Origin of the sequence: Acidovorax sp. ACV01 (genome assembly GCF_014851495.1) — a bacterium.
In the GTDB taxonomy this organism is placed as follows: Bacteria; Pseudomonadota; Gammaproteobacteria; order Burkholderiales; family Burkholderiaceae_C; genus Acidovorax; species Acidovorax radicis.
This window is the reverse complement of sequence record NZ_JACUZT010000006.1, coordinates 166,851-222,474: the sequence shown is the minus strand read 5'-3', so window position 1 is coordinate 222,474 and position 55,624 is coordinate 166,851. Positions and strand designations below refer to the sequence as shown.

The 55,624-nt window shown below is 64.6% G+C and carries 54 protein-coding genes and 1 riboswitch (2 of these 55 only partly in view); of the genes, 43 read left to right on the top strand and 11 right to left on the bottom strand.

What is annotated here, in order from left to right; genetic code table 11:
* Positions 1–464, top strand: partial view of an acetate--CoA ligase gene (acs, locus tag IB243_RS18360; protein ID WP_192428645.1) — the end only. The gene continues 1,531 nt to the left of window position 1, outside the view; only the last 464 of its 1,995 coding nucleotides appear in the window; its start codon lies beyond the left edge, outside the window; the stop codon is at positions 462–464.
* A 265-nt stretch (positions 465–729) separates the two neighbouring features.
* Entirely contained in the window at positions 730–1,212 is a 483-nt protein-coding gene (locus IB243_RS18355) for a LapA family protein (protein WP_192428644.1), read from the top strand.
* Positions 1,213–1,369: 157 nt separating this feature from the next.
* On the opposite strand, the gene IB243_RS18350 is transcribed toward IB243_RS18355, so the two are convergent.
* Complete coding sequence (locus IB243_RS18350; protein ID WP_010460604.1) at positions 1,370–1,675, bottom strand: c-type cytochrome; 306 nt, start codon at positions 1,673–1,675, stop codon at positions 1,370–1,372.
* A gap of 114 nt (positions 1,676–1,789) precedes the next feature.
* On the opposite strand from IB243_RS18350, the gene IB243_RS18345 reads away from it, so the two are divergent.
* From IB243_RS18345 to IB243_RS18320, 6 genes are all read left to right on the top strand, one after another.
* Positions 1,790–2,032, top strand: a complete 243-nt coding sequence (locus IB243_RS18345) for a TIGR04438 family Trp-rich protein (RefSeq protein ID WP_192428643.1) — start codon at positions 1,790–1,792, stop codon at positions 2,030–2,032.
* A gap of 51 nt (positions 2,033–2,083) precedes the next feature.
* Entirely contained in the window at positions 2,084–3,160 is a 1,077-nt protein-coding gene (gene gmd / locus IB243_RS18340; protein WP_192428642.1) for a GDP-mannose 4,6-dehydratase, read from the top strand.
* Positions 3,161–3,260: 100 nt separating this feature from the next.
* Positions 3,261–4,328, top strand: a complete 1,068-nt coding sequence (locus IB243_RS18335; RefSeq protein WP_370540360.1) for a glycosyltransferase family 4 protein — start codon at positions 3,261–3,263, stop codon at positions 4,326–4,328.
* A gap of 10 nt (positions 4,329–4,338) precedes the next feature.
* The gene (locus IB243_RS18330) at positions 4,339–5,169 is read left to right on the top strand and encodes an ABC transporter permease (RefSeq protein WP_192428640.1); all 831 of its coding nucleotides are present in this window, start codon (positions 4,339–4,341) and stop codon (positions 5,167–5,169) included.
* A 25-nt stretch (positions 5,170–5,194) separates the two neighbouring features.
* Positions 5,195–5,959 (top strand): ABC transporter ATP-binding protein, encoded by a 765-nt coding sequence (locus IB243_RS18325; RefSeq protein ID WP_010460614.1) that lies wholly within the window; start codon positions 5,195–5,197, stop codon positions 5,957–5,959.
* 29 nt (positions 5,960–5,988) lie between these two features.
* On the top strand, positions 5,989–7,167 hold the full coding sequence (locus IB243_RS18320) for a YncE family protein (RefSeq protein WP_225585036.1): 1,179 nt from the start codon (positions 5,989–5,991) through the stop codon (positions 7,165–7,167).
* A 140-nt stretch (positions 7,168–7,307) separates the two neighbouring features.
* On the opposite strand, the gene ilvD is transcribed toward IB243_RS18320, so the two are convergent.
* Positions 7,308–9,014, bottom strand: a complete 1,707-nt coding sequence (gene ilvD / locus IB243_RS18315; protein WP_007855286.1) for a dihydroxy-acid dehydratase — start codon at positions 9,012–9,014, stop codon at positions 7,308–7,310.
* 170 nt (positions 9,015–9,184) lie between these two features.
* Here ilvD and IB243_RS18310 point away from each other — a divergent pair, with 170 nt between their 5' ends.
* Positions 9,185–10,153: a LysR family transcriptional regulator gene (locus tag IB243_RS18310; RefSeq protein ID WP_192428638.1), complete on the top strand. Its 969-nt coding sequence runs from the start codon at positions 9,185–9,187 to the stop codon at positions 10,151–10,153.
* On the opposite strand, the gene IB243_RS18305 is transcribed toward IB243_RS18310, so the two are convergent.
* From IB243_RS18305 to bfr, 3 genes are all read right to left on the bottom strand, one after another.
* Positions 10,154–11,329: an MFS transporter gene (locus IB243_RS18305; protein ID WP_192428637.1), complete on the bottom strand. Its 1,176-nt coding sequence runs from the start codon at positions 11,327–11,329 to the stop codon at positions 10,154–10,156. It lies immediately after the preceding gene.
* 76 nt (positions 11,330–11,405) lie between these two features.
* Entirely contained in the window at positions 11,406–12,419 is a 1,014-nt protein-coding gene (locus tag IB243_RS18300) for a GlxA family transcriptional regulator (protein ID WP_192428636.1), read from the bottom strand.
* Between the two features lie 151 nt (positions 12,420–12,570).
* Positions 12,571–13,038, bottom strand: a complete 468-nt coding sequence (bfr, locus tag IB243_RS18295; RefSeq protein ID WP_192428635.1) for a bacterioferritin — start codon at positions 13,036–13,038, stop codon at positions 12,571–12,573.
* A 248-nt stretch (positions 13,039–13,286) separates the two neighbouring features.
* On the opposite strand from bfr, the gene lgt reads away from it, so the two are divergent.
* The 6 genes from lgt (at position 13,287) to IB243_RS18265 (ending at position 20,679) form a co-directional block, all read left to right on the top strand.
* Positions 13,287–14,111: a prolipoprotein diacylglyceryl transferase gene (gene lgt, locus IB243_RS18290; RefSeq protein WP_192428634.1), complete on the top strand. Its 825-nt coding sequence runs from the start codon at positions 13,287–13,289 to the stop codon at positions 14,109–14,111.
* Between the two features lie 611 nt (positions 14,112–14,722).
* Complete coding sequence (locus IB243_RS18285) at positions 14,723–15,391, top strand: GntR family transcriptional regulator (protein WP_192428633.1); 669 nt, start codon at positions 14,723–14,725, stop codon at positions 15,389–15,391.
* On the top strand, positions 15,391–16,947 hold the full coding sequence (locus IB243_RS18280) for a malonyl-CoA decarboxylase (RefSeq protein ID WP_192428805.1): 1,557 nt from the start codon (positions 15,391–15,393) through the stop codon (positions 16,945–16,947). The genes IB243_RS18285 and IB243_RS18280 overlap by 1 nt, the downstream gene beginning before the upstream one ends.
* Positions 16,948–17,094: 147 nt before the next feature.
* Positions 17,095–18,096, top strand: a complete 1,002-nt coding sequence (locus IB243_RS18275) for a tripartite tricarboxylate transporter substrate binding protein (RefSeq protein ID WP_010460637.1) — start codon at positions 17,095–17,097, stop codon at positions 18,094–18,096.
* Between the two features lie 140 nt (positions 18,097–18,236).
* Complete coding sequence (locus IB243_RS18270) at positions 18,237–19,040, top strand: enoyl-CoA hydratase/isomerase family protein (protein ID WP_192428632.1); 804 nt, start codon at positions 18,237–18,239, stop codon at positions 19,038–19,040.
* A gap of 64 nt (positions 19,041–19,104) precedes the next feature.
* A complete protein-coding gene (locus IB243_RS18265; RefSeq protein ID WP_192428631.1) occupies positions 19,105–20,679 on the top strand; it encodes a malonyl-CoA synthase in 1,575 nt (524 codons plus the stop codon).
* Between the two features lie 57 nt (positions 20,680–20,736).
* On the opposite strand, the gene IB243_RS18260 is transcribed toward IB243_RS18265, so the two are convergent.
* Positions 20,737–21,696, bottom strand: coding sequence for a LysR substrate-binding domain-containing protein (locus IB243_RS18260; protein ID WP_192428630.1), 960 nt, complete (start codon positions 21,694–21,696; stop codon positions 20,737–20,739).
* Between the two features lie 227 nt (positions 21,697–21,923).
* Between IB243_RS18260 and IB243_RS18255 the strand changes: the two genes are divergently transcribed.
* From IB243_RS18255 to IB243_RS18230, 6 genes are all read left to right on the top strand, one after another.
* A complete protein-coding gene (locus IB243_RS18255) occupies positions 21,924–23,156 on the top strand; it encodes an amidohydrolase family protein (protein WP_099730658.1) in 1,233 nt (410 codons plus the stop codon).
* Positions 23,157–23,207: 51 nt separating this feature from the next.
* A complete protein-coding gene (locus IB243_RS18250; RefSeq protein WP_192428629.1) occupies positions 23,208–24,428 on the top strand; it encodes an ABC transporter substrate-binding protein in 1,221 nt (406 codons plus the stop codon).
* 93 nt (positions 24,429–24,521) lie between these two features.
* The gene (locus IB243_RS18245) at positions 24,522–25,397 is read left to right on the top strand and encodes a branched-chain amino acid ABC transporter permease (RefSeq protein WP_192428628.1); all 876 of its coding nucleotides are present in this window, start codon (positions 24,522–24,524) and stop codon (positions 25,395–25,397) included.
* Positions 25,398–25,409: 12 nt separating this feature from the next.
* The gene (locus IB243_RS18240; protein WP_099741468.1) at positions 25,410–26,291 is read left to right on the top strand and encodes a branched-chain amino acid ABC transporter permease; all 882 of its coding nucleotides are present in this window, start codon (positions 25,410–25,412) and stop codon (positions 26,289–26,291) included.
* A complete protein-coding gene (locus IB243_RS18235; RefSeq protein WP_225585035.1) occupies positions 26,288–27,058 on the top strand; it encodes an ABC transporter ATP-binding protein in 771 nt (256 codons plus the stop codon). The genes IB243_RS18240 and IB243_RS18235 overlap by 4 nt, the downstream gene beginning before the upstream one ends.
* The gene (locus IB243_RS18230; RefSeq protein WP_099741466.1) at positions 27,055–27,768 is read left to right on the top strand and encodes an ABC transporter ATP-binding protein; all 714 of its coding nucleotides are present in this window, start codon (positions 27,055–27,057) and stop codon (positions 27,766–27,768) included. The genes IB243_RS18235 and IB243_RS18230 overlap by 4 nt, the downstream gene beginning before the upstream one ends.
* 121 nt (positions 27,769–27,889) lie before the next feature.
* Here IB243_RS18230 and IB243_RS18225 read toward each other — a convergent pair whose 3' ends face one another.
* Complete coding sequence (locus IB243_RS18225; RefSeq protein ID WP_010460646.1) at positions 27,890–28,333, bottom strand: universal stress protein; 444 nt, start codon at positions 28,331–28,333, stop codon at positions 27,890–27,892.
* Between the two features lie 189 nt (positions 28,334–28,522).
* Between IB243_RS18225 and IB243_RS18220 the strand changes: the two genes are divergently transcribed.
* From IB243_RS18220 to IB243_RS18180, 9 genes are all read left to right on the top strand, one after another.
* On the top strand, positions 28,523–30,919 hold the full coding sequence (locus IB243_RS18220; protein WP_192428803.1) for a cation-translocating P-type ATPase: 2,397 nt from the start codon (positions 28,523–28,525) through the stop codon (positions 30,917–30,919).
* On the top strand, positions 30,919–31,056 hold the full coding sequence (gene ccoS / locus IB243_RS18215) for a cbb3-type cytochrome oxidase assembly protein CcoS (RefSeq protein ID WP_010460651.1): 138 nt from the start codon (positions 30,919–30,921) through the stop codon (positions 31,054–31,056). The genes IB243_RS18220 and ccoS overlap by 1 nt, the downstream gene beginning before the upstream one ends.
* A 64-nt stretch (positions 31,057–31,120) precedes the next feature.
* Positions 31,121–32,560 carry a cytochrome-c oxidase, cbb3-type subunit I gene (gene ccoN / locus IB243_RS18210; RefSeq protein ID WP_010460653.1) on the top strand — a complete coding sequence of 480 codons (1,440 nt, stop codon included), beginning with the start codon at positions 31,121–31,123 and terminating at the stop codon, positions 32,558–32,560.
* Positions 32,561–32,577: 17 nt separating this feature from the next.
* Entirely contained in the window at positions 32,578–33,210 is a 633-nt protein-coding gene (gene ccoO / locus IB243_RS18205; protein ID WP_010460654.1) for a cytochrome-c oxidase, cbb3-type subunit II, read from the top strand.
* Positions 33,211–33,222: 12 nt separating this feature from the next.
* On the top strand, positions 33,223–33,360 hold the full coding sequence (locus tag IB243_RS18200; RefSeq protein WP_010460656.1) for a cbb3-type cytochrome c oxidase subunit 3: 138 nt from the start codon (positions 33,223–33,225) through the stop codon (positions 33,358–33,360).
* A gap of 23 nt (positions 33,361–33,383) precedes the next feature.
* The gene (gene ccoP / locus IB243_RS18195; protein WP_192428627.1) at positions 33,384–34,286 is read left to right on the top strand and encodes a cytochrome-c oxidase, cbb3-type subunit III; all 903 of its coding nucleotides are present in this window, start codon (positions 33,384–33,386) and stop codon (positions 34,284–34,286) included.
* A 92-nt stretch (positions 34,287–34,378) separates the two neighbouring features.
* A complete protein-coding gene (gene ccoG, locus IB243_RS18190) occupies positions 34,379–35,824 on the top strand; it encodes a cytochrome c oxidase accessory protein CcoG (RefSeq protein WP_192428626.1) in 1,446 nt (481 codons plus the stop codon).
* Between the two features lie 71 nt (positions 35,825–35,895).
* On the top strand, positions 35,896–36,177 hold the full coding sequence (locus IB243_RS18185) for a FixH family protein (RefSeq protein WP_192428625.1): 282 nt from the start codon (positions 35,896–35,898) through the stop codon (positions 36,175–36,177).
* A gap of 52 nt (positions 36,178–36,229) precedes the next feature.
* Positions 36,230–36,523, top strand: coding sequence for a hypothetical protein (locus tag IB243_RS18180; RefSeq protein WP_010460664.1), 294 nt, complete (start codon positions 36,230–36,232; stop codon positions 36,521–36,523).
* Between the two features lie 60 nt (positions 36,524–36,583).
* Here the strand turns inward: IB243_RS18180 and fnr are convergent, their stop codons facing one another.
* Positions 36,584–37,306 (bottom strand): fumarate/nitrate reduction transcriptional regulator Fnr, encoded by a 723-nt coding sequence (gene fnr, locus IB243_RS18175; RefSeq protein ID WP_010460666.1) that lies wholly within the window; start codon positions 37,304–37,306, stop codon positions 36,584–36,586.
* A gap of 186 nt (positions 37,307–37,492) precedes the next feature.
* Here fnr and hemN point away from each other — a divergent pair, with 186 nt between their 5' ends.
* The 4 genes from hemN to IB243_RS18155 all read left to right on the top strand — a co-directional run bounded on the left by hemN (position 37,493) and on the right by IB243_RS18155 (position 43,594).
* Positions 37,493–38,875, top strand: coding sequence for an oxygen-independent coproporphyrinogen III oxidase (gene hemN / locus IB243_RS18170; RefSeq protein ID WP_192428624.1), 1,383 nt, complete (start codon positions 37,493–37,495; stop codon positions 38,873–38,875).
* Between the two features lie 5 nt (positions 38,876–38,880).
* Positions 38,881–39,639, top strand: coding sequence for a sulfite exporter TauE/SafE family protein (locus IB243_RS18165; RefSeq protein ID WP_192428623.1), 759 nt, complete (start codon positions 38,881–38,883; stop codon positions 39,637–39,639).
* 215 nt (positions 39,640–39,854) lie between these two features.
* On the top strand, positions 39,855–41,153 hold the full coding sequence (locus IB243_RS18160) for an HD-GYP domain-containing protein (protein WP_035197271.1): 1,299 nt from the start codon (positions 39,855–39,857) through the stop codon (positions 41,151–41,153).
* On the top strand, positions 41,150–43,594 hold the full coding sequence (locus IB243_RS18155; RefSeq protein ID WP_192428622.1) for a bifunctional diguanylate cyclase/phosphodiesterase: 2,445 nt from the start codon (positions 41,150–41,152) through the stop codon (positions 43,592–43,594). Before IB243_RS18160 ends, IB243_RS18155 begins: the two co-directional genes overlap by 4 nt.
* 51 nt (positions 43,595–43,645) lie before the next feature.
* On the opposite strand, the gene IB243_RS18150 is transcribed toward IB243_RS18155, so the two are convergent.
* From IB243_RS18150 to IB243_RS18140, 3 genes are all read right to left on the bottom strand, one after another.
* Positions 43,646–44,461 (bottom strand): sulfite exporter TauE/SafE family protein, encoded by an 816-nt coding sequence (locus IB243_RS18150; RefSeq protein ID WP_010460678.1) that lies wholly within the window; start codon positions 44,459–44,461, stop codon positions 43,646–43,648.
* Positions 44,462–44,881: 420 nt separating this feature from the next.
* Positions 44,882–45,250, bottom strand: coding sequence for a cell division protein ZapA (locus IB243_RS18145; RefSeq protein ID WP_192428621.1), 369 nt, complete (start codon positions 45,248–45,250; stop codon positions 44,882–44,884).
* Positions 45,247–45,474, bottom strand: a complete 228-nt coding sequence (locus tag IB243_RS18140; RefSeq protein ID WP_010460682.1) for a hypothetical protein — start codon at positions 45,472–45,474, stop codon at positions 45,247–45,249. Before IB243_RS18140 ends, IB243_RS18145 begins: the two co-directional genes overlap by 4 nt.
* Before the next feature lie 36 nt (positions 45,475–45,510).
* A riboswitch (cobalamin riboswitch) is annotated at positions 45,511–45,748 on the top strand.
* A gap of 80 nt (positions 45,749–45,828) precedes the next feature.
* Between IB243_RS18140 and IB243_RS18135 the strand changes: the two genes are divergently transcribed.
* The 9 genes from IB243_RS18135 to cobN form a co-directional block, all read left to right on the top strand.
* Positions 45,829–47,712 (top strand): TonB-dependent receptor domain-containing protein, encoded by a 1,884-nt coding sequence (locus IB243_RS18135; protein ID WP_192428620.1) that lies wholly within the window; start codon positions 45,829–45,831, stop codon positions 47,710–47,712.
* 142 nt (positions 47,713–47,854) lie between these two features.
* Positions 47,855–49,213 carry a cobyrinate a,c-diamide synthase gene (locus IB243_RS18130; protein WP_192428619.1) on the top strand — a complete coding sequence of 453 codons (1,359 nt, stop codon included), beginning with the start codon at positions 47,855–47,857 and terminating at the stop codon, positions 49,211–49,213.
* On the top strand, positions 49,210–49,803 hold the full coding sequence (locus IB243_RS18125) for a bifunctional adenosylcobinamide kinase/adenosylcobinamide-phosphate guanylyltransferase (protein ID WP_192428618.1): 594 nt from the start codon (positions 49,210–49,212) through the stop codon (positions 49,801–49,803). The genes IB243_RS18130 and IB243_RS18125 overlap by 4 nt, the downstream gene beginning before the upstream one ends.
* A gap of 4 nt (positions 49,804–49,807) precedes the next feature.
* On the top strand, positions 49,808–50,710 hold the full coding sequence (locus IB243_RS18120) for an ABC transporter substrate-binding protein (RefSeq protein WP_192428617.1): 903 nt from the start codon (positions 49,808–49,810) through the stop codon (positions 50,708–50,710).
* On the top strand, positions 50,707–51,741 hold the full coding sequence (locus IB243_RS18115; protein ID WP_192428616.1) for an iron ABC transporter permease: 1,035 nt from the start codon (positions 50,707–50,709) through the stop codon (positions 51,739–51,741). The genes IB243_RS18120 and IB243_RS18115 overlap by 4 nt, the downstream gene beginning before the upstream one ends.
* Positions 51,738–52,556, top strand: coding sequence for an ABC transporter ATP-binding protein (locus IB243_RS18110; protein ID WP_192428615.1), 819 nt, complete (start codon positions 51,738–51,740; stop codon positions 52,554–52,556). The genes IB243_RS18115 and IB243_RS18110 overlap by 4 nt, the downstream gene beginning before the upstream one ends.
* On the top strand, positions 52,553–53,020 hold the full coding sequence (locus tag IB243_RS18105; protein ID WP_008906167.1) for a hypothetical protein: 468 nt from the start codon (positions 52,553–52,555) through the stop codon (positions 53,018–53,020). The genes IB243_RS18110 and IB243_RS18105 overlap by 4 nt, the downstream gene beginning before the upstream one ends.
* The gene (locus IB243_RS18100; RefSeq protein WP_192428614.1) at positions 53,017–53,403 is read left to right on the top strand and encodes a DUF2149 domain-containing protein; all 387 of its coding nucleotides are present in this window, start codon (positions 53,017–53,019) and stop codon (positions 53,401–53,403) included. Before IB243_RS18105 ends, IB243_RS18100 begins: the two co-directional genes overlap by 4 nt.
* Positions 53,400–55,624: the 5' portion of a cobaltochelatase subunit CobN gene (gene cobN / locus IB243_RS18095; RefSeq protein WP_192428613.1), read on the top strand. It continues 2,020 nt past the right edge of the window; only the first 2,225 of its 4,245 coding nucleotides appear in the window; its start codon is at positions 53,400–53,402; its stop codon lies off the right edge, out of view. The genes IB243_RS18100 and cobN overlap by 4 nt, the downstream gene beginning before the upstream one ends.

Sequence of the window (55,624 nt, the reverse complement as noted above, 5' to 3'; positions counted from 1 at the left end):
ACCTGGCGGGGGATGGCGCGGTGCGCAGCGCCGACCGGGGCTACTTCCGCATCACGGGCCGCATCGACGACGTGCTGAACGTGTCGGGCCATCGCATGGGCACGATGGAGATCGAATCTGCCCTGGTCTCCAAGACCGACCTCGTGGCCGAGGCCGCCGTGGTGGGCCGTCCGGACGATGTGACGGGCGAAGCCATCTGCGCCTTCGTCGTGCTCAAGCGCTCGCGTCCCACGGGCGAAGAGGCCAAACAGATCGCCAACGAACTGCGCAACTGGGTAGCCAAGGAAATCGGCCCCATCGCCAAGCCCAAGGACATCCGCTTTGGCGACAACCTGCCCAAGACCCGAAGCGGCAAGATCATGCGCAGGCTGCTGCGCAGCATTGCCAAGGGTGAGGCGATCACGCAGGACACGAGCACGTTGGAGAATCCGGCAATCCTGGATCAATTGGCCCAGACCAACTGATCTAGAAGGGGCCGAAAGGCGCCAGCGCAGGCGTTTGCCGGATTCGGGGACACTCATATCGCGGAGCGATTTGGTGTGACCACAAAATCCCGTCAACGATCCACTGCGTTTGCTGGGCGCCTCAGGGTGCCCCTCCTCGCTCAGCCCTTACTGTAGGACACCGCCTGAAATCAACCTCCTGCGGGCCGTAGCGGCTTCTGCATGCGTTACAACGGCGCATGGCGCTTGCGGATCTTCGCCTGGGCGCTGCCTACCGGAGGTTTCCATGCATCTGCGTTCCATTGTTCTTTTGGTGACGGTCGTAGCCATCGCTGCGCTGGCCGCACTCAACTGGCCCACCCTTGCCGCGCCGTCCCTGGTGTCGCTGGGAATTGTGGTGTTTGAGGCTCCTCTGGGGCTCATCATGCTGGCCCTCACGGCCCTGCTGGGGATCTTTTTTGTTGCCTATGTCTTGTCGCTCCAGGGCTCCGTGCTCATCGAAACGCGCCGGCACACCAAGGAGATGCAGGTTCAGCGCGAACTTGCGGATAAGGCCGAAGCCTCGCGTTTCACGGAGTTGCGGGCTTTTCTGGATGTGCAGCACCAGCAGGCGCATGCCACCGTGTTGGCTCGGCTGGACGAACTGGAAGCACGCCTGGCAGCACGCGCCACCGAATCTGACAACTCCACTGCCGCATATGTGGGACAGCTGGAGCACCAGTTGCGCACGCGTGGCCTGGAGTCTGCACCGGTCGCTTCACGGGTTTGATCGGAAAATCCGCTAGGTTTTTCCACGTGCAGGTTGTGGGACTTGCCTGGAGTGCGAAAACGAAAATAGAAGTCCCAGAAACACCAAAAGCCGCACCACGGGGCGTGGCACGGCCTTCAACAAGGGGCATACAACCCCAGAGTTGACAAGCGGTAAATTACTTCTGCGTCAGTACCCAGGCAGCCAGCTTCTTGGCTTCTGCATCGTTGACCTGCGCATTCGCAGGCATCGGAACTGGGCCCCACACGCCGGCACCGCCCTTGACGATCTTGGCGGCCAGCTTGTCCACTGCGTCCTTCTGGCCAGCGTACTTGGCCGCGACGTCCTTGTAGGAGGGGCCCACCAGCTTCTTGTCGACGGCATGGCAAGCCATGCAATTCTTCGAGGTTGCCAGGGCCAAGTCGGCCATGGCAGGGGCGGCAACCGACAGCGTCATGGCAAGGGTGATCAGGGTACGCTTCATGGTGGGATTTCCTGTGGTTGGGTTACAGTTCTTTTAATGGAATTGTAGTGGCTTGGGTTGACAGGCATTTGTCCGCCGTCAACCGGGCGTTGTCAGCTTTTTCTGGAGATCGCGATGTACCTGCTGGGTCTTTCATTGTTGCTTCTGGCATTGAAGTATTTCGAGATCGGACCTGTGGCCACCTGGTCCTGGTGGTGGGTGCTGGCGCCTTTTGGTGCCACTGCCCTATGGTGGGCCTGGGCTGATTCCACCGGATATACGAAGCGTAAAGCCATGGAAAAGATGGAGCAGCGAAAGCAGGACCGGATCAACAAAAACAAGGAAGCCCTGGGCATCCGTCCGCGCAAGCCACGCTGACACCAACACTCTGCAGCCTCTGGCCTTTGCTTTCCTGCGCGGAGAGCAGGCATGCCAAGGTTGCGCTACAGAAAAGAGCCCATCATCGTTGCACATGGCAAGACAGCCGTCATCACTGGTGTAACCGGACAGGACGGGGCCTATTTGGCAGAGTTTCTGCTGAAGAAGGGGTACCAGGTCATAGGAACCCATCGTCGGACCAGCAGTGTGAACACCTGGCGCCTTCACGAGCTGGGCGTGCTGGGACATCCCAATTTGCTACTGGTCGATTTTGACCTGACGGACCCGGGCTCTGCCATCTCGCTCCTGCAGAAATTCCATCCAGATGAGTTGTACAACCTGGCGGCGCAGAGCTTTGTGGGTGCCAGTTTCGACGCTCCCACCACCACGGCGCTGGTCAATGGTCAGGGTGCATTGAATCTCCTGGAAGCCATCCGGCTGGTAGATCCACACATACGCTATTACCAAGCCAGTTCCTCAGAGATGTTCGGCGGCGTGGAGCAAGCGCCACAGTGCGAGTCCACACCCTTTTGCCCGCGCAGCCCGTATGCAGTCTCCAAGCTGTTTGCCCACTGGATGACTATCAACTACCGGGAGGCATACGGAATGTATGCCGTCAGCGGCATTCTTTTTAATCATGAAAGCCCCCTTCGAGGCAGCGAATTTGTGACACGCAAGATATCGAATGCCGTGGCTCGCATGGCCCACGGTGAAAGGGATGTGCTCGAACTGGGCAATCTGGACGCGCGCCGCGACTGGGGTTTTGCGGCTGAGTACGTGGAAGGCATGTGGCAGATGATGCAGGCCGAGCAACCAGGTACCTATGTTTTGGCAACGGGCCGCCAGCATACCGTGCGCGATTTTGTGCGCATGGCGTTCTCGGTCACCGGAATATCCCTGGAGTTTGTGGGCGCCGCTGCGTCGGAGGTAGCCATCGACGTGGGGACTGGTCGCGTCGTGGCGAGCGTTGATCCCAGCTTCTTCCGCCCTGCAGAGGTGGATCTCCTGGTGGGCGACGCTTCCCGGGCCAGGGTGGAGTTGGGTTGGGAGGCGCACACCACTGTGGAGCAGATCTGTCGAATGATGGTTGAAGCCGACTTGCGGCGGACTTATCCCGGGGCCCGATGATGGTCAACGACTGTTCGTTGTGGCGGCTACCCTGCGAGGTCGTCCGATGAGGGTGGCTTTTGGGGTCAGCGTTCTTGCGCGGTCCGTCCAGCAAGGTGGGGTGGATGGTATTGGCACTTACACCCGGGAGCTGATGGGAGCCATGCCGCCGTCAGCGCAGCTGCAGCCGTATCTGTTCGATGCGCCGGCGAGCTTGTGGGAGGGGGCGACCCCCGCGATCTCCTTTGGGCCTTTCGCGCGGCAGGCCCTGGCTGCCACGCTGCCGGGTATGGACTTTGGCAGCGTGCGCCGCGCGCTTTGTCCCGGGATTGATGTGGTTCATGCGACCGACCATCTGGTGCCCCGCTTGCGTGGCACGCCAGTGGTGGCGACAATTTTCGATGCGATCCCGCTGTCCCACCCCGAGTGGGTCCGATATCGATTCAAGGGCCTGAAAAACGAATTGTGGCGGCGCACCGCGTTCTGGGCGCAGCACGTCATCACGATTTCCGACTATTCCCGCCAGCAGATCGCTATGCATTTCCGCATCCCCGAGGAGCGGATCACCGCCATTCCGCTGGGGGTGGGGGCACGGTGGTTTGCACCAGTGGACGACGCCTTGGGAGAGGCCGTACGGTTGCGGCATGCGCTGCCGGAGCGGTATTTTGTGAGTGTCGGCACCCTGCAGCCACGCAAAAATATCGGCCGTCTGCTTTTGGCCCATGCGAGCCTGCCCGAACACCTGCAGCGCGAGTGCCCCTTGATTGTGGTTGGCAAGCCGGGCTGGGGGTGCGAGGACGTCATCGCGCAGTTCACAGGGGGAGCGCTCAAGCATGTCCGCTGGTTGCGGCATTTGCCTGATGACGAACTTCAAGTGGTCATCAAGCGTGCGACGGCCCTGGTGTTCCCTTCGCTCCACGAGGGATTCGGATTGCCGGTGCTGGAAGCCTTTGCGGCGGGTGTGCCCGTGGTGGCATCCAATACGACCTCTATCCCGGAGGTGGCGGGCGACGCGGCCTTGTTGATTGATCCTCTTCGCGTCGATGAGCTTTCGGATGCGATGCGCCGCATCGCCGAGAACCCCGAGTTGGCAAGCCAGCTGGTCGTGCGTGGACGTGATCGCGTGCGCGCGTTCACCTGGCAAGCGTGCGCAGAAAAAACCCTCCGCGTCTACGAGTCGATGGCTTGAGTTTCTCGTGATGACACCTTCAACCACCAACCCCCCCGTGTCTGCGCGCCAGAGGCAAGTGCAATTGCTGGGGCTTGATATCTGGAGCGCCATGGTGGCGTGGCGCTTCTGGTGTTTCATGGGTTGGAACGATGTTGCCAAGCAGTATCGGCGGACCTTTCTGGGGCCTGTGTGGATTACGCTGCACACGGCCGTGTTCATCGTTGCGTTTGGCCTGATTGGTGCGCAGCTGTTCAAGTATCCGGCCGAATGGTACCTGCCGTATTTTTGTGCTGGGCATGTGCTGTTCGGGTACTTCAGTGCCCTGATCAATGAGGGCTGTTTGACCTATATCGGCTCGGATGCGTTCCTGAAGCAGACGCCTTATCCCAAGATGGCATTTGTTTTTCGCACCGTGTTCCGATGTTCCATCTTGATGCTGCACAGCGCGGTGATTGTGCTGGCCGTGTTGTTGTGGGCGGGGCGGCTGGGGGCGGTGCAGTGGGGGGCGCTGCTGGCTGCAACTGCACTGACGCTGCTTGCGGCCAGTCTGGTGGTTGCCATCCTTGGGGGGCTGGCGGCCCGCTTCCGTGACGTGACGGTGGCCCTGGGCAGCCTGATGCAGGTCAGTTTTTTTGTGACACCCGTGCTGTGGGTTCCTGACCAGTTGACCGAGCGTGCCCAGTGGGTGGTGCACCTGAATCCGTTGGCGCTTTTCCTGGAACTGATGCGCAGCCCCTTGTTGGGAACCGTCCCGGGCCTGCACACATGGGGCGCTGCGGTGGGCGTGGTCTTGCTGCTGGCATTGGTTTTTTTCTGGCAGTACGTGGCGATCCGGCGGCGGATTGTGTACTGGTTATAGGCGCAGAGCCCCTCGGTATCGCAAGATGGTCCATATCCAGTTGACGGGCGTGTCAATCGACTTCCCCGTTTTTACAACCCGGTCCCGGGGGCTGCTGAACACTGTGCTGGGGCTCCCCCAGCGCGACAAGGCTCGCGTGGAGGCCAGCGGCTTGCGGCAGGTCAGCGTGCATGCGTTGCGCGATGTGAGCCTTGTGCTTCGCCCAGGAGACCGCATTGGCTTGATCGGCTCTAACGGGGCCGGAAAAACCACGCTGCTGCGTGTGCTTTCCGGAGTTTACGAACCCACGCAAGGTGAATTGTCCTTTCGTGGCCGGGTTGCCGCCCTCACGGACATCATGCTGGGCATGGACGTCGATGCCACCGGCTACGACAACATCATCATGCGCGGCATTGTGATGGGGCTGACGCGCAGGCAGGCGATGGGTCTTATTCCCTCGGTGGAGGCATTCACCCAGCTTGGCGAACACCTTCAGCTACCGGTCCGGACTTATTCCCAGGGCATGCTGCTGCGCCTGGCATTCGCGGTGTCCACAAGCGTCGTTCCCGATATCCTGCTCATGGATGAAATGATTGGCGCCGGTGACGCAAAGTTTTTCAGCCAGGCCAAGGAACGCATCAACGGGCTGATCGAACAGGTCTCCATCCTGGTGCTTGCGTCCCACAACGAAGTCATTCTCAAGAGCTTTTGCAACCGCGCGCTGGTCCTGAAGGATGGATGTGTGGTGATGGATGGAAGTGTGGAGGATGCGTTGGCGTTTCATAACGCCCAGCAAGGAGTCTCTCCGTGAGACTGGCATGTATCGGTCCAGCGGAAGTGTTGAACTCCATCGCATCGATGGGGCGCACTGAGGATGTGAGTTGGTCACCCGACGGGCGCCGTGTTGCCCTTGCCGCCATCACGCTGGACAAGGTGCTGATTGTCGGGGTGGACTGCCAGTTCGAAAATGGACAGAAGGTGCTGTACCTGACGGATACCGTGGAGGTTGCCTCCACCAGTCTCCGGCGCCCCCATGGCCTGTGCTGGATCAGTAACAGCATCGTCGCGGTCGCCAGTCGGGAGGGCAATGTATCGCTGTTCGACATTCCCCGCGCAGATCGGCTGACCTCTGTGTGTGACCTTCAACCCCTGTCCGTCATCAGCAAGCGTGAGACAGAACTCCTGAGCACCCCGGGAAGCCTGTGTGCACGGGATCTGGGCGCGGGACTGCATGAGCTTTGGGTGTGCAACGGCTTTTCCCACTATGTCACCCATCACCTGTTGAATACGGCGGCCGGTTTTTCCCACCTTGATGCACAGCTCCTCATGCAGCAGGGGCTGGAGGTTCCGGACGGTGTGGCGCTGGACGCCAGTGCGGACTGGGTGGCGGTGAGCAACCACGACCGCCACCTTGTGGCGCTTTATCGCAACGATGAATTCCTCGCACCGGGCAACGAGCCCGCGGCAGAACTGCGTGGAATCAGCTATCCCCATGGGCTGTGTTTTCTGTCGGGGGGCCGCATCTTGTTGGTGGCGGACGCGGGCGCTCCCCACGTGGCGGTGTTTCACCGCGCTGCTTCGGGGTGGAAAAACCTGGCACAGCCGAACGCCGTGATCCGCGTGCTGGACGATGACGTGTTCGAGCAGGGGCATCACAACCCGCGCGAAGGTGGGCCCAAGGGCATCGACGTGCATGAACCTTGGGGCCTGCTGGTCACTACCTGCGCGGAGCAGCCCTTGGCCTTTTTCGATGTCGATGAACTGATGGCGCAGGCCAAGGCCGTTGCACCAGAAGAAGCGATGCAAACGGGCTCACCTGGTACGTCGCCCGCAGACCGTACACGGGTTACCGTACTACGTCTTGCGCGCGACGTGGTGGCACGCGAAGCAGCCGTGACGGCCGCCGTGAGAAAAGAAATGGGCTTGATGCGCGCGAGCTGGTCCTGGCGGGTGACGGCGCCCTTGAGGACTTTGGTAGACGGCTGGATCCGGTGGCGGTCCAGGCGGCGCAAGGGTTAGGACGGGATTCGCAGGAGGGGACGGAGCGCTGATGTACTTGCCAGGGGGGCCGTCGGAGGCAATGCGGCGTGCCAATGTGAGATCACCCAGAAAAAAGCCCACCGGGGACGGTGGGCTTTTTCTTTTCTTTGTGCTGGATTTCAATAAGCGTCCAGCACTGCACCCTTGCTCGCGCTCGACGCGTTGAACGCAAACTTGGCCTGCACGCCGCGTGTGTAGCGCGGGGCGGGGGCCGTCCAGCCGGCGCGGCGCTTGGCGATTTCTTCTTCGGGCACGTTCAGCTCCAGCAGCAGCTGGCGGGCGTCGATGGTGATGCTGTCGCCCTCGTTGACGAAGGCAATGGTGCCGCCGGCAGCGGCTTCGGGCGCCACGTGGCCAACCACCATGCCCCAGGTGCCGCCGGAGAAGCGGCCGTCGGTGATCAGGCCCACGCTCTCGCCCAGGCCGGCGCCGATCAGGGCACCGGTGGGGGCCAGCATCTCGGGCATGCCGGGGCCGCCCTTGGGGCCCAGGTAGCGCAGCACCATCACGTCACCGGCCTTGATCTTGCCGGCCAGGATGGCTTCGAGCGCCGATTGCTCGTCGTCGAACACGCGGGCCGGGCCGGTGATCACGGGGTTCTTCAGGCCGGTGATCTTGGCCACGGCGCCTTCGGGGCTGAGGTTGCCCTTCAAGATGGCCAGGTGGCCCTGCGCGTACATGGGGTTGTCGATGTTGCGGATCACGTCCTGGTCGGCACGCGGCACATCGGGCACGTCCTTGAGCACTTCGGCAATGGTCTTGCCGCTGATGGTGATGCAGTCGCCGTGCAGTAGGCCGGCCTTGAGCAGCACCTTCATCACTTGCGGAATGCCGCCTGCGCGGTGCAGGTCCACGGCCAGGTACTTGCCGCTGGGCTTGAGGTCGCACAGCACGGGGGTCTGCTTGCGGATGCGCTCGAAGTCGTCGATGTCCCATTCCACGCCCGCGGTGTGGGCAATGGCCAGGAAGTGCAGCACGGCGTTGGTGGAGCCGCCCGTGGCCATGATCACGGCCACGGCGTTCTCGATGGCCTTCTTGGTCACGATGTCGCGGGGCTTCAGGTCCATCTTGATGGCCTCGATCAGCACCTTGGCCGATTCCTTGGCCGAGTTCATCTTCTCGTCGTGCGGGTTGGCCATGGTGGACGAATACGGCAGGCTGATGCCCAGGGCCTCGAAGGCGCTGGACATGGTGTTGGCGGTGTACATGCCGCCGCACGAGCCGGTGCCGGGGATGGCGCGCTTTTCGATCTCCTTGAGGTCGAAGTCGCTGAGCTTGCCGGCGGCGTTTTCGCCCACGGCCTCGAACACGCTCACGATGTTCAGGTCCTTGTCCTGGTAGCGGCCCGGCAGGATGGTGCCGCCGTACACATAGATGGCGGGCACGTTGGCGCGCAGCATGCCCATCAGGCCGCCGGGCATGTTCTTGTCGCAGCCGCCAACAACCAGCACGCCGTCCATCCACTGGCCGCCGACGCAGGTTTCGATGCAATCGCTGATGACCTCGCGGCTGACCAGGCTGTACTTCATGCCTTCGGTGCCCATGGCCATGCCGTCCGAGATGGTGGGCGTGCCGAACACCTGGGCGTTGCCGCCCGCTTCCTCGATGCCGGCGATGGCCGCGTCGGCCAGCTTCTGCAGGCCGCTGTTGCACGGGGTGATGGTGCTGTGGCCGTTGGCCACGCCGACCATGGGTTTGACGAAGTCGCCTTCCTCGTAGCCCATGGCGTAGTACATGGAGCGGTTGGGCGCGCGTGACTTGCCTTGCGTGATGTTGGCGCTGCGGTGGTTGATGGGCTGGATCGGGATGGTCTTGCTGTCTGCCATGGCGTTGTTCCTGGTGGGGGAGTGAGTCGTTGTAGTGGGAAGATGCCGTGGGGGAGGGCGCACGGGTCTTCGGCTGTCGGGGTGCAAGTATGCGAGGTTTGGACTGGCGTTTCCAATCCCTTTCATCTGCTTCAGTAATATATAAAACATATCAATTGATCACCGCCGCAATGAAAGAAGCACTCATCGACGTGCGCGCCTGGCGTCAGTTCGTGGCCGTGGCCGAGGAACTGCACTTCGGCCGCGCCGCCATCCGCCTGCATATGACGCAGCCGCCGCTGACCCAGGCCATCGCGCAGATGGAGCGGTCGCTGGGCGTGATGCTGTTCGACCGCACGCGCCGGCGCGTGGCGCTGACCCCGGCGGGCGAGACCCTGCTGCCCGACGTGCGTGACTTTCTGGAGCGCGCGCAGGCGCTGCCCGTGCGCGCGCGTGCGGCGGCGGCGGGCGAGGTGGGGCGGGTGCGGCTGGCCTTTGTCTCCACCATCGGCTTCGAGCGGCTGCCCGAATGGGTGCGCGACTTTCGGGTGCTGTGCCCGCAGGTGGCGCTGGAACTGGTGGAGGCCACGGGCGACGTGCAGCGTGCACTGTTCTCGCGCGGTGAACTCGATGCGGGGCTGATGCTGCATTCACCCGGATTCGCGCCGCCCGAACTCGCGCGGCTGGCCGTGGCGGAGGAGCCCCTGGTGCTGGCGCTTCCGGCCAGCCACCCTTTGGCGCTGGCGCCGCGCCTGGATCTGCCCGAGGTGTTGGCCGAGCCTTTGGTGATCTTTCCGCGCCGCATCGTCCCCTCGCTGCACGACGCCATTTTTGCGCTGTACCACGCCGCCGGGCGCGTGCCCGTGGTGGCGCAGGAGGCCATCCAGATGCAGACCATCGTCAACCTGGTGTGGGGCGGCCTGGGCGTGGCCTGGGTGCCCGAGAGCGTGACCCAGTTCCGCCGCGAGGGCGTGGTCTACCGCGCAGCCGATGCCTTCGGGCTTGCTGTTGCCGCCAGGGCGAAGGCCAAGGCCGTAAAACCCGCTGGCGCGCCGCTGCTGCCCGTGTGCGAGACCAGCCTGGTGTGGCCCGCCGCGCTCAACAACCCGGCCCTCGCGCGCTTCATCGACTTCGTGCGCGAGCGTTCGATGGCGGCCTGATCAGCCCGCGGCAGCCGGTGCGCCGCGCCCCCGCACGAACAGCAGGCCCGCCGCCACGGCCAGCAGCGGCAGCGCCACCGCGTTGATCGCCGTCCAGCCCGCGCCGCTGAGCAGCGCGCCAGAGGCAAAGGACATCATCGCCGCCACGATGCCGTTGGCCAGCTGCATCAGCGCCTGGGCCTGCCCGCGCTCCCCGGGTGCGTGATTCTCCGCCAGCAGGGTGGTGCCCGAGATCACCATCAGATTCCAGCCCGTGCCGAGCAGAAAAGAGCTGGCCAAAAACTCGGTGAACGAGAGGCCCGACAGCGCCACCACCGCGCTGGCCGCCAGGCACGCCGCGCCCACCGCGGCCACGCTGCGGCTGCCGAAGCGGTCCACCAGCACACCCGAGAACAGCGCAGGCGCGAACATGCCGATCACATGCCACTGGATCACCTGCGCCGCCGATGCTGCCGAAAACCCGCACACCTCCATCGCCAGCGGCGTGGCGTTCATCACCAGAATCATCAGTCCGTGGCCGATGGCGGTCATCACCACCGCTGCCCGCAGGCCGGGCCGCACGAGCAGACTGCGCATGGCTGCCATGCCGCCCGCCGCCGGCTTGGGCGCCACGCCCTCGCGCAGCAGCGCCATCACCGCCCAGCCCAGCGCGGCCAGCACCGCAATGGCCAGGTACGCGCCCGCCAGCGGCGTGGCCAGCACATTGCGCGACCACAGCGCGAGCGGCGGCGCAAACACCGCCGCACACAGGCCACCCGCCACCACACAGGCCGCGGCACGGCCTTTCTGCATGGGGTCGACCGCCTCCAGCGCCGCATAGGTGTAGTAGCCCGACGATGCCTGGTACGCGCCGATGGCCAGCGTGCCTGCGCAGAACACGGCAAAGCTGCCCCACTGCACGCCCACCATGCTCACCAGCCCGCCCGCAACACCAAGGAGCGCGCCGGCCTGCAGCCCCGCACGCCGCCCGCGGCGCTGCATGAACAGCGACAACGGCTGTACCGCCACCAGGTTGCCCAGCACCAGCAGTGCCAGCGGCAGCGTGGCCAGCGCCGGCCAGGGCGCCAGCCGCGCGCCCACGATGGAGGTGAGTGTGATGCCGATGATGGAGCAGCCCCAGTACAGGGCCTGGCCCGCAAACAGCAGGCGAACGGACGCATTGCGCAAAAGCAGCATGGATCGACTTTCGGTGGCGCGCCGCATGGGCGCAAAGCAAGGGCGGTGGGGGAGAGAGGGCGCGGTGCGGCGAGAGTCAGTCGAGCAGCGCCCCCACGCCAAAGCGCTGCGCATACGCCTGCGGGCTCACGGCGCGGTGCTTGTGAAAGCTGCGGCGCAGGTTCTCTGGGTGCTCGAAGCCGCACAGCCGCGCGACGGTCGAGACCGACGCCTGGGCCTGCGCAAGCAGGGTGGACGCAGCCTCCACCCGCACGCGCTCCACATAGCGCCCGGGCGTGGTGCCCAGCTCGCGCTGGAACACGCGCGTCAGCGTGCGCGGTGGCATGCAGGCCTGCTCAGCCAGCGCATCCAGCGACAGGTCGCCGCCCAGCTGTGACGGAATCCATTCCAGCAGCGCCGCCAGCCGCGGCGCATGCCGGGTCTCGGGTGCGAGCAGCGCGCTGAACTGCGCCTGCCCGCCCGGGCGGCGCATGAACATCACCAGCCGCCGCGCCACGGCCAGCGCCATGGGGCGGCCCAGGTCAGCCTCCACCAGCGCCAGCGCCAGGTCGATGCCCGCCGTGACGCCAGCCGACGTGAACAGGTGGCCGTACACCGCGCTGGACGCATCGTAGGTGTGCAGGCAGTCATCGTTCACCTGCACGGAGGGGTAGTTGCGGCGCATCAGGTCGGTGCGGCACCAGTGGGTGGTGGCATGCAGCCCATCGAGCAGCCCTGCATGCGCCAGCAGCAGCGCGCCCGAGCACACCGAGCCCATGCGGCGGACCTGCGGCTCTGCGCCGCGCAGCCATTGCTGCAGTGCGGTGTTGCCCAATTGCGCGATGACGCCATCGCCGCCGGCGACCAGCACGGTGTCCAGCTGCGCCGGGTCCAGCGTGGTCCAGCCTGCATCGGCCACCAGCGCGAACCCTGCCGATGTGGTGACGGGCCCTGCGGCCTCCGCCACCAGGCGCAGCACATAGGCGGGCGGCAGGCCGTGGCCCGCGTGCTCGGCATTGGCTGAGCCGAAGACCTGTAGGGGGCCGACCGCGTCCAGGCTCATGACGTCGGGGTAGATCAGGCACGCCACTGTGCGGATGGATGGATGCATGAGGGCAGTGTCGGCGTTTGCCGGGTTGGCTGCAATGACAACAATCCCACAGATCTAGCCAAATTCATCCCGTCGATGGCTCACCATGAAAAAAGGCACCTCGCGAGGTGCCTGGGTCGATCATTGGGCGGGGTTGGCGTCCCGCGGAAGATCAGGCCGTTTGCGACTGCAGGTAGTTTTGCAGGCCCACCTTGTCGATCAGTCCGATCTGCTTTTCCAGCCAGTAGGCGTGGTCTTCTTCGGTGTCGCGCAGTTGCACCAGCAGCAGGTCGCGGCTCACGTAGTCGCCCACGCTCTCGCACAGCGCAATGCCCTGCTGCAGGGCGGAACGCACTTCGTATTCGGTGGCCAGGTCCTTCTTCAGCATGTCCGGCACGGTCTCGCCGGGGGTGAACTCCTTGGGGCGCATGTCGGGGCGGCCGCCCAGCATCAGGATGCGGCGCAGCAAGGCGTCGGCGTGCTGGGTTTCTTCCTGCATCTCGTGGTCGAGGCGGGTGAAGAGCTTGGTGAAGCCCTGGTCTTCATAGATGCGCGAATGCGCGAAGTACTGGTCGCGCGCGGCCAGCTCGCCGCGCAGCAGATCCTTGAAATAGTCGATGACTTGGGGGTTTCCCTGCATGTGTTTTTCCTTGTTTTGATGCGGGGAGTATCGCGCCGACAGTAGCAATCGCCGGCGATTCCCCCGTGCTGTCGCTCTGTATGCGTACTGGGATCAGGCGCGTTCGCATTCAATGGGGCTTGGCGCGATGCGGGCGCATTGGCGGCCGTGTGTCTTCGTGGGGCCGCGGCCGAGTGTCGCTTGTCCCGGTGGCGCGCAGGGCCGTGGTTCGCCAATGGTCTTCGACGCGCGGGCACAATACCGCCCAAATGCTGACGTACCCCCACATCGACCCCATCGCCCTGCAATTGGGCCCGCTGGCCATCCACTGGTATGGCCTGACCTATCTCGCGGCTTTTGGCCTGTTCATGCTGCTGGGCATCCGGCGCCTGCGGCACGAGCCCTTTGCGTCCATCACCGGCGCGGGGGCCTGGTCGCGCAAGGACGTGGAAGACATCCTCTTTCTCGGCGTGGCCGGTGTGGTGGTTGGCGGGCGCCTGGGCTACTGTCTGTTTTACAAGCCCGGCTACTACCTGAGCCATCCGCTGGAGATTTTTGCGGTGTGGCAGGGTGGCATGGCATTCCATGGCGGGCTGCTCGGGGTGATCGTGGCCATGCTGTGGTTTGCGCATTCGCGCAAGCGGCCGTGGCTGCAGGTGGCGGATTTCGTGGCGCCCTGCGTGCCCACCGGTCTCGCGGCCGGGCGCGTGGGTAACTTCATCAATGGCGAACTGTGGGGTCGCTTTGCCAGCCCGGACCTGCCGTGGGGCATGGTGTTTGCACACAGCGGCTCCATGCAGCCGCGCCATCCGTCCCAGGTCTACCAGTTCCTGCTGGAAGGGTTGCTGCTGTTCATCCTGCTGTGGCTGTATGCGCGCAAGGAGCGCCGCCAGGGCCAAGTGGCTGCGGCCTTCCTGGTGGGCTATGGCGTGTTCCGTTTCATTGCCGAGTATTTCCGTGAGCCCGACAGCTTTCTGGGACTGCTGTCGCTGGGCATGAGCATGGGCCAGTGGCTGTGCCTGCCGATGATCGCCGCAGGTGTCCTGTTGTGGCTGTGGGCGCAGCGCCAGCCTGTGGGGGCGCAAAAAATCTAGTGAAAATGGCGCCTGGCGCTTATTGAATATGCGCTGGCAGCTATTGAAAATATAGCGCTTTGTCGCAAGAGCTGCGACAGGTGCTCTGCGCTTGGGACCGGTGCGAGGTCCTTGGTGATGGAGTTCAGGTAGCGCGAGGCGCCGGGCAGCGGAAATCCGTGCGACGTTGTTGGGGCGTGCCGCTGGTGCCTGTGGCGTGAGACTGCGGCAGCAACATCTGGACGGCCTGGGCGAGGCCGTGCGATTTGGAAGCCACTGTGGGCCGATGACTTGCCCGCTGGGTGCTGCGGGGGAGGGGCTTTCCACGGGCGAGCCGCCATGGCGAGTTGAAGCTGAATGGCTCCGCAGAAAAGGCCGAAGAACGGCAAGTCGGGCCCGCCGAAGCCCGGCATTTGCCCACTACATGTTGCGCCACCGCCGCAAGACACAGGTTTTTACCCAATAGCCTCCAGATTCGGAGGCTTTTCTCTTGTTATTTTACGTAATTATGAGAAATTACGAATATGTGCAAACAAAGCAATTGTTTGCAGGCATTTGGATACACGTTGGCAGCAAAAGCTGCAGGCCAATGGTCCGCCCGTGATTGATCACCCTGGAGTTTTACCCGCACCATGCGCCCGGTTCCCAATTCATTGCACGACGAAGCGGCCTCGCGTTTGCGCGAGCAGATCTTTGCCGGTGCCTTGCCACCCGGGAGCTTTCTGGACGAGGCGGCCCTGTGCGAGCGGCTGGCGATTTCGCGCACCCCGCTGCGCGAGGCGCTCAAGGTGCTGGTGGCAGAGGGCCTGTTGCGCCACGAGCCACGCCGGGGCTGCTTCGTGGCCGAGATCACCGAACGTGATCTGGACGACCTGTTTCCCGTGATCGCGCTGCTGGAGGGGCGTGCCGCCCATGAGGCCACGCGCAAAGCGGGCGCGGCGGATGTGGTTGCGCTCGATGTGCTGCACCAGCGCCTGCAGCAGTTTGCGTCCGAAGGCCTCATCGCCGACTACTACGAAGCCAACTACGCCATCCACGAAGCCTTCATCACGCTGGCAGACAACCGCTGGCTGGCCCAGGTGATCGGCGATTTGCGAAAAATTCTGCGCCTGGCGCGGGCGCAGACGCTGCATGTGCCGGGCCGCCTCCAGCAAAGCCTGGCCGAGCACCTGGCCGTGTTTGCCGCGCTCAAGGCGCGCGACTGCGACGCCGCCGAAGAGGCCATGCGCAACCACTTGTTGCGCCAGCGCGATGCGCTGCGCGACGTAGCCCGCAACCAGCAATCGAGGCTGACACCATGATGAACAGTACCCCCGAATGGATCGCGCGCAGCGTGTCGCGCTTGCGCACCGCCGCGCCTGCTGCAGACAAGGCCGCAGAAAAATCAGCCGATAAGACCTCCGATAAAACGGGCGACAAGGCTGGCGACAAGGCTGGCGACAAGGCGACCGACAGATCAGCCCGGGCCGGGCTCGATAAATCCGTGTCCGATGTGGTGGCCAAGGTGGCCGTGCCGCGTTCTACGCACGAGCGGCTGCAGGCCACGCTGCGGCGTGGGCAAGAGGCGTTGTCGCCCCGTGCGCTGCGCCGCCTGTTGACCGATCTGCAGGAGGTGGTGGCGCCCCAGGTCAGCGAACTCGAAGGCGGGCGCCGTGCCCAGGCCGTGGCCGAGTGGTATGCCAAGGCCGAGCCTGAGGAGCGGCGCGACATGTGGCTCTTGATGTGCGAGCAATTTGCGCCGGACGCCACGCGCTTCAAATCGGCCCGCCAGCGTTACGAGGCCGCGGCCGGAACGGCCGAAGAGGGCCAGGCCGAGATCAGCCTGCGCCGCGCGCTGGTGTCGCCGCGCACGCGCTTGCTGCAGCGGTTTTCGGTGTCCCCCGAAGGCATGCGTTTCTTGCTCGACATGCGTGCCGAGTTGCTGCCCCTGCTCAAGGCCGACAAGCGCCTGCTGGCGCTGGATGCCGAGCTGGAGCACCTGTTCTCGACCTGGTTCGACGTGGCGTTTCTGGAGCTGCGCCGCCTGTCGTGGGACTCGCCCGCTTCGCTGATCGAAAAGCTCATCAAGTACGAGGCCGTGCATGACATCCGCAGCTGGGCTGACCTGAAGAATCGGCTCGACAGCGACCGCCGCTGCTACGGCTTCTTTCACCCGCGCCTGCCCGACGAGCCGCTGATCTTTGTGGAGGTGGCGCTGGTGGACAAGATCTCTTCCAGCATCACGCCTTTGCTGGACGAAGCGGCGGCGCCGGCTGACATCGGGCGCGCCACCACGGCGATCTTCTATTCGATCAGCAACACCCAGACCGGCCTGCGCGGTGTGAGCTTTGGTGACTCACTCATCAAGCATGTGGTGGAGACCCTGACTTCCGAGTTTCCCCGGCTGCGTACCTTTGCCACGCTGTCGCCCATCCCTGGCTTTCGCTCCTGGCTGGGCAAGCATGCGGGTGCGATGCTGGAGCGCCTGGACGACAAGCGCCGTTCCGAACTGGGGCGCGCCGTGGGTTTTGAGCCTCCCCAGGCGACCCACCTGCTGGCAGCGCTCGACAAGGCCACCGAGCTGGATGCCAAGTCGCCCGTGCGCCAGATGCTGATGGAGTGCGCCGCGCGCTACCTGGGCCGTGAACTGCAGGAGGGCAAACCGGTGGACCCTGTGGCCCGGTTCCACCTGGGCAATGGCGCGCGGGTGGAGCGCCTGAACTGGGCGGGAGACCCGTCCAACAAAGGACTGAAACAATCGTATGGGTTGATGGTGAATTACCTGTACGACTTGAAGCGCATCGACAAGCACCGCAGCTTGCTCGCGCAGGGCAAGGTGCCGGTGTCGGGGGACATCGACAGCCTGTGCCGCGACTGACCGCAGGCCCTGCTGCCGGGCGATGCCATCATCGTCATCATCGGCGCAGAAAATGGTGCGCCACATCGGGCAAGCAGCCGGTGTAAGTGGTGCTTGGCATGGTGGGGTCCTGCATTCCCTTTTTACAACGACGACAGGAGACAAGAAATGAAAGACATGCGAATGCAGCGCCGAGACGTGCTGTTGGGGGCGGCCGCCACGGGCCTGGGGCTGGCCACGGGGGCCGGACCTGTGTGGGCGCAGGCATCGGCCTGGCCGACCAAGCCGGTGAATCTGGTGGTGCCGTTCCCTGCGGGCGGCGGCACCGACGCCTTTGCGCGCCCGCTGGCGGCGCAGTTCTCCAAGGTGACTGGCAAGACGCTCGTGATTGACAACCGGGGTGGCGCTGGCGGCACCGTGGGGGCCAGCTTTGCCTCCAAGGCCGCGCCGGATGGCTACACGCTTTTCATGGGGGCTGTGCACCACGCCATTGCGCCGTCGATGTATCCCAAGCTCGACTACGACATCGAGAAGGATTTCATCCCGCTGTTCCTGCTGGCCAACGTGCCCCAGGTGGTGGTGGTCAACCCCAAGAACGTGCCGGTCAGCAACTTCCAGCAATTCATCGAATACGTGAAGCGCAACCCCGCCAAGCTCAACTATGGCTCGGCTGGTGCGGGCACGTCGCACCACCTGGCCGGTGAGCTTTTCAAGCAGCAGACCAACACCTTCATCACCCACATCCCGTACCGGGGCGCGGGCCCCGCATTGCAAGACCTTATCGGTGGCAATGTGGACATGATGTTTGACGGCCTCGGCTCGTCGGCCACCCACATCAAGAGCGGCCGCATCAAGGCGCTCATGGTGTCTGGCCCCAAGCGCAACGCGGCCTTCCCGGACGTGCCTTGTGCGTCCGAGGTGGGCTTGCCCGACTACACCGTGACCACCTGGTACGGCCTGTGGGCGCCCAAGGGCACACCCGCTGACGTGCAGGCGCGCATCGTGGATGAAGTGCGCAAGCTGGGGGGCGCGGAAGAGCTCAAAACCATCTGGGCCAACAACGGCGCCGAATACGGCGGCCTGACCCAGCCGCAGTTTGCCGCCATGGTCAGCAGCGAGGTCAAGCGCTGGGCGGCGGTGGTGAAGGCTTCTGGCGCAAAACTTGATTAACCCCCTAAGGCGCTTCGCGCCATCCCCCTGAGGGGGATGCCACCCGTGGCCTGGCAGAGCCAGTTCCACGGTGGCACTGGCGATGGCGTTGCGTGGGCTCTTAGGGCTGAGTAATGTGCATAACTTGATGGGTTGCCAAGATGTCGGGTGAAGTGTTGATGGATGCCGGTGAGCGTGGTGTGGTGCATGTCACCTTGCGCCATGCTGGGCGGCTGAACGCGATGTCGCGGGGCATGTGGCGGCAGCTGCGCGAGGTGTTTGAAGACATCCAGCGCCGCAGCGATGTGCGCTGTGTGCTCATGGCCGGCGAGGGCGATGCCTTCTGTGCGGGCGGGGACATTTCGGAATACCCGGGTTTTCGGTTTGACGCGGCTGCCTTGCGCGACTTTCATGAGAACGATGTCTGGGGCGGGCTGAACGCCATGCTTTTGTGCGACGTGCCCGTCGTGGCCCAGATCAGCGGTGCCTGCATGGGCGCTGGGGTGGAGATTGCCAGCTGCTGCGACATCCGTGTTGCAGGCAGCGCCGCCCGATTTGGCGCCCCCATCGCCAAGCTCGGTTTCCCCATGGCCCCGCGCGAGGCGCAGCTGGTGGCCGGTGCCGTGGGCGACATGACGGCCCGGCAGATGCTGCTGGAAGCCGCCACCTTCAGCGCTGCCGACATGCTGGAGCGGGGTTTCTTAAGCCGGGTGGTGGCCGACGACAGGGTGGCCGCCGAGGCCTTGGGCAGCGCGCAGCGCATTGCAGCATTGGCACCCCAGGCGGCCCGCATGAACAAACAAACATTTCGAGCATTAAAAGTGCCACTGGCGCTTGATGGTAAAGCGCAGAATGCTATAAAAAATATAGCATCCGATCCGCCCAATCCCTACGCGTATGCGGACAGCGCCGAGCACCGAGAAGGCATCACCGCGTTTCTTGAAAAACGCGCTCCCGTGTTCTGACGGGCCTTGCCCACTTTTTTTGTTGATCTGACCTTTTGCAACTCTGCAACTTTGCACCACTGCCATGAGCCAACACAACCTCTTCAGCGCCCTGCGCGCAGCCTTCCCTGCAGACCTGGGCAGCACCGCCGTCGAAACGACGGCGCCCGATGGCGCCCCGCTGCTCTACACCTGGGCCGACCTGGACCACGCCAGCGCGCGCATCGCCAACCTGCTCACCGCGCTGAAACTGCCTGAAGGCAGCCGCGTGGCCGTGCAGGTCGAGAAGTCGGTCGAAGCGATGCTGCTGTACCTCGCCACCTTGCGCGCGGGCTATGTGTTTTTGCCCCTCAACACGGCGTACCAGAGCGCCGAGATTGAATACTTCATCGGCAACGCCGAGCCTGCGGTGGTGGTGTGCAGCCCTGGCAACTTCGGCTGGGTGTCCAAGATAGCGTTCACGCTCGGCACGCAGCATGTCTTCACCCTGGGCGACGACCGCACCGGCAGCCTGCTGGACCGCGCCGCGCACCATGGCGACACGCACACGCCTGTGCAGCGCAATGCGGACGACCTGGCCGCCATCCTGTACACCAGCGGCACCACCGGCCGCAGCAAGGGCGCGATGCTCACGCACGGCAACCTGCTGTCCAACGCGCAGGTGCTCAAGGAGTACTGGGGCTGGACGGCTACCGGAGGGCCTGACGGCCGTGGTGACGTGCTCATCCACGCATTGCCCATCTTCCACGTGCACGGCCTGTTCGTGGCCATCCACGGCGCGCTCATCAATGGCAGCAAGATGATCTGGTTCAGCAAGTTCGACCCCAAGGCCGTGCTCGCTGCCATGCCCCGCGCCACCGTCTTCATGGGCGTACCCACGCTCTATGTGCGCCTGCTGGCCGAGCCGGGGCTGAACAAAGAGGCCGCCAGGAACATGCGGTTGTTCGTCGCAGGCTCGGCGCCGCTGCTCATTGAGACCTTCAACGAATGGCAGCAGCGCACCGGCCACACCATCCTGGAGCGCTATGGCATGAGCGAGACCATCATGCTCACCTCCAACCCCTACGCGGCTGACAAGCGCCATGGCGACCAGACCGAGCGGCGCGGCGCCACCGTGGGCTTCCCACTGCCCGGTGTGGGCCTGCGCGTGGTGGACGACGCCAACAAACTGCTGCCCGTGGGCGAGATCGGCGCCATCCAGGTCAAGGGGCCCAACGTCTTCAAGGGCTACTGGCGCATGCCCGAGAAGACGGCCGAAGAGTTCACGCAAGACGGCTGGTTCAAGACCGGCGACGTGGGCAAGGTGGACGCGCGAGACTACGTGAGCATCGTGGGCCGCAGCAAGGACCTCATCATCAGCGGCGGCTACAACGTGTACCCGGCCGAGATCGAAGGCTACATCAACGACATGCCGGGCGTGGCCGAAAGTGCGCTGGTGGGCGTGCCACACCCCGACTTTGGCGAAGTGGGCGTGGCTGTGGTCATTGCCAAGCCCGGCGCACAGCTCAACCCTGAGGCCATCGTGGCATCGCTCAAGTCGCAGCTCGCCAACTTCAAGATCCCGAAGAAGTGTTTTGTGGTGCCCGAACTGCCCCGCAACACCATGGGCAAGGTGCAAAAGAACCTGCTGCGCGAGCAACACAAGGGGCTGTTTGCCTGATGTGGACCCGAGGGTGGGTGTGCTGCGCCAGCTGCGCGGGGTCACTCACCCCGCCGTCTAACCCGCCGCAGAGGCCTGGGGGCTGCAGAAAATGCAGGGCGTGGCGGCTGGCGCTGCGGCGCTCTCGGTATGGTTGCAGCAGTGCTCCAGCCACCCCGCCACCAGCCGGTACACCGACAGGTTGGTGCGGGCCGTGGGCGCGCACAGGTAGTAGCCCAGCGGGCTGTCAAAGCGGTCTTTCAAAGGTTCTACCAGAGTGCCTGCCTGCAGTTCGTCTTCCACCAAGCAAGTGGGCACGATGCCTACGCCAAAGCCTGAAACCGCTGCGCGGATGATGAGTGAATACAGGTTGAAGCCCGGTCCGAACCGGCTGGCGCCGGTGTCCAGACCGTTGGCTTCCATCCAGTCCTGCCAGGCCAGAGGCACCTCAATGTGCTGCAGCAGCGTGGCGCGCATCAAATCTTGCGGGGTGTTCAGGGGCAGGGCGGCCTGCAGTTGCGGGCTGCACACGATGCTGGTTTCCTTGCCAATCAGGTAGCGCGCATTGGCGCTGGGCCAGTTGCCGTAGCCGTACTGGATGGCAGCGTCGAATTCATGCGGCGTCGCAAAGTCGTGCGCGTGCTGGTAACGCACAAAGTTCAGCGACACCTGCGGCAGCGTGCGCTTGAAGTGGCCCAGGCGCGGAAACAACCACTGCGCCGCAAACGTGGGCGGCACGGACAGGTTGAGCGAGCCGCCATCGCCCCCGTAGGACATGAGCTGTGCCGTGGCAGATTCCAGCGCGGCCATGGCGGGGCGGGTGGCGTTGAGGTAGGTGGCACCCGCCTCGGTCAGCTCCAGCCCGGTGGCTTTGCGGATGAACAGCTTCTGGCCCAGGTAGTCCTCCAGCGCCGCAATGTGGCGGCTGATGGCGCTTTGCGTCACGCACAGCTCGCGTGCGGCCATGGTGAAGGCCTGGTGCTTGGCGGCGGAGTGAAAGGCGTTCAGCTCAGAGATGGTGGGGCACAGGCGGCGCATAGATATGACCTAGGGAGTATGAGTAGGGCTCATGGGATGGTGAGATTTTAGGCGTTGCGGATAAGGGCAATTGGCCCGATAAATGCGTCCTGTGACAGCAACGTGTCAAGCGCCACACTTTGTAGATGCTGCAATGCACCAGATGGATGCTTGACGGTCTTCATGGCCCCCTGAAAAAGCAGGCTATGAGTAATTTTGAAGCCATCGCGCCCACTTTGACGAATCTCATGACCTCTTTGTTGATTGAAAACAGCCGTGTGCTGGATGTCCACGCACTCACACTGCGCACTGGCCTGTCCGTTCTGGTGCAGGACGGCCGCATTGCGGCGGTAGGCACCGACTTGCCGGTGCCAGAAGGGACCACCACGCTCGACGCCAAGGGCATGACCCTGATGCCCGGCCTGATCGACTGCCACGTGCATGTGGTGGCGTCTTCGTTCAACCTGGGCGCCGTGGCCAAGATGCCCAATGTGTTCACCATGATGCGCTCGCTGCCCATCATGAAGGGCATGCTGGAGCGGGGCTTTACCACCGTGCGTGATGCGGGCGGCGCCGACTGGTCGCTGGCCGAGGCGGTGCGCACGGGGCTGGTGCAGGGGCCGCGCATCTTCCCTGCGGGCAAGGCGCTGTCGCAAACCGGTGGGCATGCGGATTTCCGCCAGCGCAACGATGACCTGGATGTGTGTTCGTGCGCCTACAAGCTGGGCAACATTGGCCGCGTGGTCGATGGCGTGGACGCCTGCCGCCTGGCGGTTCGTGAAGAGATCCTCAAGGGCGCCACGCAGATCAAGGTGATGGCTTCGGGCGGCGTGGCCTCGCCCAACGACCCGATTGGCAACCTGGGCTATTCCGAAGCCGAGCTGCACGCCATTGTGGAAGAGGCATCCAATGCCAACACCTATGTCATGGCCCACGCCTACACGCCCCGGGCCATCGCCCGCGCCGTGCGCTGCGGCGTGCGCACCATCGAGCACGGCAATCTGGTGGATGCGCCCACGGCAGAGTTCATGGCCGAGATGGGGGCTTTCATGGTGCCCACGCTCATCACCTACGAGGGCCTGGCCAACGAGGGCGAGCGGTATGGCCTGCCTGCGGTGTCGATTGCCAAGATCGATTCGGTACGTGGGCAGGGCAAGCAGGCCATCGAGATCCTGGCCAAGGCGGGCGTGAAGATGGGCCTGGGCAGCGACTTGCTGGCCGAGACGCATTACCTGCAGTCCGACGAGTTGCGCTTGCGCGCGGAGATTCTGGGCAATGGCCCGGTGCTGCAGCAGGCCACGCTGATTGGCGCGGAGATTCTGGGCCAGCAAGGCCAGCTGGGCGAAGTCACGGCCGGTGCCATTGCCGACATCTTGCTGGTCGATGGCAACCCGCTCACCGACATCACCTGCCTGCTGAACCAGGGCGAGCGCATTCGCGCCATCGCCAAGGACGGCGTGTGGGTCAAGAACACCCTTTGAGTCCCTTTCACCCCCCTCACCCCCCATCCCATCCCCCTACCGGAGATCACCATGCAACGTAGAAATTTCGTCAAGCTAGGCGGCGCCGCGGCGGCTCTGCAGTTCCTTCCCTCCATCGGTTTCAGCCAGCAAGGTGAGGTGTTCCGCATTGGCTCGCTCACGCCCATCACCGGCGCAGGCAGCCCCTACGGCCCGGGCATGCAGCAGGCCATCCGACTGGCAGTGGATGAGGTCAATGCCGCGGGCGGCGCGGGTGGCCGCAAGCTTGAACTCTTCACCGAAGATGACCAGACCAAGCCCGACGCGGCCGTGCTGGCCGCCAAGAAGCTGATCGAGGTGAACAAGGTGCAGGCGGTGCTGGGCACCTGGGCCTCGGGCGTGACGCTGGCAGTGATGCCGCTGACGGATGCGGCGGGCATCATCCAGATGAATGTGTCGGGCGCGCCCGCCATCTCCACGCTGGACACCAAGGACCTGGTGTGGCGCTTTCAGGCCACCAACGACCGCTTTGGCGCGGCCTTTGCCGAGATTTGCACCAAGCGCGGCTTCAAGCGCCCGGCCACGATGGCGTTCAACAACGCATCCGGCCTGGGCAACGTGGAAGGCTTCACCAAGGCCTGGGAGAAACGCGGCGGCAAGGTGGCGGCCCATGTCACCTACGAACCCAGCCGCCCCAGCTACCGCAGCGAGCTGCAGAAGATTCTGGCCGCCAAGCCCGATGTGATCGTGATGGGCTCGTACCTGCCCGACACCACCATCATCCTGCGCGAGTGGTTCCAGTCCGGTGCGGAAACGAAGTGGATCATCCCCGGCTGGGCGGCCAACCCCGATCTGGTGAAGGCCCTGGGCGCCGAGGTGTGCGAGGGCATCATCTCGGTGGACACCGTGTCCAACGAAAAGAGCGCTTCGTATGCCCAGTTTGACGCGGCCTTCACCAAGGCCACGGGCAAGGCGGCCTCCACCAACATCTACGCCGCCATGGCGTACGACATGGTGATCTCGCTGGCGCTGGCCATGGAAGCCGCAGGCCCCAAGGCCACGGTAGAGCAGATCAACGCCAAGCTGCGCGATGTCTCCAACGCCCCCGGCACGGCCGTGTTCACCTTTGCCGAAGGCAAGGCGCAACTGGCCAAGAAAGCCAAGGTGAACTACGAAGGCGCATCGAGCAAGCTGGACTTTGACAAGGCGGGCGATGTGACGCCGGACTTTGGCGTGTTCATCATCGAAAAGGGCCAGCTGGTGCGGCGCGACGTGGTGTCCATCACGATGTGATGGACCGCGCCCGGTGCGCCTGCCAGGTGCAGGCCCCGGGCATTTTTTTTGCGGCGCACAGCGCAGATGTGCATGGGATGACGGAATGACGCAATGACCTGGATCGACTTTGTAAACCTGCTGATCAACGGATTGATCGAAGGCCTGGTGGTGGCACTGCCTGCCCTGGCCATGACCCTGGTGATGGGCGTCAACCGCTTTCCCAACGCAGCCACTGGCGACATGCTCACCACCGGCGCCTACGCTGCCGTGGCGGTGCAACTGCTGGGGGGCTGGCCGCTGTGGGCGGCGGCGCTGGGCAGCATGGTGGTCACGGCCGTGGTGTCGGCGGGCTCGTACACGCTGATCTTTCGCAAGCTGGCCGGGCGGCCCATGGTGTCGTCCATGCTCGCGGCCATTGGCCTCGGGTTTTTGCTGCGCAGCTTGATCGGTTTTTTTGCCGGGCATGATCAGCGCACGTTTGACCTGCCCCTGGTGCGCGCCTGGAACTTTGGCGGCATTCGCGTGTTGCCCACCGACCTGGCCATTGCGGCGGTGGCCGCCGCAAGCCTCGTGGTGGTGTTTGTGCTGATCTACCGCACCAGCTTTGGCCGCCAGCTGCGCGCCGTGGCCGACAGTGCAGACCTGGCGCGGGCCAGCGGCATTCGCGCCAATGGGTTGATGCTTAGTTTGTGGCTGCTGGTGGGGGCCTTGTCCTCGCTGGGCGGCGTACTGCTGGGCATGAAGGCCGTGGTCAGCCCCGAGATGGGGTGGGAGAGCCTGATTCCTGCCTTCGCGGCCATGGTGCTGGGCGGCATCGGTAGCCCGGTGGGTGCGGTGCTGGGTGCGTTGCTGCTGTGTGTGGCGCAAGAGCTGGCGGTGCCGCTGATGGGGCCGTCGTACAAGCTGGTGCTGTCGTTTGTGGTGTTGGCCCTGGTGCTGCTGGTGCGCCCGGCGGGCATCATGGGCCGCGTGCAACTGGTGCGGTAAGGAGTTCGACCGATGATTGCTTACCTGTGTGCCATTGGCATCGTTGCGCTTATCTATTGCCTGCTGGCGCTGGGCCTGAACCTGCAGTTCGGCCTGACCCGGCTGGTCAATTTTGGCGTCGTGGCGTTCTTTGCCGTGGGCGCCTACACCTCGGGCCTGTTGGCGCTGCAAGGCGTGCCGCTGGTGCTGTGTTTTGTGGCGGCGGCTGTGCTCTCGGGCTTGCTGGCGCTGCCCATTGGGCTGCTGTCGCTGCGCCTGCGGGATGACTACCTGGCCATCGTGACGCTGGGCTTTTCGGAGGCGGTGCGCATCTCCATTCAGCAAGAAAGCTGGCTGACCAAGGGCGTGCAGGGCTTGCCCGGCTTGCCCAAGCTGTTTGCGTCCTGGGGCAGCGGTGTGTCGGACATGGCAATTTTTGCCACGCTGCTGGCGGTGGTCGCTGTGGTGGCCTGGGGCACGGTGCGCCTGGCGGCCAGCCCGTTTGGGCGGCTGCTCAAGGCCATTGGCGACGATGAGCCCGCGTTGTCGGCCCTGGGCAAGGACCCTGCCTGGTTCAAGGTGCAGGTGTTCATGCTGGGGGCGGCGCTGGCGGGTGTGGCAGGGGCGTTCTATGCGCACTTCATAACCTTCATCACGCCAGAGCAGTTCATCCCGCTCATCACGTTCTATGTGTGGATGGGACTGGTGATGGGCGGCTCAGGCACGGTGCGCGGCGCGGTGTTTGGCTCGCTGCTGCTCATGGTGTTTCTGGAGGGCTCGCGCTTTGCCAAGGACTGGGTGCCGGGCGTGTCAGAAGTTGGCATGGCCAGCTTGCGCCTGGCGGCGGTGGGCCTGGCGCTGATTCTGGTCACCCTGTACAAGCCCAACGGCCTGTTTGGAGGCAAAACCCAATGACCGCAACAACGATGCTGAAGGTGGAGGCCGTCACGCGGCAATTCGGGGGCTTCAAGGCGGTGGACGGTGTGTCGCTGCAATTGGGTGCGGGCGAGATTTTGGGCGTTGCAGGCACCAACGGTGCGGGCAAAAGCACGCTGTTTGCCGCAATTGCCGGGCAGCAGCCAGCGGACGCGGGGCAGATCCAGTTTGAGGGGCGGGACATCACCCGCATGCCCCCATACCGCCGGGCGCGGCTGGGGCTGGTGCGCACGTTCCAGATTCCGCGCGAGTTCAAGAGCCTCACGGTGCACGAGAACCTGATGGCGGCCGCCGCCAACCCGCAGGGGGAGCGGCTGGTGAATGCCTTCTTCCAGACGCGCAGCCTGCGCGAGCACGAGGCGCAGCTGTCTGCCAAGGCGGACCGCATCCTGCAGTTTTTGAACCTGGCGCGGGTGCGCGATGTGACGGCGGGGGGCTTGTCGGGCGGGCAGAAGAAGCTGGTGGAGCTGGGCCGGGTACTGATGCTGGACCCGCGCTGCATCTTGCTGGACGAGCCGTTTGCCGGGGTGAACCCGGTGCTGATCGAAGAGATTTGTGACCGCGTGCGCGAGCTGAACGGGCAGGGCATTGCGTTCATCGTGATCGAGCACCACCTACAGGCGCTCAAGTCGCTCTCCAACCGCATGATCGTGATGGACCGGGGCTCCATCCTGGCCGAGGGCGACCCGCACACGGTGCTGGACGACCCACGCGTGCAGGAAGCCTATATGGGAGGGGTGGTATGAGCGGCGCAGACAACTTGCTGCAGATCGCGCAATTGCGCGGCGGGTATTCCGAGGTGGACATCATCCACGGCATTGACCTGGCCGTGGCGCCGGGCGAGATCGTGACCATTGCGGGCACCAACGGTGCGGGCAAATCCACGCTGGTGAAGGCGCTGCTGGGCCTGTTGCCAAGGGTGGCGGGCACCATCCACCTGGGTGGGCGCGACATCACGGCCTTGTCGGCCGAAGACCGCTTTGACGCCGGGCTGGCCTACGTGCCACAGGTGGCCAATGTGTTCCCGTCGCTCACCGTGCGCGAGAACCTGTTGGTGGTGCGTGGTGTCGCAAACATCAAGCGCCGTATGGACGAGGTGCTGGCCGACTTTCCGGCGCTGGTGGAACGATTGCCTCAGCCCGCCAGCAACCTCTCGGGCGGCGAGCGCCAGCAACTGGCCTTTGCGCGGGCCCTCATGCCATCGCCGCGCATCATGGTGCTGGACGAGCCCACGGCGGCGCTGGCACCGTCACTTGTCGGCAAGGTGTTTGACATGGTGCAAAAGCTGCCCGCCGCAGGCGTGGCGGTGCTGATGGTGGAGCAGCGCGCGCGCCAGGCGCTGCAGATCAGCCAGCAGGGCTACATCCTGGACCAGGGGCGGTGCGTGCTGCAGGGCCCCGCACACGGGCTGCTGGCCGATGAGCGCATGGCGCAGTTGTATCTGGGCAATCACTGAGCCGCCCGCAATCCAGCCGGCCATGAAAAACCCCGATAAGGCGTTGCGCCTTAGCGGGGTTTGCTATTTATTTGATAGCTTGTAGCGCTTGATGGATAAGCGCTAGCACCTGTTTTGATACTTAACGCAGCACCAGCACAGGGATGTGCGAGTGTGTCAGCACATGCTGCGTTTCGCTGCCCAGCAACAGGCGCTTGAGGCCCTTGCGGCCGTGGGAGGCCATCACGATCAGGTCGCACTTGTGCTTCTTGGCGGCCGAGATGATGGCCTCGGCCACGAGGTCGGATTTGGCGATGACGGCCTTGACTGTCACCCCCTGGGCGCCGCCCTGGGCTTTCACGCCATCGACCATGGCCTGGGCTGCGTCGCCCCATTGCGATTCGATGCGTTTCACGTCATTCGTATCGACGGGCATGCCGCCTTCGAAGTAGCTGCGTGGGTAGCGTGGCACTACCTTGAGGGCTACCGCAGATGCGCCGGTGAGGGCGGCCAGGGACAACCCATGTTCCACGGCCTTGTCCGAGAGGGGTGAGCCGTCCGTTGCGATCAGGATGCGCTTGTACATAAAAGATCTCCTCAAAGTGATGGAACGAGCTTAGGATGAATCATGTTCCGGGACTTGATGCAGGTCAATGTACGTGTCATGTCCGAACGATAGGCTTGAACCATGTCAATGTTTCGACCCGGTGCGCCGGCCCCATCCCCGGTGCATGCGCTTGGTGCTGTCCCTGGTGCGGAGCCCCCCGCGCAGGCCATGCTGCTGGATGATCCGCAGGAGTGGCCAGCGTTCGGTCGCCCCCTTGCGCCAGCGGACAAGGCACCTGCAGATCCTGCCACTTGCGCCTGGGACTCCCACGTGGTGCTGGAGGGGATGCACTGCGCGGCCTGCGCGCTCACGATTGAGGATGCCCTGCGGAGGGTGCCTGGCGTATTGCAGGCAGACGTGAGTGCCGCCACGCGCCGCGCGCGTGTGGTGTGGCAACCCTCGCGGGTGCAGCCCTCGCAGTGGATGGAGGCTGTGCACAAGGCGGGCTACCGCGCCATGCCCGCCATGGATGCCTTTGTCCGCGAGCAGCGCCAGCGCGAGAGCCGCCGCGCCCTGTGGCGCTGGCTGGTGGCAGGCTTTTGCATGATGCAGGTGATGATGTATGCGTGGCCCGCGTATGTGGCGCAGCCCGGGGACCTGACGGGCGAGATGGAGCAACTGCTGCGCTGGGCCTCATGGGTCATCGCGCTGCCCATGGTGGTGTTTTCGTGCGGCCCATTTTTTGCCAGCGCGCTGCGCGACGTCAGGCAGCGCCGGGTGAGTATGGACTTGCCCGTGGCGCTGGGCATGGCCATCACCTTTGTCGTGAGCACCGCGGGCACCTTCGACCCCGCGGGCATCTTTGGCAGGGAGGTGTACTACGACTCTTTGACCATGTTTGTCTTCTTCCTGCTTACCGGACGCTGGCTGGAGCTGCGCCTGCGCGACCGCACGGCCGGTGCGCTGGAGGCTGTGATGAACCGCCTGCCCGACAGCGTGGAGCGGCGCGCGGCCGATGGTAGCTTTGTGCGCGTGGCCACGCGCCGCGTCGTGGTGGGTGACACCATTCGCGTGTTGCCGGGTGAGGCGTTTCCGGCCGATGGGCGCATCACCCTGGGCAACACCCATGCGGATGAATCCTTGCTGACGGGTGAGTCCACCCCCGTGGCGCGCGCTGAGGGCAGCGTGGTCACGGCGGGCAGCTACAACCTGCAGGCGCCGGTGGAGGTGCATGTAGAAGGCACGGGCGGGCAGACCCGCTTTGCTCAGATCGTGGCGCTTATGGAAAGCGCGTCGTTGCAGAAGCCACGCCTTGCCCAATTGGCTGACCGCATTGCCCGCCCCTTTTTGGTGGCGGTGCTGGTGGCGGCGGGCTTGGCTGCGATGTGCTGGTGGCCATCTGACCCAGGGCATGCGCTCATGGTGGCGGTGGCCGTGCTCATCGTCACCTGCCCCTGTGCGCTGTCGCTGGCGACCCCGGTGGCGATGCTGACGGCCGCTGGCACGCTGGCACGCCACGGCGTGTTGGTGCGCAACCTGCAAGGGCTGGAGGCGCTGGCCCGCGTGGACACCGTGGTGTTCGACAAGACCGGGACGCTCACGCGGGACGGCATGGCACTGCAGGCCGTGCGCACGGCCAGTGGGTGGACCGCCGAGGAAACGCTGTCCCTGGCTGCTTCCCTCGCGCGCCACTCGATGCACCCGGCATCGCGCGCGGTGGTGGCGGCCGCTGCGGCGGGTGATGGCCGCTGGGGGGTAGCTGGTTTGCAGGAGGAAGCGGGGTTGGGTTTGGTAGCCATGGTGTGCGACACCAGGGATGCAGTCCAGCCCGTACGCAAGGTCCGACTCGGATCTGCGCACCATGCAGGCGTGGCTGCGGACGATGCCAGTACCGCGCTGCAGGTGGTGCTGTCGGAACAACATGCCGATGGCACGGTGTCAGAGCTGGCCCGTTTCGACCTGGTGGAAGACCTGCGCCTTGAGGCGCCCGCCGTGGTGGCTGCGCTGGAGCAGGGCGGTGTGGCGGTGCAATTGCTGTCGGGCGACCGCATGGGCGCGGTGCAGCGTGTGGCGGCACAGGCAGGCATTGTGCACGCGGCGGGCGAGTGCACGCCGCAGGGCAAGCTGGTCGCATTGCAGGCGCTGCAGGCTGCTGGCCACCAGGTGGCCATGGTGGGCGACGGTTTGAACGATGGCCCGGTGCTGGCCGGTGCGCACGTGTCCTTTGCGTTTGGCCGCGCAGTGCCGCTGGCGCAGTCGCAGGCCGATTTTGTGGTGCTGGGCGACAGCCTGGCTTTGGTGCCACAGACCGTGCTGCTGGCGCGCCGCACCTTGCGCGTGGTGCGCCAGAACCTGTGGTGGGCGGCGGGCTACAACGCGTTGTGCGTTCCGCTGGCGGTGGTGGGCTGGATGCCTGCCTGGCTGGCCGGGCTGGGCATGGCGCTGAGCTCATTGTTGGTGGTGCTCAATGCGGCACGTCTCGCACGTGACCTGCCTCCGCTGCCCGGGATGCAGGAGATGCCGCGAAAGGAGGAGGGGGCTCTGTGCCCTTCCTCAGTCCTTTCTGCCAGCAGCGCGTTGCAGCCGTCCCTGGATCTTTCGAAGACAACCCTGGAGCCTGTCTGATGGACATCCTTTATCTCCTGATTCCGCTGTCCGTAATGCTGGTTCTTTTGATTCTGGGAGGGCTGTGGTGGGCGGTGTACCACGGCCAGTTCGAGAGCGTGGAACAAGAGGGCGAGCGCATTCTCCGAGACGGTTGACTTGTGTCAATGCCCGATGGCCCCGACTGCAACAAACTCTTACTGCATTACAAAGAGGTGCCCGATGGATTCTCCAAAAACAAGTGCTGCGCACTACAACGATACGGTGGTGCGGCAGTTTTCTATCATGGCCGTGGTTTGGGGGGTGGTTGGCATGCTGGTGGGCGTCATCATTGCCGCCCAACTTGCCTGGCCTGAGCTCAACTTCGGCATTCCGTGGCTCAGCTATGGGCGCTTGCGCCCGCTGCACACCAACGCGGTGATCTTCGCGTTCGGCGGCTGCGCGCTGTTCGCCACCAGCTATTACGTCGTGCAGCGCACGAGCCAGGTCCGCCTGTTCGCCGGGCCGCTTGCGGCGTTCACGTTTTGGGGTTGGCAGCTGGTCATCGTGGCCGCAGCCATCAGCCTGCCGCTGGGCTACACGTCCGGCAAGGAATACGCAGAACTTGAATGGCCCATCGACATCCTGATCACGCTGGTCTGGGTGTCCTACGCCATCGTGTTCTTTGGCACGATCGGCGTGCGCAAGGTCAAACATATCTACGTGGCCAATTGGTTCTTCGGCGCGTTCATCCTGGCCGTGGCTTTGCTGCATGTGGTCAACAGCGCTGCGATTCCTGCAGGCTTCATGAAGAGCTACTCGGCCTATGCCGGCGTGCAGGACGCCATGGTGCAGTGGTGGTATGGGCACAATGCGGTGGGCTTTTTCCTGACCGCTGGTTTCCTCGGGATGATGTACTACTTCATCCCCAAGCAGGCAGGCCGTCCGGTGTACAGCTACCGCCTGTCCATCGTGCACTTCTGGGCGCTGATCTTCACGTACATGTGGGCCGGCCCCCATCACCTGCACTACACCGCGCTGCCCGACTGGACGCAATCGGTGGGCATGGTGTTCTCGCTGATCCTGCTGGCCCCCAGCTGGGGCGGGATGATCAACGGCGTGATGACGCTGTCGGGCGCCTGGCACAAGCTGCGCGACGACCCCATCCTGCGCTTCCTGATCGTGTCGCTGTCGTTCTACGGCATGTCCACGTTCGAAGGTCCGATGATGTCCATCAAGACCGTCAACGCCCTCAGTCACTACACCGACTGGACCGTGGGCCACGTCCACTCGGGAGCGCTGGGCTGGGTGGGCCTCATCTCCATGGGCTCGCTGTACTACCTGGTGCCCCGCCTGTTTGGCCGTGAAAAGATGCACTCCATCAAGGCGATTGAGCTGCACTTCTGGATGGCCACCATTGGCATCGTGCTGTACATCGCCGCGATGTGGATCGCCGGTGTGATGCAGGGCCTGATGTGGCGCGCCATCAACCCCGACGGCACGCTCACCTACACCTTTGTGGAAAGCGTGAAGGCGACCTATCCGTTCTATGTGATCCGTGTGGCCGGTGGTCTGCTGTACCTGGGCGGCATGGTAGTGATGGCCTGGAACGTGTGGGTGACTGCGATCTCCGGCCGTTCGGTCAAGGTGGCGATCCCTGCCGTGAATGCGGCCCACGCCTGAGCCGAAGGAGATAACTCATGTCTAACAACAACCCATCGAATTCGACCGGCTTCTCCCATGAAAAGGTGGAGACCAACAACTTCCTGATGATCGTGCTGATCCTGCTGGTGATCGCCATTGGTGGCCTCGTAGAGATCGTTCCGCTGTTCTTCCAGAAGTCTACGACCGAAGCGGTCAAGGGTGTCGAGCCCTACAACGCCATGCAACTGGTGGGCCGTGACATCTACATCCGTGAAGGTTGCTACAACTGCCACTCGCAGATGATCCGCCCCTTCCGCGCTGAAACGCTGCGCTACGGGCATTACTCGGTGGCGGGTGAGTTTGTGTATGACCACCCCTTCCAATGGGGCAGCAAGCGCACGGGCCCCGACCTGCACCGCGTAGGGGGCAAGTACAGCGATGAATGGCATCGCATCCACCTGAACAATCCGCGCGACGTGGTGCCCGAATCGAACATGCCCGCCTACCCCTGGTTGGAAAAAAATGCCGTGGAACCCGCCAGTGTGGCCCCCCGCATGAAGGCCTTGCGCACGGTGGGGGTGCCTTACACCGACGAGCAGATCGCTGCATCTGCCGCCGACGTCAAGGGCAAGACCGAGATGGAAGCGCTGATCGCGTATCTGCAAGTCATGGGCCGCGCGCTCAAGTAAAGGAGATTCGCCATGGACATCACCACCATGCGCATCGTTGCCACGCTGGCATCGATGGCCTGCTTTGTCGGCATTTGGGTCTGGGCCTATCGGGGCCGCAACAAGGCCCGGTTTGACGAGGCCGCGCGGCTGCCCTTTGAACAAGATTGATCCCACCAGAACGAGAACACCCCATGAGTGACTTCACCAGCAATTTCTGGTCGGTCTTTGTGACCACACTGACCCTGGTCGGCATCATCGCCTGCGGCATCCTGCTGTGGATGGCGGGCCGCAAGAAGGTGATGGCCACCGCCGACAACACCACTGGCCACGTCTGGGACGAGGACCTGGTCGAGATGAACAACCCCCTGCCGCGCTGGTGGGTGTGGTTGTTCGTCATCACCATCGTCTTCGGCTTTGGCTATTTGGCGGCCTACCCAGGTCTCGGCAGCTTTACCGGCAAGCTCAACTGGACGCAAAAAGGCGAGTACGAAGCCGAGATGGCCAAAGCCAAGACCGAACTGGAGCCGCTGTATGCCCGCTTTACTTCGATGAAGCCGGAAGACATTGCCAAGGACCCACAGGCACAGGCCATTGGCGAGCGCCTGTTCATGAACAACTGTGCGCAGTGCCATGGCTCGGATGCCCGGGGTAGCAAGGGCTTCCCTAATCTGGCCGATGGCGATTGGCTTCATGGCGGCGCGCCCGAGAAGATCCGGGAAACGATCGAGAAAGGTCGTGTTGGCAACATGCCTCCCATGGCTGCGGCAGTGGGTTCCCCTGAAGATGTGCGCAATCTCTCACACTACGTGCTGAGTCTGTCTGGTAGCCCCCACGATTCGCTGCGTGCTTCACTGGGCAAGTCCAAGTTCACGGCATGCGCAGCCTGCCACGGAATGGATGGCAAGGGCAATCAGGCACTGGGTGCCCCGAATCTCACAGATGACATCTGGCTGCATGGCTGGGGCGAGGCGGCCATTGCTGCCATGGTCAACAACGGCAAGGTCAACCAGATGCCCGCTCAGGCGGACAAGCTCACAGAAGCTCAGATCGGTGTACTGTCGGCCTACGTCTGGGGCCTGTCGAACGGCAAGTAGGCGCCCTGCACGCTAAACCTTGGGCGGTACTTTGGTGCCGCTCCAAGGATTGTTTGAACTGAGTACTTCGAAGCAAACGGATCGACACCACCATGAAGCCACCCAGCGAGCCCGCTCGCAAGGTCATCCCGATTTCACCGATTGCATCCGATGGCTCGTCGCAGGGCGAGATTGTGTCTCTCTACGAGGCGCAAAAGAAAATCTATCCACGCTCCATCAGTGGCGTGTTTGCACGCTGGCGCTGGGGCATGGTGTTTCTCACGCAGCTCGTTTTTTACGGGCTGCCCTGGTTTGAATGGGGGCAGCGCCAGATGGTGCTGTTTGACCTGGGGGCTCGGCGGTTTTACATCTTCGGCCTGGTTCTGTACCCCCAGGATTTCATCTACCTCACGGGCCTGCTCATCATTTCTGCGCTGTCGCTGTTCCTGTTTACGGCGGTGGCGGGGCGGTTGTGGTGCGGATTTGCGTGCCCGCAAACGGTCTATACCGAAATGTTCATGTGGATCGAGCACAAGATCGAAGGTGATCGCAGTGCCCGACTACGGCTGGACAACGGCCCATGGACCTTCGAGAAAGTCCGCAAGAAGTTCTTCAAGCAAGTGATCTGGATCGCGGTGGCGCTGTGGACTGGGTTTACGTTCGTGGGCTATTTTGTGCCGATCCGTGAGCTTGGTGCGGAGTTGCTGGTGATGCAGGGGGGCTGGCAGATATTCTGGGTGCTGTTCTACGGCTTTGCCACGTATGGCAATGCGGGCTACATGCGCGAGCAGGTGTGCAAATACATGTGCCCCTATGCGCGCTTTCAGAGCGCCATGTTCGACAAGGACACGCTGATCGTCAGCTATGACGTGGAGCGGGGCGAACCGCGCGGCCCGCGAAACAAGAACATCGATCAGAAGGCCAAAGGTCTGGGCGACTGTATTGACTGCACGCTGTGCGTGCAGGTATGTCCCGTGGGCATCGACATCCGCAAGGGGCTGCAGTATGAGTGCATTGGTTGCGGGTTGTGCGTGGATGCTTGCAACACGGTCATGGACAAGATGCACTACCCAAAGGGGCTTATCCGGTTTTCCACACAGAACGGCGTGGCGCAGCGGTGGAGCCAATCGCAGATCCTGCGCCGGGTGCTGCGGCCGCGTGTGCTGATCTACAGCGCAGTGCTGGTAGCCCTGTGCGTGGGCATGATGGCGAGCCTTGTCACGCGCACGCCGCTCATGGTCGATGTTGTGCGTGACCGCGCTGCGCTCTCTCGCATCGTCGCCGGTGGCAAGCTGGAGAACATCTACCGCCTGCAGATCATGAATGCAACCGAAGGACCCCAACGCTATCGCATCGGTGCGCGTGGCCTTGAAGGGCTGGAAGTGGCGTCCGATGCTGAGGTGGAAATCGGAGCGGCAGAGTCCCGGTGGGTGGCTGTCCGACTGCAGATACCGTATGGTTCGGCGCCTCCGGGATCGCACGCTGTGCAGTTCGACGTGCAGGCACTCGGCGGGGCCGCCCATGTGACTGAGAAATCCGTGTTTCTGGTGCCGCGGTAACGCGCGTGCACACTGGTGCAAGGTCTTCGCGGGCCTTGCTTTGACGAAAAATATTTTTGAGGAGTCATCACATGCCATCCAGTTCCACCCTCGGCACTGCCCCTTCCGCTACGGCGCCATGGTGGAAGTTCGGCCATGTCTGGCTGATCATCGCTGGTCCTGTGATCGTGATCATTGCGGGTTTTGTCACCCTCTGGCTGGCGATTTCGCGCCCCGACCCCGTGATCGCCGAGGACTATTACCGCCAGGGCATCGAGATCAACAAGACGCTGGAGACTCCACACAAGAGCCTGGCTCCCGCGATGAAAGGCCGCAACCATGCGGCCACTCCGGTCCAGGACCAGCCGCGCTGAACACCCCCTGGCCATGCGGTTTGTCTGCGCGGCCTTACCAGGAGAAAAATCAATGTGGACGCAACGCCTGATGTGGATTGCATGGCCGGCCTTCTTGATGGCAGGCGTCATGGAGGTGCTGGTTTTTGCGATGGTGGATCCGCAGGACTTGCACTGGTTTGGGCAGCCGTTGGCGTTGTCGCGTCAGGGCGTCTACACGCTTGCTTTTTTCGCGTTCTGGATGATCACCATGGCGTCCAGCGCATTGACGACATTGTTGGCGATGTCGCCCTTTGAACTCAACCGCTGCCCGGTCCCCGAGGGGGATCGCCCCGATGACTGTCGAAAGACTTCATCTTGCCCTTGATGGGCTGCGGTAGCTGGCCGGTAGATACGGAGAGAGGCCGCCGCCAACGCATTGCCTTGGTCAGTGGCAGGCCTGCTGGTTGTTCACGATGCGCTTGAGTGCATCGGTTTCCAGGATGCGCACATGGCGCTGCTTGACCTCGACAATACCTTCTTCCACAAACTTGGAAAATGTGCGGCTCACGGTTTCGAGCTTGAGCCCCAGGTAGCTGCCAATTTCCTCACGCGTCATGCGCAGTACGAGTTCGGACTGTGAAAACCCACGGGCATGCAAACGTTGCACAAGGTTCAGCAGAAACGCTGCCAGGCGTTCCTCGGCGCGCATGCTGCCCAAGAGCAGCATCACCCCATGCTCACGCACGATCTCGCGGCTCATGATCTTGTGCACATGGTGTTGCAGCGCGGTGACCTCGCGGGACAGTTCTTCGATGCGGTCAAAGGGCATGACGCAGACTTCTGCGTCTTCCAGGGCCACTGCGTCGCAGGTATGGTGATCGTTCACGATGCCATCCAGGCCGATAATCTCGCCCGCCATCTGGAAACCAGTGACCTGGTCGCGCCCATCTTCGGTGGCTACACAGGTCTTGAAGAAGCCGGTGCGGATGGCATAGAGCGATGTGAAGGCTTCGCCGTTGCGAAACAGCGTTCCGCCCCGTTTGATCTTGCGGCGGACGGCAACGACTTCGTCAATGCGTTGCAGTTGGTCTTCGCTCAGGCCAACCGGCATGCACAGCTCGCGCAGGTTGCAGTTAGAGCAGGCGACTTTGATGGTGAGCGGGTTCATAGGCACAGATGCTGGGTTAGGTTTGAGCATATCGCCTCATCTGCCTGTAAGACAGGCTTGTGGGTACGGATGGGCGAATGACATGCATCAAATTGTCGCTGTTCGGCCCCGTGCATCACTTGATTCAGGTCAAGGACATGGGGGACAGCTTACGGCACAGTCAAAGTGTACGCAAGGAATTTGCCCATGACTGCTGTTTCGCCTGATCTTCTGCGCCGTTTCGACGTGCCAGGGCCCCGCTATACCTCTTATCCAACCGCCGACCGTTTCGTCGAGGCGTTTGGGCAGGACGACTATGCGCTTGCACTAGAGCAGCGCAGGCTGGGCTCCATGACGAAGGCGTTGCCGTTGTCGCTGTATGTGCACATCCCCTTTTGCGAGTCGCTGTGTTATTACTGTGCATGCAACAAGATCATCACCAAACACCATGATCGGGCAGATACCTATCTGCGGTACCTGAGTCGCGAAATCGATCTGCACACAGCGCACTGCGGCACGGGGCAGGTGGTGAGCCAGCTGCACCTGGGTGGTGGTACGCCTACTTTTTTGTCCGACGACGGCTTGCGTGAACTCATGGTCATGCTCAAGCGCAGCTTCTCGCTCGCGCCGGGCGGAGAGTATTCGATTGAAGTAGATCCGCGCACCGTCAATGCCGACCGCCTTGCCGTGCTCGCGGAACTGGGATTCAACCGACTGAGTTTTGGAGTGCAGGATTTTGATCCTGAGGTTCAAAAGGCTGTTCATCGCATACAGCCTGCCGAGCAGGTGTTTTCGCTGGTGGAGTCCGCACGTTCGCTGGGTTTTGAATCCATCAATGTGGACTTGATCTACGGCCTGCCGCGCCAGACGCCCGAGTCGTTTGATCGCACGCTGGCCCAGGTTGTGCAGCTGCGGCCTGACCGCATCGCCCTGTATGCCTATGCCCACCTGCCGGAGCGCTTCAAGCCCCAGCGCCGCATTGTTTCTGCCGAGTTGCCCGCGGGGGCGGGCAAGGTGTCGATGCTGTCCCGTTCGCTGGCTGCCTTCATGGACGCTGGGTACGTGTATGTGGGCATGGACCACTTTGCGTTGCCGGCCGACGCATTGGCGGTTGCCAAGCGCCAGGGCCGTCTGCACCGCAACTTCCAGGGCTACAGCACACAGCCCGATTGCGATCTGATTGGCCTGGGCGTGTCGGCGATTGGCCGGGTGGGGGCGACCTACAGCCAGAACGCCAAAACTCTGGACGAGTACTACGATTTTCTGGACCAGGGGCGCTTGCCCGTGGTGCGTGGGCTCGCCCTGACCCGCGATGACCTGGTACGCCGCGCCGTCATCATGGCGTTGATGTGCCAGGGTGAGTTGTTGTTTGAGCCCATGGAGCAGGCCTGGTTGATCGACTTTCGGGCTTATTTCTCTGCCGAGCTGGAGCAACTGGAAACCATGGCTGAGCAGGGGCTCGTCGTGGTGAGACCCGACGGGGTCGAGGTGACGGCCATGGGCTGGTTCTTCGTGCGCGGCATCGCCATGGTTTTTGACCGTTACCTGCAGGCAGATCGCAACCGAGCCCGTTTTTCGCGCATCATCTGACTCTCATGATTGCAACGGTTGCCTCGACCGCCTTGCTGATGGGACTGGTTGGCGGGTCCCATTGCTTAGCCATGTGCTCCGCGCCCTGCGCAGCGTTGGTGGGGCAGGGAGAGTCGCGGAGTTTGCCCAAGACGGGTGGGGATTTGGAGGCACAGGCTTCCTCGCAGACGGTCCAAACTGTGCAATGGATGCCTCGGGGTGGTGTCATTCGGCGCACGGCTGCTTTCCATGTCGGTCGGCTGGCTGGGTATGCCGTGGCGGGCGGTTTGGCCGCGCTCGCCATGGATAGTCTGGCATGGTTGACCCAACAGACGGCGGCGCTGCGCCCGGCGTGGACCCTGGTCCATGTCGCGGTGATGGCCTGGGGGTTGATGATGATGGTCCAGGCCCGCCAGCCCCAATGGGTGGAGCAGGCGGGTCGCACTGTGTGGTCACATGTCAAGCCGCTTGTCAGCGCCCCTGGCGGGGTTCTCGCTGCAGGGGGACTCTGGGCGCTAATGCCCTGTGGATTGCTTTATTCGGCCCTGTTGGTAGCCGCCCTGAGCGGCGGACCCTTGGAAGGGGCGTTGACCATGGCGTTGTTTGGCCTGGGCAGCGGTGTGTGGCTGGTGGGCGGGTCGTGGGCATGGGCACGGCTGAAAACACGGATCAATACAGCGCGTGCGGACTGGGGGACCCGTATCGCGGGGGGCTTGCTCTGCGCAGTCGCCAGCTGGGCACTGTGGATGGACTTGGTCTACAAGCCATCGCTGTGGTGCCGTTAGCTTGTTTCCAACCGGAAGTTGCATAGCAAAGGGGTTGACGAGTTCCTTTAAACCCATGTCTATACAAGGGTGATCTGGGGTGGGCTTCGCGGACGCATCCAAGTGTTGCCGCGCCGCTGCGGTGCAGGCGCAGTCCTTCGACAAGGCCCCCGAACTGGCGATAATCTGTGTAACCATTGGTGGCATTGAAGTCGCCATGTTTCACACGCCCCGAAGTGAACTCTTCCATCCTCATCGACATCAGCCAACTGCGTGTCGGCATGTACATCCAGCTCGACTTGGGCTGGATGCATCATCCGTTCCCGGTGAGCAGTTTTCGCGTGGCGTCGGCGGAACAGATTGCCACCCTGCGTGAACTGGGGCTCACCGAGGTACGTTATCTTCCCAAGAAGAGTGATCCAGAACTGAGGGAACTTGTCCCCGCCGCCTGGAGCGTCCCGGAAATGAAGGCACCGTCCTTGAACGGACTGGATGCGGCAGGCTCCGCCGCGACCGTGGACCCGGAGGCGCTGCGCAGGCGTGAACTGTTGGAAGCCCAGAACCGGACTCTGGCAGTCTGTGACCAGCGATTTGGAGAGGCCACCCGCCAATACCAGGCGCTGGAGCGTGTGGTCTCCGAACACCCCGACCAGGCGCGTGCCAAAGGCGATACGCTCGTGTCCGGATGTGTGGCCGAGCTCCTCGAAAACGGGGATTCCGTCATCCGGCTGTTGTCAGAAGGTGTCGGCGAGCGCAATGCCCTGCATCCGATCAACGTGATGGTGATCTCTCTGTTGCTGGGCCGCGCACTGGGTATGAAAAGTGCCGAGCTGCACGACCTTGGCATCGCGGCGTTGATTCATGACCTGGGCAAGCTCAAGCTGCCACCGAATCTCAGGCAACCTACGCCCTCGATGATTCCGATGGAGCGCACGCGCTACGAGACCCATGTGGGTGAGTCTGTGGCACTGGCCACGCGCATGGGCTTGCCCGAAGCCGTGCTTACCGCCGTTGCCAGGCACCATGAGATGGCCGATGGCAGCGGGTTTCCATTGCGGCTGTCAGGGCCCGACTTGGGGCGTGCGAGCCAGGTGCTTGCGTTGGTCAATCGGTATGACCGCATGTGCAACCCTGCCAACGGAGTGGATGCGCTCACGCCCCACGAGGCGCTGTCAGTCATCTTTGCGCAGCTCAAGGCGCGGTTTGATTCTGTGGTCCTGGGTGCATTCATTCGCATGATGGGGGTGTACCCACCGGGCTCCATCGTCCAGCTGGTCAACGACCGTTATGCGATCGTGGCTTCAGTCAATTCTTCGCGCCCCCTGCGGCCCAAGGTCATTGTTCATGACTCCCGGGTCCCCAAGGATGAGGCGCCCATATTGGATCTGGAAACCGTGCCAGAGCTGGGCATCCGGCGCAGTCTCAAGCCCGCGCAATTGCCACGCGATGCCCTGGACTACCTTTCCCCCCGTCAGCGTATCTGCTACTTTTTCGAGCGCGCAGTCAGCCCCGGCCCCGAAGAGGCTGGTTCGTGACCGTTGTGCAGTCCCACGGCTGGCTCGACGGTTTGCAGGAAGCTGTCTGGTTGGTCGATGAGGCCAGCCTGCTCATCCTTCATGCGAATGCCGCAGCGCAGCGGCTGGTGGGTTTGCCTGCGGCCTCTATGGTTGGCACGCCGGTGCTGCGTCTGGCTTCCACACCACAGGATGTTGCGTTCTGGGGGGAGTCAGCGCAGGTGGTTGCAGACGGCATCCATTCCCACACCAGCCTTTTGCGCGCAGATGGAGCCCTGGTGCCGGTTGACCGGCGGGTGACACGCGTTCCGGGAGAAGGGGCTTCGGGCACCGTTTTCATGCTGACGATGCTGGACCGGAGTGTCCAGGATGCCACCGAGCGCGAGCTGGAAACCCTGTTGTCTGAACTGCGCGCGACGCTGGATTCCGCAGCCGATGGCATGCTCGTCTGCAGCCTTGATGGCCGGGTGCGGGCCTTCAACCAGCGGCTTGCGCAGTTGTGGAATATTCCCCGTGATTTGCTGGTGCAGCGCAACGATGCGGCGGTGTATGCGCACATGGCGGCCCAAGTGGAAGACGCGCGTGCCTACTCGGAGCGCCTGGCGGCCATTGCACGTGAGCCGATGCAGGACAGTACAGACATTCTGGTGTTGAAGAGTGGCCTGGTGCTGGAGTTGCGGACCGTGCCCCAGTTTGGCCAGGGGCTGCCCGTGGGGCGCGTGTATTCCTACCGGGACATTACTCGCCAGACGGAGATACAGGTCAGCCTCAGGCTCGCAGCAAGGGTGTTTGAGTCCAGTCTCGACGCCATCTTCATCGCCGACAGCCATCACCGGGTCTTGCGCATGAACCCGGGTTGCGAGCGCCTGGTAGGGCCTTCCGCCAAATCGTTCGAAGGATGCATGGCCGCTTCTTTGTTCGGAGGGGGTTCGGATGCGGCTTTCATGGAGCAGGTGCTGCAGGGTTGGGCGGAGGATGGTTTCTGGGAGGGCGAGCTGTGGCTCCCCCGGGACAATGGCACCTATTGCGCGGTGCAGCTGTCATGGGTGGCGCTGCGCGACGATGAAGGGCGCCTGGTGCAGAGCATCGGCTTCATGCGCGACCTGACGCTGCAGCATGCGGCCCAGAAGCGCATCGAGGAGCTGGCCTACAGCGACGTGCTCACCGGCCTGCCCAACCGCCTGCTGTTGTCGCAGCGGGTGGACACGGCCATTCAGGGGGCGCGCCAGAGCGACACGGGTTTTGCGATCCTGTTCCTGGACCTCGACCGTTTCAAGATCATCAATGACTCCTTGGGCCATCCTTTTGGGGACCGTGTGCTGCAACTGGTCGCCGAGCGCCTGCAGGCCTGCCTGCGCCAGACGGACATGTTGTGCCGACTGGGTGGCGACGAGTTTGTCATCTACCTGCATGGCGGAGATGCCGTAGTGGCAGAGAGTGTGGCGCGCCGCATCCTGGAAGACATGCTCAACCCTTTCATGCTCGACAGCATGGGTTTCTCCATTCAGTGCAGCATTGGTATTGCGTTGTATCCGCAGGATGGCGCAACGCTGGACGACCTCATCAAGCAGGCCGACACGGCCATGTACCGGGTCAAGGAACGGGGGCGTGGCAGCTATGGCTTTTACCAGCCGCAGATGAATGCCAATCTGCTTTCCCGCATGCAGATGGAGCATGCGATGCGCCAGGCGCTGGGGTTGGACCGCATGGCGGTGCACTACCAGCCGCAGGTCAACATGGCCACCGGGCGCATCACGGGGGCGGAGGCCCTGATCCGCTGGACCGACCCCGAGTTCGGCGCCGTATCGCCGGGGCAGTTCATTCCCCTGGCGGAGGAGTCAGGCTACATCGTCACTCTGGGCGCGTGGGTCATGGAGCAGGCTGTGCGCGAGGCGGCGGTGTGGATGCACAGTGGCATGCCGATCATGATCTCCGTGAACGTGTCGGCGCTGGAGTTCCGGCAGCCGGATTTCGTGGACCGTATCACCCGGCTGCTGGCCGTGCACCAGCTGCCGCCCACGTTGCTGGAGCTGGAGCTGACCGAAACCATCCTGCTGCAGGATGCGCAGGAAATGGAGCAGCGTCTGCGTGTCCTCGCCGGCCTTGGGATTGGCTTGGCCATCGATGATTTTGGTACGGGATATTCCAGCCTCGCGTATCTCAAGAAGCTGCCGATCAGCAAGCTCAAGATCGACCAGTCGTTTGTGCGCGGCCTGCCCGACGATGATGGTGACCGGGCCATCGTGAGCGCCATCATCAGCATGGGGCGTGCCATGCACATTGAGGTGGTGGCAGAGGGGGTGGAAACAGAAACCCAACAGGCGGTGCTGCTGCAGATGCAGTGCGACCACTACCAGGGGTTTCTCTGTGCACCTGGCCTTCCCGCCCAAGAGTTTCGAGCCTTGCTCAGCAAACCATTGCCCTTGAAGGCGCAGGGCCGGCGCAGTCCAGTCCAGAACTGAGGCCATCCTGCTGCTGCGCCACCCCGGCTGCCCCGGGGGCGTTCGCAAGGCTTAAAACGCCGCGATGCCCTTCCAAAGCATGTAGGCCGCCAATCCGAACAACAAGGACGCAAACACGCGCTTGAGCTGCTTGACTGGCAGGCTGTGCGCGGCCTTGGCGCCCAATGGGGCGGTGAGGACGCTGCAGGTCGCGATCACTGCCAACGCGGGCAGCCAGATGTAGCCCAGCGAAGCCGCAGGCAATCCGCTCACGTTCTGCCCGCCGATCACATAGCCCACCACATTCGCCAGCGCAATTGGAAACCCGAGCGCAGCGCTGGTGGCCACGGCATTGTGGATGGGCACGTTGCACCAGGTCATGAATGGCACGCTCACGAACCCGCCACCGGCACCTACCAGGCCCGACAGGAATCCGATCACGCCACCTGCCGCCACCTGGCCAGCCCCACCGGGCATCTGGCGCGTGGGGGCGGGCTTTTTGTCCAGGAACATCTGTGTGGCGGAGAAGCTGACGAACAAGGCGAAGAAGATGGCCAGGAAGGAGCCCTTGAGCAGAGCGAACACGCCCAGGCTGGCCACAAACCCGCCGAGCACGATGCCGGGTGCCAGGCGTTTCACGATGTCCCATCGCACCGCGCCACGCTGGTGGTGAGCCCGCACGCTGGAGATCGATGTGAACATGATGGTGGCCATCGATGTGGCAATTGCCATCTTCACTGCGAGATCGGGAGCCACCTTCTGCGCGCCCAGGATGTAGGTCAAGAAAGGCACCAACAGCATGCCGCCGCCAATGCCCAGCAGCCCCGCCAGAAAACCTGTAGCCAGACCAAGTACACCGAGTTCAACAATCAGCAAGGGATCGAGCATGGCGCACAGTCAGGCAAGGGTGGAACGAGGGCGGGGACGCGCGGAGAAATGCCCTGTCGGAGGTGCTGCAGCGTTTGGTTGCGGTGACAGGAGCATGCGGAATAAGGTGTCTGCGAATGCCACCGGACTCTCATCCTGAACCGGGGGTTCAGGTGGGCGAGGGCAGCCAAGCGTTGGGTTCATCTGACGCGAGATGATCACGCTCACCGGGCAATGTACCAAGCCCGAGCTCGTTGAGCATTGGTTCAAGGAAATATAAAGCCCGGCGGCTTCGCAGACATCGTCATTGTAGGCGCTGGCGCCTTGCACCGCAGATATGGGGGCATGTAAAGCCCGTAAGCTTTTGGGACGTGCAGCAAGGGGGCGGTTCTGCATGCGCCACCGCCGACCTGGATGCGATGTCCGGCAGGCAGGGCCTTGTCAAAGAAGGCGGCCGTCGTCGCCCAGTGCCTGGTCCAGCCGCTGCACCAGGCCATGAAGGCGCTGCTGGTCTTCGTCGGGCAAGAGGTTTTCCTGCTGACCCGTGCTACCGGTTGCGATAGCCGGGCTGGCTGCTTTGGCAGCGGCGCCTGCTGCCAAGTCGGCTGCCTCACGGTCGGCGATCTCGAAGGCCAGATTCAAGGCCGCCAGCACGGCGATGCGTTCGCGGGCGCGGACCTTGCCCGCGTCGCGGATGCGCGTCATGGCGGTATCGACGCGCTCCACGGCATCCAGCAGGCGGCTTTCGTGGCCCTCGGGGCAGGTCAGCAAGTAGCTTTGCTGCAGGATCTGCACCTCGATTTGCTTCATTCGGCTTCCTTCGTGACGACGGGGGCTGCTGCGGGCAGGCGCTCCAGCAGTGCATCGACGCGGGCGCGCGCAGCACTGAGGCGTGATTTGAGGGAGTCCCGCTCCTGCGTCAGCGCAGCCACCTGATCAGTCAGCAACGCGTTGGTGCGTTGCAGTTCTGCGTGGCGCAAAAGCAGGCGGTCAACGCGCTCGGCGATCTGGTCGGTGGGGGACGGTGTTGCCATACAGCCCTCGATTGTAGGGTTGCGGGTTGTAAACGGTCGTAAAATCCCGCTGTTGGTGCTCGCGGTGTGGTTCACATGCCGCAGTTCAACGGGAAGCAGGGAGGAGGCGCCAAACCTGGCGCGCCCAGCCTGCGCTGCCCCCGCAACGGTCAGCGGACGAATCACCCGATTCTCTCTCCATCCATAAGCCACTGTGTGCCTTGAACAAGCGCATGGGAAGGCATTGGGGGGTGTTCCGCCAGCCCGGATACCGGCCAACACGGTGGCTGCGTGCGCCCGCTTGGGCGCTTCGCGGCTGTATCACCCATATGCTGGCGGGAGGCCGGCCCGGGTTGTTTGTTGACGATGATCCCCATGAAAATCCGTACCCTCCGTGCGCGCCCTGTGGCGTTGCTGCGCCTGCCTGTTCACCGTATTGCCGCAGTGACCCTGGCTGTCGGCACTGCCTGCACTGCCATGGCGCAAACCGCCTCCGCAAACGGCGAACTGCTGGCCCAGAATCTGCGCACGCCGTCGCTTTCCGAAACTGTGGTGGCTGCCACGCGCACGCCCCAGCCGCTCGCTGACCTGGTGGCCGACATCTCCATCGTGGACCGTGAAACGATCGAGAACAGTGGCGCCACCGGCCTGGCCGACCTGCTGGGCCGCCTGCCTGGCGTAGAGTTCTCGCGCAATGGTGGCCCGGGCACTACCACGGGTGTGTTCCTGCGCGGTGCCGAATCGCGCTTCACCGCGGTGTACATCGACGGGGTGCGCATCGATTCGCAGTCCACCGGCGGCGCGCCGTGGGAGAGCATTCCGCTGGGCCTCATCGACCGCATCGAAGTACTGCGCGGCCCGGCTGGCGCCGTGTATGGCTCGGATGCCATGGGTGGCGTGGTGCAGATTTTCACCAAGCGCGGCGAGAACGGCGTGGCGCCCTATGTGGGCGTGGGCATCGGCAACCACAACACCACCAAGGTGGAAGCCGGCATCAGCGGTGCCAGCGGCACCGTGGACTACGCGCTGGGCTTTGCGCGCGATGACAGCAAAGGTTTCAACGCCCGCACGCTGGCCACCCAGAACCCCGACCGCGACGGCTACCGCACCACGGCGGGCCATGCCCGCGTGGGCCTGCAGGTCGATGCGGCGCACCGGCTGGAAGGCACGCTGATGGTCAATGAATCCAACAGCGGCTATGACAGCGGGCTGGGCAAGGACGACCGCAACCTGCACACCATGCACGCCCTGGGCCTCAACTGGATCGCGCAGTGGAGCAGCGCCTACAAGACGCGCCTGTCCATCACCGACTCCCGCGATGAATACGAAACCCGCCCCTCGCCTTATCTGAGTGACACGCGCCTGCGTGGCTATTACTTCCAGAATGAATGGCGCCAGGGCGCGCACCTGGTCACGGCCGCGCTGGAGCGCCGCGAAGACCGCCTGGAAAACGCTCCCATCGATGCCAAGCGCTCGCAGGACGCGCTGGCCCTGGGCTATGGCTACAACGCTGCAGGTCACACCGTGCAGCTCAATCTGCGCCACGATTCCGACAGCGAGTTTGGCGGCAAGAGCACTGGCAGCGTGGCCTACGGCTATGCCATCACCCCGCAGTGGCGCGCCACGGCGTCGGTGGGCACGGCCTTCCGCGCGCCCACGCTGTACCACCGCTTCAGCGAATACGGCGTGGCCACGCTGCGCCCCGAAAGCAGCCGCAATGCCGAAGTGGCGCTGCGCTACGCCCAGGGCAAGAGCACGTTCTCCACCACGCTGTTCCGCAATCGCGTGAGCAACCTGATCTCGTTCTCCGGCCCCGGCACCTGCCTGTCGGACTTTGGCTGCTACGCCAACACGGCCCGGGCCGAGTACAAGGGCGTGACGTTTGCCGGCTCGCACCGCGTGGGCGATGTGCAGTTGCATGGCTCCATCGATCTGCAACGCCCGCGTGACCTGGACACCGGCAAGCAGCTCGCGCGCCGCGCCAAGCAGCACGCCACCTTCGGCGCCGACACGCGCCTGGCAGGTTGGACACTGGGCGCCGAAGTGCAGGCATCAGGCCGCCGCTTCGACACCGTGGCCAACACCAACGTGTTGGGCGGCTACGCGCTGTTCAACCTGTACGCCAGCACCCGCATTGCGCGTGACTACACGCTGCTGGCCCGCATCGACAACCTGGCCGACAAGGACTACCAGCTGGCCCGCACCTACGCCACCGCAGGCCGCACGGTGTACGTCGGTGTGAAGTGGGCACCGCAGTGAAGCCCCCCCTGAGGCGCTGCGCGCCTTCCCCCCACGGGGGGATGCCACCCATGGCCTGGCGGAGCCAGTTCCACGGTGGCACTGGCTTCGCGCGTGCCAGTTTCATAGGCATGCCGGGCATGTGTCCCACAGGGTTGCTGAAATGACCAGGTGCCCCGCGCTGCTGATTGCAGCCCCGGCCTCCGGCCAGGGCAAGACCACCGTCACCGCCGCCCTGGCGCGCCTGCATGCGCGGCAGGGGCGGCGGGTGCGGGTGTTCAAGTGTGGTCCGGATTTTCTGGACCCGCACTGGCACCAGCTGGCCAGCGGGGCGCCGGTGCACCAGCTCGACCTCTGGATGAATGGCGAGGCGGACTGCGCGCAGCGTTTGCATGACGCGGCGCGCGAGTCGGACCTGATCCTGGTCGAAGGGGTGATGGGGCTGTTTGATGGCACCCCCAGCGCGGCCGACCTGGCCCGGCACTTTGGTGTGCCCGTGCTGGCGGTGGTCGATGCCTCGGCCATGGCAGGCACGTTTGGCGCGCTGGCTTTTGGCCTGCGCCACTATCGCCCGGGCCTGCCCTGGGCCGGTGTGCTGGCCAACCGCGTGGGCAGTGCGCGCCACGCCGACATGCTGCAGGGCGGCTTGCACGACGCGGACGACTGGATGGGCGCGCTGATGCGGGTGCAGTCCGGCACCGCGCCCGCTTCGGGAAAGGCCGGTGCGGCGCTGCTGCCCGAACGCCACCTGGGTCTGGTCGCGGCGCATGAGCTGCCCGACAGTCTGCAGCGTCTGGACGCCGCCGCCGATGCCCTGGCGGCCACGCCCCTGGGCCAGATGACGCTGGAGGACCTGCAGCGCTGGGCCGTGGAGTTTCCGGCTCCCGCAGTGGCAGACACGGTGCCGCCGCTGCTGGCGGGCCGCACCGTGGCCGTGGGGCGCGACGCGGCGTTCTGCTTCATCTACGCCGCCAATGTGCAATGCCTTGAACAGATGGGCGCGCGTGTGGTGTTCTTCTCGCCCCTGCACGATGCCGCGCTGCCCGACTGCGATGCCGTGTGGCTGCCCGGCGGCTACCCCGAGCTGCACACCGCGCAGATAGCGGCCAACACCGGCATGCAAGCCAGCCTGCGCGCCCATGGGGCCGCAGGCAAACCCCTGTGGGCCGAGTGCGGCGGCATGATGGCGCTGTTTGAATCCATCATGCTGGCCGACGGCAGCACGGCCCCGCTGTGGGGCCTGCTGCCCGGCCGCGTGGCCATGCAAAAACGCCTGGCTGCGCTCGGGCCGCAGCAATTGGCGGTGGGGGAGAACACCCTGCGCGGCCACACTTTCCATTACTCCACCAGCAACAGCAATGCGCCTGTGGTGGCTCGTACGGCCCGCCCCCATGAAGTGGTTGTGCCAGATGCGGGCGAGGCGCTGTACCAGCAGGGCAGCCTCCACGCCAGCTATTTCCATGCGTGGTTCCCGTCCAGCCCTGAAGCCGTGGCCCATCTGTTGGGAGGCGTCTCGGCATGACTCCCGCTCTGCACCCCATCACCACCGAACTCATCCTGGGCGGCCAGAAAAGCGGCAAGTCGCGCCGCGCCGAGCTGCTGGCGCGCGACTGGCTGGCGCAATCCAGCGACCACCGCGCTGTGCTCATCGCGACCGGGCAAGCCTGGGACGACGAGATGCGCGAGCGCATCGCCCGCCACCAGCGTGACCGCGCCGAACGGGTGCCGGGTCTGCAGACGGTGGAAGAGCCGCACGATGTGGCCGCTGCCGTGGCGTTGCACAGCACACCGCAGACCCTGCTCGTGGTGGACTGCCTCACGCTGTGGCTCACCCACTGGACCATGCCCATGGGTATGGAAACCATGAATTTTGAAGAAAAACAGGCTCTAGCGCTTGATTGGCAAGTGCAAGAAGCTATGTTTTTGATAGCGGTTCGGAAATCCCCCGGCCCCGTTGTTCTGGTGGGCAACGAAATTGGCCTGGGGGTCATCCCGATGGGGCGCGAGGTGCGCGCCTTTGTGGATGCGCTGGGTACGCTGAACCAGCAGGTGGCCCAGTTGTGCCCGCGCGTGACGCTGATGGCCGCCGGGCTGCCATTGACCTTGAAATGAAACTATGAAACCAACCCCCGTGCGCCGCATCCTGTGGGTCATCGCCATCCTGTTGCTGCTGGGCCTGCTCATGGCCGGGCTGGCGCGGGCGCAGCCTGTGCAGATCACCGACGACAAGGGCCGCAAGATCGCGTTGCCCCGCCCGCCCGAGCGCATCGTGAGCCTGCTGCCCTCGTTGACCGAAAGCGTGTGCGAGCTGGAGCAATGCCACCGGCTCGTGGGGGTGGACCGCTATTCCAACTGGCCCGAGGCCGTGGTCGGCAAGCTGCCCAAGGTGGGCGGCGGGATCGATCCGAGCATCGAGGCCATCGTGGCGCTCAAGCCGGACCTGGTGCTCATGTCCGTCAGCTCGCGCGCCAGCGACCGGCTGGAGGCACTGGGCCTCACCGTCGTGCAGCTGGAGCCCAAGACCCATGCCGACGTGCGCCGCGTGCTGGGCACCGTGAGCGACCTGCTGGGCGTGCCCCGCGCGCAGGGCTCCGACCGCCTCTGGCGCGTGATCGATGCGGGTGTGCTGGCGGCGGCGCAGTCCCTGCCACCCAAGGCCAAAAATGCGCGCGTGTACTTCGAGGTGAGCCGTGGGCCATACGCGGCGGGCGAGGCGTCGTTCATCGGCGAGTCGCTCACCCGGCTGGGGGTGCGCAACGTGGTTCCTGCGTCGCTCGGTCCGTTCCCGCGCCTGAACCCCGAGTTCGTCGTGCGCGCCAACCCCGACATCATCATGATCGGCAACCGCAGCATGCAGGCCATGGTGCCGTACCCCGGCTGGGCCAGCATGCGTGCGATTCGCGACAACCGGCTGTGCGTGTTTGGCCCCGGTGATTCGGATGTGGTGGTGCGACCTGGCCCGCGCATGGCCGAGGCCGCGCGCATCATGGCCCGCTGTCTGGTGGAGAAAGCTCCATGACCAGCCTTGCCATGGATTTGCCAACAGGTTCCGCCAGCCGCCGCGCGGCATGGTGTGCCGCCTGGCTGCTGCTGGCCAGTGTTGTGCTGACCGTGTGTGGCGCCAGCGTGGGCAGCACGGGTTTTGACAGCGTGCTGCGCATGCACGGCGACCCCGTCGCCTGGCAGATCGTGTGGGACATCCGCCTGCCGCGCACGCTGGGCGCGTGGCTGGCGGGCGCGCTGCTGGGCCTGTCGGGCGCGGTGGCGCAGGGGCTGTTTCGCAACCCGCTGGCCGACCCGTACCTGCTGGGCAGCGCCTCGGGCGCCGCGCTGGGCGGGGCGGTGGCGATGGCGCTGTTCGGTGTGTCGCCGGTGGCGGCGCAGTGGCTGGCGCGCATCGGCATCACGGGCATGGCTTTCCTGGGCGCGGCGGGGGCGGTGGTGCTCACGCTGCTGTTGGCCAAAGGCGTGCAGCACACGCTGCGCCTGCTGCTCGCGGGGGTGATCGTGGGCGTGGTGCTGGGGGCCCTGCGTGACCTGGTGGAGCTGGCCTCGCCCGACATCCTGCAGGCCATGCAGGCGTTCACGCTGGGCAGCACCGCCTTTGTGGGCTGGATGGCTTGTGTGCTCATGGCCGTGGCCTGGGGGCTGTGCTCGGTGGTCGCCTGGATGCTGGCGCGCGCGCTCGATGGCCTCACGCTGGGCGAGGCCACGGCGGCCAGCCTGGGCCTGCCGCTCATGCCCATGCGCGTCGGGCTGGTGGCCGCCATGGCGCTGGCCACGGGCACGGCCGTGGCGCAAACGGGGCTCATCGCGTTTGTGGGGCTGGCCGCGCCACACCTGGTGCGCTCCATCGTGCGCGTGACGCACGAGCGGCACATCGTGCTCGCAAGCCTGATGGGCGCCGTGCTGCTGCTGGCGGCTGACATCCTGGCGCGCTGGCTGCTGGCACCGCAGGAGCTGCCCGTGGGCGTGCTCACGGCGGCGCTGGGCGGAACCTACCTGCTGTGGCTCATGCACCGGCGGACGTCGCAAGGTGGTTCGCTATGAATTCAGTAGCTATCAGCGCTTTCCAGATAAGCGCCAGCATCGGAAATCGCTTGATATTGCAGGGCATTGACCTGCAACTGCCTGCCGGGCGCTGGACCAGCATCGTCGGCCCCAACGGCGCGGGCAAGTCCACCCTGCTCAAGGTGCTGGCGGGCCTGTTGCCGCGCGCTGCGGTGCAGGGCGAAGTATTGCTGCTGGGCCGCCCGCTCGCGCAAATCCCGGCGCGTGAACGTGCCCGCCAGCTCGCCTGGCTGGGCCAGAACGAAGGCTCGGCCGACGACCTCACGAGCTACGACGTGGCCATGCTGGGCCGCCTGCCGCACCAGGCCTGGCTGGCACCGCCGGGTGCGGCCGACCACGCAGCGGTCGAGCAGGCGCTGCGCACCACGCAGTCCTGGGACTGGCGCCATCGCCCGCTGTCGCAGCTGTCGGGTGGCGAACGCCAGCGCGTGCTGCTGGCCCGGGCTCTCGCCGTGCAGGCGCAGGTGCTGCTGATGGATGAACCCCTGGCCAACCTCGACCCGCCCCACCAGACCGACTGGCTGCACACCATGCGCGCGCTGGTGGACGCGGGCGGCACCGTGGTCAGCGTGCTGCACGAGGTGTCGCTGGCGCTGCAGGCCGACGACATGGTGGTGATGGCCAATGGCCGCGTGCTGCACCAGGGCGCCTGCGATGCGCCCGATACCCACGCCGCGCTGGAGAGCGTGTTTGACCACCGCATCCATGTGCGGCATCTGGATGGCATGTGGATGGCGCTGCCCTCCCTGCAACGCAAGAACAACAACCAAGGAATGAAGGACGTGCAAGCATGAACATCGAATCGGGTTTTTCGCAGGTTGCGCAGTCGCTGCTGTGGCCGGTGCTGGTGCTGGTGGGGCTGGCGTTTGTCTACGCGCTGTGGTCGGGTGGCGCCACGCTCATGGAGGCGTGGCAGCGCTGGCGCCAGCCGCAGTACCGCTCGCTGCGGGTGGCCCCTGGCTTGTCGATGGAAGAGCTGGAGCTGCAGCTGGTGCGCCAGGTGGAGCCCGTTCGCCTGCTCAGCCGCCTGTCGCCCATGCTGGGGCTGATCGCCACGATGATCCCGCTCGGCCCTGCGCTGCAAAGCGTGGCGGCGGGCAACGGCCAGCAGGCCCTGGCCGTGTTCAGCGGCGCCTTTGCCGGTGTGGTGCTGGCGCTGGCCGCCGCGTCGGTGGGCCTGGTGGTGTATTCGGTGCGCCGCCGCTGGCTGCTGGCCGAGCTGCTGGTGGTGCGCAAGGAGCGCGGGGTGGCGCAATGACCTTGAAGCACCTGAATGTGCTGGCCGAAGACGACGACGACCCAATGCTATCGGCCGTGAACCTGGTGGACGTGTTCCTGGTGCTCGTGGTGGCGCTGCTCACGGCCGTGGCCGTGCAGACCCAGACCAGCGCCAACGAGAGCGTCACCATCATCCGCAACCCCGGCCAGCCCGACATGGAGGTGGTGGTGCGCGAGCAGGGCAAGGAAGTGCGCTTCAAGGGCGCTGGCAGCGCAGCGCAAGGGCAGGGCGTGCGTGCGGGCGTGGCCTACAAGCTCGAAGACGGCAACATCGTCTACATCCCTGAAACGGGCGCTGCTCCTGCCGGCGCTTCGGCCGGTGGCGCGGGTGGCGCCGCCACGCCGGCACCCGCCAAGCCATGAAGGCGCTGATCCTGCGCGCGGCACTCTGGTGCCTGCTGCTGGCTGCGCCGCTGGTGCATGCCGTGCAGGCGGACAAGGCCCAGGGCGCAGCTGGCGCCAACAAGGCCGCACCCGTGCTGCTGTGGCTTACCTCCGACATCACCACAGCCACGCGCACGGCCATGGTGCAGCGCCTGGCCACCGAGGCGGGTCTGGGCTTTGTGCATATCGACTACACGTTGGGTGGCCCGGCGGTGCTGGACGCGGCCCAGGCCCAGAAGCTGGAGCGCGCGCTGGCGGGCGCTGCACTGGTGTGGGTGGATGCGCCGCACGCCAGCGTGGAGGCACGCCTGCGCCGCATGGCGGGGGCGCAGCTCGATGCCCGTGCCACACGTTCACCCGGCCGCGTGGTCTGGGTGCCTGCGGGCACCCCCGCCGCCGACTTGACCGCGCTCGATGCGCCCGCCCGCATGGTGGCCTACCTGCAGGCCGGCGGCCCGCGCAACCTGAAGAGCGCCATCGCCCTGGCGCGTGCCACCGTGGCGGGTGCTGCCATGCCCGCCTTGCCCGCGCCCGACATCCTGCCCCCCCGGGGCATCTACCACCCCGACGCGCCCCGCCTGCTGCCCAACGCCGCAGCGCTGGAGGCCTGGCGCCAGGGCCAGTCCGCGCTGCGGGGCCTGCCGGCGGTGGCCGTGCTGGTGCACCGCCACCATTTTGTCGATGGCAGCACCGAATGGCTCGATGCCTGGCTGCGCAGCTTCCGCCAGCAAGGCCTGTTCGCCTATGCGGCGTTCGGCCAGCAGGTCACGGCGCAGACCCTGGCCGAGGTGCTGGAGATGCCCCCCGAGAGCGGCACCGGACCCGGCCGCCTGCACGCCTCTGCCCTGGTGCTGCACCAGCTCGTGCCCCAGGCCGCCGCGCTGCAGCCGCTGCTGGCCCGCTGGGGCGTGCCCCTGCTGGGCACGCAGCCGTACCGAGCGGGCGATGCCGCCGCGTGGGAGGCCAGCGACACGGGCCTGTCGCTGTCCGATGTGCCGTTCTACCTGGCGCAGCCCGAGGCGGCGGGGGCCATCGATCCCGTCCTGGTCGCCGCCCACGGCGCCGAGGGGCAAGACTTTCGCCTCATCGACCGCCAGGCCCAGGCCGTGGCGGCCAAGGCGCGGCGCCTGATCGCGCTGCAGACCCAACCCGCCGCCGACAAGCGCCTGGTGGCCATGGTCTACAACTACCCGCCGGGCGGCACCAACTTCGGCGCATCGTTCCTCAACGTGCCGCGCAGCCTGGAACAGGTCTCTGGCGGCCTGGCCCAGGCGGGCTACCGCACGCAGCAGGTGCCCGAGCAGGGCTGGATCGATGGGCTCAAGCCGCTGCTCGCCGCTTACTACCCCGGCGCCGATGTGCGCGCGCTGCTGCAAAACGGCCAGGCCGCCGCGCTGCCGCTGGCGCGCTACGAGCAGCACCTGGCCACCTTGCCCAAGGCCGTGCGCGATCGCATGAACGCGCACTGGGGCGCGCCCGAAAAGAGCCGCTACGTGGTCGAGTGGCAGGGCGAAAAAGTGTTCGCCATCCCGCGCCTGCAGGTGGGAAAGCTCTCGGTATTGCCCCAGCCCCCGCGCGAAGAAACCCTGCGCCTGGGCCAGAACCCGTTCATGCACAAGTCCAAGGCGCCGCTGTCGCACCATTACCTGGCCGTGTACCTGTGGGCGCAGCTGGAGGCCGATGCGCTCATCCACTTCGGCACGCACGGCACGCAGGAATGGGCCGGTGGCAAGGCGCGTGCGCTGGATGTGCACGACGACGCGCTGCTGCCGCTCGGTGATCTGCCCGTGGTCTACCCCTACATCGTGGACAACCTGGGCGAGGCCCTCACGGCCAAGCGCCGGGGCCGCGCCGTGCTGGTGAGCCACCGCACGCCGGTGTTCGCCCCGGCGGGCTTCGAGGCGCGCATGGCCCACATGCACGAGGTGATGCACGAATGGGAAACCGTGGACGAAGGCCCCACGCGCCGCGCGCTCGAAAAGCAGCTGGTCGCGCAGTTTGTGGAGCACCAGTTGCACCGCGACCTGGGATGGAGCGCCGAGCGCATCGCGGCCGACTTCAGCGGCTTCCTGGAAATCCTGCACCCCTACCTGGACCAACTCGCGCAAAGCTCGCAGCCCAAGGGCCTGGCCGTGTTCGGCCGCGTGCCCGCGCCCGAGCAGCGGCGCGAGACCATCCTGCAGGCGCTGCGCAAGCCGCT

What these genes read in the sequence shown, in the direction of transcription:
- IB243_RS18355 (WP_192428644.1), top strand. Translation starts at nt 730, where the DNA reads ATGCATCTGCGTTCCATTGTTCTTTTGGTGACGGTCGTAGCCATCGCT.
- IB243_RS18350 (WP_010460604.1), bottom strand. Translation starts at nt 1,675, where the DNA reads ATGAAGCGTACCCTGATCACCCTTGCCATGACGCTGTCGGTTGCCGCC.
- IB243_RS18345 (WP_192428643.1), top strand. Translation starts at nt 1,790, where the DNA reads ATGTACCTGCTGGGTCTTTCATTGTTGCTTCTGGCATTGAAGTATTTC.
- gmd (WP_192428642.1), top strand. Translation starts at nt 2,084, where the DNA reads ATGCCAAGGTTGCGCTACAGAAAAGAGCCCATCATCGTTGCACATGGC.
- IB243_RS18330 (WP_192428640.1), top strand. Translation starts at nt 4,339, where the DNA reads ATGACACCTTCAACCACCAACCCCCCCGTGTCTGCGCGCCAGAGGCAA.
- IB243_RS18325 (WP_010460614.1), top strand. Translation starts at nt 5,195, where the DNA reads ATGGTCCATATCCAGTTGACGGGCGTGTCAATCGACTTCCCCGTTTTT.
- ilvD (WP_007855286.1), bottom strand. Translation starts at nt 9,014, where the DNA reads ATGGCAGACAGCAAGACCATCCCGATCCAGCCCATCAACCACCGCAGC.
- IB243_RS18310 (WP_192428638.1), top strand. Translation starts at nt 9,185, where the DNA reads ATGAAAGAAGCACTCATCGACGTGCGCGCCTGGCGTCAGTTCGTGGCC.
- IB243_RS18305 (WP_192428637.1), bottom strand. Translation starts at nt 11,329, where the DNA reads ATGCTGCTTTTGCGCAATGCGTCCGTTCGCCTGCTGTTTGCGGGCCAG.
- IB243_RS18300 (WP_192428636.1), bottom strand. Translation starts at nt 12,419, where the DNA reads ATGCATCCATCCATCCGCACAGTGGCGTGCCTGATCTACCCCGACGTC.
- bfr (WP_192428635.1), bottom strand. Translation starts at nt 13,038, where the DNA reads ATGCAGGGAAACCCCCAAGTCATCGACTATTTCAAGGATCTGCTGCGC.
- lgt (WP_192428634.1), top strand. Translation starts at nt 13,287, where the DNA reads ATGCTGACGTACCCCCACATCGACCCCATCGCCCTGCAATTGGGCCCG.
- IB243_RS18285 (WP_192428633.1), top strand. Translation starts at nt 14,723, where the DNA reads ATGCGCCCGGTTCCCAATTCATTGCACGACGAAGCGGCCTCGCGTTTG.
- IB243_RS18280 (WP_192428805.1), top strand. Translation starts at nt 15,391, where the DNA reads ATGAACAGTACCCCCGAATGGATCGCGCGCAGCGTGTCGCGCTTGCGC.
- IB243_RS18275 (WP_010460637.1), top strand. Translation starts at nt 17,095, where the DNA reads ATGAAAGACATGCGAATGCAGCGCCGAGACGTGCTGTTGGGGGCGGCC.
- IB243_RS18270 (WP_192428632.1), top strand. Translation starts at nt 18,237, where the DNA reads ATGTCGGGTGAAGTGTTGATGGATGCCGGTGAGCGTGGTGTGGTGCAT.
- IB243_RS18265 (WP_192428631.1), top strand. Translation starts at nt 19,105, where the DNA reads ATGAGCCAACACAACCTCTTCAGCGCCCTGCGCGCAGCCTTCCCTGCA.
- IB243_RS18260 (WP_192428630.1), bottom strand. Translation starts at nt 21,696, where the DNA reads ATGCGCCGCCTGTGCCCCACCATCTCTGAGCTGAACGCCTTTCACTCC.
- IB243_RS18255 (WP_099730658.1), top strand. Translation starts at nt 21,924, where the DNA reads ATGACCTCTTTGTTGATTGAAAACAGCCGTGTGCTGGATGTCCACGCA.
- IB243_RS18250 (WP_192428629.1), top strand. Translation starts at nt 23,208, where the DNA reads ATGCAACGTAGAAATTTCGTCAAGCTAGGCGGCGCCGCGGCGGCTCTG.
- IB243_RS18245 (WP_192428628.1), top strand. Translation starts at nt 24,522, where the DNA reads ATGACCTGGATCGACTTTGTAAACCTGCTGATCAACGGATTGATCGAA.
- IB243_RS18240 (WP_099741468.1), top strand. Translation starts at nt 25,410, where the DNA reads ATGATTGCTTACCTGTGTGCCATTGGCATCGTTGCGCTTATCTATTGC.
- IB243_RS18235 (WP_225585035.1), top strand. Translation starts at nt 26,288, where the DNA reads ATGACCGCAACAACGATGCTGAAGGTGGAGGCCGTCACGCGGCAATTC.
- IB243_RS18230 (WP_099741466.1), top strand. Translation starts at nt 27,055, where the DNA reads ATGAGCGGCGCAGACAACTTGCTGCAGATCGCGCAATTGCGCGGCGGG.
- IB243_RS18225 (WP_010460646.1), bottom strand. Translation starts at nt 28,333, where the DNA reads ATGTACAAGCGCATCCTGATCGCAACGGACGGCTCACCCCTCTCGGAC.
- IB243_RS18220 (WP_192428803.1), top strand. Translation starts at nt 28,523, where the DNA reads ATGCTGCTGGATGATCCGCAGGAGTGGCCAGCGTTCGGTCGCCCCCTT.
- ccoS (WP_010460651.1), top strand. Translation starts at nt 30,919, where the DNA reads ATGGACATCCTTTATCTCCTGATTCCGCTGTCCGTAATGCTGGTTCTT.
- ccoN (WP_010460653.1), top strand. Translation starts at nt 31,121, where the DNA reads ATGGATTCTCCAAAAACAAGTGCTGCGCACTACAACGATACGGTGGTG.
- ccoO (WP_010460654.1), top strand. Translation starts at nt 32,578, where the DNA reads ATGTCTAACAACAACCCATCGAATTCGACCGGCTTCTCCCATGAAAAG.
- IB243_RS18200 (WP_010460656.1), top strand. Translation starts at nt 33,223, where the DNA reads ATGGACATCACCACCATGCGCATCGTTGCCACGCTGGCATCGATGGCC.
- ccoP (WP_192428627.1), top strand. Translation starts at nt 33,384, where the DNA reads ATGAGTGACTTCACCAGCAATTTCTGGTCGGTCTTTGTGACCACACTG.
- ccoG (WP_192428626.1), top strand. Translation starts at nt 34,379, where the DNA reads ATGAAGCCACCCAGCGAGCCCGCTCGCAAGGTCATCCCGATTTCACCG.
- IB243_RS18185 (WP_192428625.1), top strand. Translation starts at nt 35,896, where the DNA reads ATGCCATCCAGTTCCACCCTCGGCACTGCCCCTTCCGCTACGGCGCCA.
- IB243_RS18180 (WP_010460664.1), top strand. Translation starts at nt 36,230, where the DNA reads ATGTGGACGCAACGCCTGATGTGGATTGCATGGCCGGCCTTCTTGATG.
- fnr (WP_010460666.1), bottom strand. Translation starts at nt 37,306, where the DNA reads ATGAACCCGCTCACCATCAAAGTCGCCTGCTCTAACTGCAACCTGCGC.
- hemN (WP_192428624.1), top strand. Translation starts at nt 37,493, where the DNA reads ATGACTGCTGTTTCGCCTGATCTTCTGCGCCGTTTCGACGTGCCAGGG.
- IB243_RS18165 (WP_192428623.1), top strand. Translation starts at nt 38,881, where the DNA reads ATGATTGCAACGGTTGCCTCGACCGCCTTGCTGATGGGACTGGTTGGC.
- IB243_RS18150 (WP_010460678.1), bottom strand. Translation starts at nt 44,461, where the DNA reads ATGCTCGATCCCTTGCTGATTGTTGAACTCGGTGTACTTGGTCTGGCT.
- IB243_RS18145 (WP_192428621.1), bottom strand. Translation starts at nt 45,250, where the DNA reads ATGAAGCAAATCGAGGTGCAGATCCTGCAGCAAAGCTACTTGCTGACC.
- IB243_RS18140 (WP_010460682.1), bottom strand. Translation starts at nt 45,474, where the DNA reads ATGGCAACACCGTCCCCCACCGACCAGATCGCCGAGCGCGTTGACCGC.
- IB243_RS18135 (WP_192428620.1), top strand. Translation starts at nt 45,829, where the DNA reads ATGAAAATCCGTACCCTCCGTGCGCGCCCTGTGGCGTTGCTGCGCCTG.
- IB243_RS18130 (WP_192428619.1), top strand. Translation starts at nt 47,855, where the DNA reads ATGACCAGGTGCCCCGCGCTGCTGATTGCAGCCCCGGCCTCCGGCCAG.
- IB243_RS18125 (WP_192428618.1), top strand. Translation starts at nt 49,210, where the DNA reads ATGACTCCCGCTCTGCACCCCATCACCACCGAACTCATCCTGGGCGGC.
- IB243_RS18120 (WP_192428617.1), top strand. Translation starts at nt 49,808, where the DNA reads ATGAAACCAACCCCCGTGCGCCGCATCCTGTGGGTCATCGCCATCCTG.
- IB243_RS18115 (WP_192428616.1), top strand. Translation starts at nt 50,707, where the DNA reads ATGACCAGCCTTGCCATGGATTTGCCAACAGGTTCCGCCAGCCGCCGC.
- IB243_RS18110 (WP_192428615.1), top strand. Translation starts at nt 51,738, where the DNA reads ATGAATTCAGTAGCTATCAGCGCTTTCCAGATAAGCGCCAGCATCGGA.
- IB243_RS18105 (WP_008906167.1), top strand. Translation starts at nt 52,553, where the DNA reads ATGAACATCGAATCGGGTTTTTCGCAGGTTGCGCAGTCGCTGCTGTGG.
- IB243_RS18100 (WP_192428614.1), top strand. Translation starts at nt 53,017, where the DNA reads ATGACCTTGAAGCACCTGAATGTGCTGGCCGAAGACGACGACGACCCA.